We start from the raw sequence: 57671 nt of genomic DNA, 5'->3' as shown, positions 1-57671 counted from the left end.
TATTGGTCGGGATCTCAACAACGTCCATAGCATAGATATCACGGAACTCTTTCTCCTCAGTAAGGGCAGTACCGGTCATACCGCCTTTCTTATCGTATTTGTTAAAGAAGTTCTGGAAGGTGATGGTTGCAAGGGTTTTGCTCTCGCGTTTTACCTTAACATGCTCTTTTGCCTCGATTGCCTGGTGGAGACCATCCGAATAACGACGGCCCGGCATGATACGTCCGGTAAACTCATCAACAATCATAACCTCGTCATCTTTTACAACGTAATCCTGGTCACGGTGCATCAGATTATGAGCACGAAGTGCAAGGATGATATTGTGCTGGATCTCAAGGTTCTCCGGATCTGCAAGATTCTCAATACTGAAGAATTTCTCAACCTTCTTCACACCCTGCTCGGTAAGGTTGACAATCTTATCCTTCTCATTTACAACAAAGTCACCGGTCTCGATAACTTCCTCACCCATGATAGCTGCCATCTTGGTCATCTCATGGCTGGCTTCTCCACGCTCCAGCTGCTGTGCAAGGATATCGCAAACCTCATACAGCTTGGTGGACTTGCCGCTCTGACCGGAAATGATCAGAGGAGTACGAGCCTCATCGATTAAAATGGAGTCGACCTCGTCGATGATACAGTAGTGAAGGTCACGCTGTACCAGCTGCTCCTTGTAGATAACCATGTTATCACGAAGATAGTCAAATCCAAGTTCGTTATTTGTAACATAAGTAATATCACAGTTATATGCCTCGCGGCGTTCTTCCGGCTTCATGTCGTTCAGAACTACGCCTACAGTCAGCCCAAGGAATCTGTGAACCTGTCCCATCTCGTCGGCATCACGTTTCGCCAGGTAATCATTGACTGTGACAACGTGAACACCTTTGCCCTCCAGGGCATTCAGATAGGAAGGCAATGTAGCTACAAGGGTCTTACCTTCACCAGTCTTCATCTCGGCGATACGGCCCTGATGAAGTACGATTCCACCGATGAGCTGTACTTCGAAATGCTCCATTCCAAGTACTCGCTTGGCAGCCTCACGGACGGTAGCAAATGCCTCTGGTAAAAGATCATCCAGGGTAGCTCCCTCTTCCAGGCGTTTCTTAAACTCTCTTGTCTTACCACGAAGTTCTTCGTCGGTTAATTTCTGCATTTCGGGACGCAGATCCTCAATTTTCTTAACGAGAGGCATGATACGCTTAACCTCTCGTTGGCTGCGGGTTCCGAAAACTTTTGAAAACATGTTCATTTAGCTTTTATACTCCTGTCTATCTTTTTAGATGCTATATTGTGTAATATAACTGATTTCATTTCATTTAAAATTATTTATTTTGTTTAACATACCAGTCTATTTTAACACTTTTTGTCATGGAAAACAATAAATATTTGATGAACAAAATATGTCTCCCATATGATATATTAAAGTAAAATGAATTTATACCCCAAATCAGCCTCAAATTATTTTATGTTTTAGGAGAATTTTTATATGATTTATCTTTTTCAGGAACTGGACTTAATTTCAAACGAATTGCTTCACCAGATGATTTTCTCATTGCCTGTTGCACGCAGGGAATATGTTCAGCATTTTAAATTGCCGGAAGACCAGAAGCGTTCTGCCCTGGCCTGGCTGCTTTTGCGTTATGGACTTAAACAGGAATATGGTTTCCGGGAAATCCCGGATTTCCAGAAAACCTCTTCTGGGAAACCATTTTTCCGTGGGGAAAATATGCCGTTTTTTAATCTCAGCCACAGCGGAAATTTCGTAGGCTGTGCCTTGCATGACAGGGAAATTGGTCTGGATATCCAGAAGCTCACCGAGCCCCGGGAATCTCTTATCCGAAGAGTCTGCACTCAGGAGGAGCTTATTTCCCTAAAGTCCCCCCAGGATTTCTGCCGGATCTGGGCTATGAAGGAAAGCGCCGTCAAACTTACCGGAGAAGGGATCACCGGAAATTTCCGGGAGATTCTCACTCTGCATCCGAATATGCACACCCATACCATCCCATTAGAAAATGGAACCGGATTTCTGGCCTACAGTATTTATGACGAAAGCAAGCTCCCTGTCCGCGTACTATCCGCCAGGGAGCTTGCTGAAGAATTACTTTAAAATTCAAATTTTTATCACTTTTTCATCAGGGAACGGATCATCCAGAAATCTGGTCACATGATACTGATCCGTTTCTGCCAGATGAAGCTGCAGCAGTGCCAGACCAATTCCAGCTGCTCCGTAAAAGCAAAAAAACAAGGGCATGTGAAAAAACTTTCGTTTTTTCACATGCCCTTCCTATTCACCTGTTTTATTTTTCAAACAGATATATCTCTATTAATCCTCCGGCTCGATCAGTCCGTAGGTATTCCCCTTACGCTTGTAAACTACATTCACCTGATCAGTCTCTGCATTGCAGAATACGAAGAAATTATGTCCAAGAAGTTCCATCTGGACACATGCATCTTCTGGATACATAGGCTTGATATCGAATTTCTTGGTACGAATGATCTTAACCTCTTCGTCCTCTTCATAATCCTTGTCCAGATATGCTTTCTGGAAGTTGGCAGCTGACTGCTGCTTATCTACGATCTTGTTCTTGTATTTCCTGAGCTGACGTTCAATTACTTCCTCTACAAGGTCGATTGATACATACATATCGTTGCTGACCTGCTCGGAACGGATGATGTTGCCCTTAACCGGGATCGTCACCTCGATTTTCTGTCTTTCTTTTTCTACACTAAGAGTTACGACAACTTCAGTGTCAGGAGTGAAATACCTTTCCAGTTTACCGAGCTTATCCTCTACTGCTGTACGAAGCCCGTCTGTCACTGTGATGTTCTTTCCGCTGATAATGAATTTCATGCTTCCATCCCCTTTGCTGTTTGATGGGTATATTATAACACATTACTCTAAAAATTAACATCATTTTCTGAAAAAATTACGAATTTTTTCACATTTATAAATTACCTATCAATTTTTCAAATGGTATGGTGCCACCGAACAGATCCAGGGCACTTCCTACCGTCACATCCACTTTTCCGCCTGCTGCCATTTTGAGGGTCTGGATATCCTCCATGCTGCCAACGCCGCCAGCGTAAGTGACTGGGTGCCCATTGTATTCACCAAGCAACTTCGCCAGGGAAACTTCTATACCTTTTGCCTTGCCCTCCACATCCACTGCATGGATGAGAAATTCATCGCAATAGGCACCCAGCTTTTCCATCAGTTCCAGAGTTACCTCCTCCTCTGTAAATTTCTGCCAGCGGTCTGTGACTACATAGTATGCATCCTCTTTTTTACGACAGCTGAGATCAAGGACAAGGTGTTCTTTTCCGGCTGCATCTACCATCTTCTCCAGATTTTTCCAGGAAATATGGCCATCACGGAACACATAGGAGGTGACGATCACATGACTGGCTCCAGCAGCAAGATAATCTGCCGCATTGTCCGGGTTTACACCGCCTCCGATCTGAAGACCTCCTAGATAAGCGTCAAGGGCCAGCATGGCCTGGGCTTTTGTAGCCTGGAAGTATTCAGAATCCGCACTGTTCAGAAGGATAATATGTCCTCCCTTCAGACCTTTTTCTTTATATAAGGAAGCATAAAAAGCTGCATCCTGCTCTGACACAAAATTCTCCTGTGCCTGGTTTCCCTCATCCTTCAAACTTCCTCCTACGATCTGCTTTACCTTTCCATTATGTATATCTATGCATGGACGAAATTTCATGATGATCCTCCTTTTCTTGCATTGTAATTAAGTTGTAGCTATCCTGTATTTTGCTCACAAATTTATTGAAATCATATCACAAAAAGGCGTTGAATGAAACACCTCTCTTCATTCAACACCTTTTCATTTTACCTCTATTTTTTTATTATCTTCCATTCGCTGCATTATCCACAGCATCTCCAACATCTTCTACAGCGTTGCCCACACCTTCACCAACATCACGGACACCATCAGCTACTCCATCACCTAATTCTTCCACACCTTCTCCGAGAGCACCGGAAACGGAATTGTTATTGTCTGTCACATTATCACCGGGAACATCTGCATCTCCGGCAGTGCCTGCATCATCTGGTACTGCGGTATCAGCAGTTCCAGCTCCGTCTGCACCATTATTTATGCTGTCGCCCGCGTCATCCACCATGTTTTCATCCTCTGCAGTTCCATTCTCCACGTTATCCTTATCAATGGTGTCCTCATTTGCATTATTTTGAACCTCATCCGCTGCATTGTTATTGTCATTTCCACAGGCTGTAAGCATACATAATGTAAATACCAGCAAAGTACCTATGAGCATTCGTTTCATTTTTTTCATCTCATCTGTCTCCTTTTCTTATTTTCAGCTGAAAACACGTTACTGTCCACTTTCGCGAAAATGACCGTTCCGCCTGGCGGAACTCAGCCTGCGAACAGTAAACATTGCTGTATGCTCCTAATATGTACAGATGAGAAAGAAACTATTCTGGAAGAAATTTACATTTTAAAAATCCATCAATCCGGACATTTCCATTCTTCACTTATCACTGTTGTTTCCGCACGATCCTGCCGCTTTTGGAATTTCTCCACACGTCATGGGCTACCGCAATCTCTCCGCCCGCCAGCACATAATCAAATCCTGTACAATACTGGTTTGGATTCTGGAAATCCGCATGAACGCTTAACTGGTCCAGATGAAATACATTGATATCTGCGGGCATTCCTTTTTCCAGGGTACCCAGAGGGAGAACCAGCACCTGCGCCGGTTTTGCTGTCATCTTATACACAGCATCTTCTATGGAAAAAATCTTTTTATCACGCACGTAAGCAGTAAGAAGCTTCGGAAAAGCCCCGTAAACTCTGGGATGATATTTGCCCCCTGCGGGATAGATCGCATCTGAGATCAGATTTGCCCGGCTGTCTTTCAAAAAATACAGCATATCCTCCTCTGAGGCAATGGTATCCAGCATGGTAACCTGGCAGCGCTCTTCCAGGAGAATGTCATACAGGATATCATAAGGATCCTGTCCAAACTGCTCTGCGATCTTCGCAATAGACTGTCCTGCAAAGCTGCCGAATTTCTCCGTATGTAAAGTGCTGGCATAGATCATATCAAAGCCAGCCAGCTCCACAATGTTCTCAAAAATATCGGAAGGCTGCTTCAGTATCTTCGTAATCTCTTTCCTGCAAAACGGATCTGCCAGCCTTGCGCAGATTGCATCGGTACCTCCCTCCTGAAACTGTGGGGGAAGAAGATGTACCAGCTGGGTGGAACCAGTCAGATAGGGATACAGGTCAAAATCCACCTTCACGCCCCGCTCTGCCGCCTGGTCAAACAGCTTCAGGATTTTCACCGGAGTCCCGCCCCAGTTTTTCCGCCCGATACACTTCATATGGCTTACATGCAAGGGAATCTGCAGCTCTTCCGCCACGGAAATCACCTCCTGCAGCGCCAGCAGGATTCCATCTCCTTCATTTCGGATATGGGTGGTAATGGGAATGTCCGTCCCCTTCAAGGGCTGCAGTGCTTCCACAAGCCCATCTCTGTCATATTCAAATTCCGGGGCATAGGCAATTCCAAGGCTGATTCCAAGCGCTCCTGCTGACAGAGCTTCCTCCACAGCCTTCCACACCTGATGTAATTCTTCCTTGGAAAGCTTCCCGGAAGCATAGCCTTTTACACTAGCGCGGATGGTTCCATTTCCTGCAAGCATTCCAGTGTTGACGCTGCGCTTTTCTTTTCCAAGAGCCGACAAGTAGGCGGACATGGTTGACATAATTCTAAGAGCATCTATCTCGATTTCTTTCTCCGAAATTCCGCAAGACTCCTCTTTCTTTTTTGAGAAAAGTACACCTTCGGTATCATCTGTATTTTCATCTTTTCCCCAACGAAAATCCCCAGTCACACTGCTGAGAAATCTGGCAATCTCTTTCCCAAATTTCTCCCCAGCCGGAGCCACCGAAAGCCCACAGTTTCCATTCACCACCGTCGTCAGTCCCTGCCGGTTCAAAAGCTCATCATCCCCGTTTCCAAAGGCCTGCCAGTCTCCGTGTCTGTGAATGTCAAGGAAGCCGGGGGTTATATAACCACCGGCCGCATTCAGAACACGCTCTTTTGGAAAATCGGCTGGAATCTCCACATGAGTTCCCACTTCCGCAATTTTCCCATTTTCTATTACAAGATCTCCATGAAATGGCTTTTCCTTTTTCCCATTTACGATCCAGCCATCTTTGATTATGTAGTCCATCCCGAATTACCTTTCCTCAACTTTCCTGATAAACTGACGAATACGATCATTCTTCGGATGCTCAAAAAACTCTTCCGGAGGCGCATCCTCCACGATCACGCCATCTTCCATAAACAAAATCCGATCCGCTACTTCTCTGGCAAAATTCATCTCATGGGTGACGATAACCATGGATACTCCTTCTGCTGCTACTTTACGGATAACACTTAAAACCTCTCCAACCAGCTCTGGATCCAGTGCGCTTGTAGGCTCATCAAAAAGGATCACTTCCGGATTCATGGCCATTGCTCTTGCGATCGCAACCCTCTGCTGCTGGCCGCCGGAAAGATTCTTAGCCATTGCCTCTTCCCTGCCTTCCAGCCCAACCATTTTCAGCAAATCTTTTGCCTTTACAATTGCCTCCTGTTTGGGGACTTTTTTCACATGAACCGGTGCCTCGATCACATTCTGCAGCACACTCATATGGGTAAAAACGTTAAATCTCTGGAAAACCATTCCAATATGCTGCCGCAGCTCATGCAGTGCCTGACCGGAATTCACAGGTTTTCCCATATAATCGATTTCGCCGCTGTCGTAGGTTTCCAGCTGGTTGATACACCGGAGAATTGTGGATTTACCAGAACCGCTGGGACCAAGGATTGCAATCTTTTCCCCTTTATGTATGTCAAAACCGATTTCCTTCAGCACCTGAAGATCCCCAAAGCTTTTGCTGATATTTTTTACACTTAAAATAACATCTTCTGCCATTTATGCCATCCTCCTTTCCAAAACTCCTGCAATCTGGGTAAATATAGTTGTCAGGATCAGATATAATACCGCAACAGCTATGTACGGCTCAAAATAATGGAAAGAATTATAAGCGATCAAGGTTCCCTCTCTTGTCAGCTCTGTCAAAGTGATGGCGGACAAAATAGAAGTATTTTTGATGGTGGCAATAAACTGGTTTACAAGAGGAAGAATGCAGATCTTGGTTGCCTGTGGTGCCACAATTCGAAGCATTTCCAGATGCCAGGGCATTCCAAGTGCTTTGGCTGCTTCTCTCTGACCCGGGTCAATAGCATGGATACCGGAACGGACAATTTCTGCAATGTATGCGCCTGTATTTAAAGACATGGAAAGCACACCTGCTGTCATAGCACTAAAAGTAATGCCCAGGTTTGGCAAACCGAAATAGATCAGAAATGCCTGCACCATCAGCGGGGTTCCTCTCCAGATCCAGATGTACATCTGTGCCAGTCTGGATACCACTTTTATGTGGCTGTCCCTCATCAACGCAAGCACAACACCCAGAATCGTACCAAAAATAAGTGTGAGAACCGATATTTCCATCGTCACTGCGCATCCCTGGAGCAGTGATGTCATTTTATCAAATACAAGTGACCATTTCAATGTTACCATACTATTTCCCCTGTGGCCAGTAATTATAGCCGGTTTATCCTTTCTTCCTTACTCTTCCGGTTACTGTTCACTTTGTTCACAGCAACTCGTTTTCTGCATAGAAGCATATCTGTGTTTTATTGTAACTGTTCAGTCCTTTCACAGTTATGCTTTATTTAGCGGTTTCCGCATCTTCTGCTGCAGCTGCTTCTTCTCCCTCACCGGAAGCATCAATCCATTTTGTCCAGAGTGTATCATAAGTGCCGTCTGCATAATACTCGTCAATACATTCATTGATAAATGCAAGCAGATCATCTTTTCCCTTCTGTACGGCGATGGCGTTCTCTGCGTGGGTAAATGGATCACACACGATTTTGGCACCTTCGTATTCCTGGGAAAGGATTTTCTGGTTCAAAAGGTCGTTTACCACAACGTCCACACGACCAGCCAGAAGATCTGATACACATCCTACTGTATCTTTGTACTGAACGATCTCATAGGAAACATCCGGATTCTCATCCAGGAAGCTCTGCGCTACATTATAAGAAGTTGCGCCCTCTTTTACGGCAACCTTCAGACCATCGCAGTTATGCTATCCCGATTTCCAGCTTTACTAACGCAAAAAGGACCGCCCTGTGGCAGCCCTTTCTGCATGGCAGAAATGCAATATCGCATTTCTCTCTTATGAAGTTTCAGTACGTTATGGAAGCAAGTGCAAAAATACTTTACTAGCGAATACTCTGGCCTGCCATTCCATAAACGCAAAAAACGGAGCAAACTCTCTAAGTAGTTTGCTCCGTTGAAACTTATGATGGAATTATAGCAAACACATTGTTATCTGTAAATCCATAAATTTAACAATTTTTTTGTATGCGTTTTACAATTTTTGTATATTTCTGTTAACCTTCGATCACGTTGCTCATATCATATCTTCCAGCTGGTTTTCCGGCAAGATATTTCGCTGCTTCTACAGCACCCTTGCCGAATACAGCCTTAGAATATGCTGTGTGCTTAAATTCGATTACTTCATCCGGTCCGGCAAAAATCACTTCATGCTCGCCGACAATAGAGCCTCCGCGAACTGCGGAAATACCGATCTCCTTAGCGTCACGTTTCTCTCTTCTCTGGCTGCGGTCATATACATAATGATACTGGTTGTCCATTGCCTCATTCAGACTGTCGGCAAGGGCAAGAGCAGTTCCGCTTGGTGCATCCACTTTCAGGTTGTGGTGCTTCTCTACAATCTCCATGTCAAAGCCAGCTGCTGCCAAAACCTTGGCTGCATCCTGAACCAGTTTCAAAAGAGTATTGATTCCAAGGGACATGTTGGCAGATTTCAGAACGGCGATCTTTTTTGCACTCTCTTCTACTCTTGCAAGCTGCTCTTCACTTAAACCTGTGGTGCAAAGAACTACCGGCATATTTCTCTTCTCGCAGTAGTCCATCAGCTTATCAAAAGCCTTCGGGGAGGAAAAATCGATAACAGCATCTGCTTCCACCTGGCAATCGTCGATGTTTGTGAATACCGGATAGCTGTTTTTCCCCTGGTCTGCAATATCGATTCCTGCTACGATCTGGGCATTTGCATCTTTCTCAACAATATTGGAAATAACCTGTCCCATATGACCGTTACATCCGTGCATGATAATTTTAACCATCTTATTTTTTCCTCTCTTATGCAAGTTTGATTCCGTATTCAACAAGAGCTTTCTTCAGTCTCTCCTCGTTCTCCGGCTCCATCTCACAAAGAGGCATACGAGTCGGTCCGACTTTCCAGCCCATCAGGTTCAGGGCAGTCTTAACCGGAATCGGGTTTACCTCGCAGAACAGTGCATTGATAAGCGGAACAGCCTCAAGCTGAAGTCTGGCAGCACCAGCAAGGTCTCCCTCCATAAATTTCATAACCATGTCATGTGTATTCTTCGGAGCAACATTGGATAAAACAGAGATTACTCCAAGTCCGCCAAGGGAAAGGATCGGAAGTACCTGGTCATCATTTCCGGAGTAGAGTTCAAGAGCTCCGTCAGCCATGGACATCATCTTGGCAATCTGGGAAAGATCTCCGCTTGCAGCCTTGATTCCCACAATGTTCTTCACATTCTTCGCAAGAGCAACTGCTGTAGCAGGCTGGATATTGCAGCCTGTACGGCTTGGCACATTATACATGATGATCGGAGTTTCCGGTACAGAATTGGCAATCTCTGTATAATGACGGATAAGACCCTTCTGGCTTGCCTTGTTGTAATATGGAGTCACGATCAGAAGTGCATCAGCGCCATAAGAAGCTGCTTCCTGAGACATCATAACTGCAGTCTCTGTGCAATTAGAACCGGTACCTGCAATGACAGGAACCCTTCCAGCTACTTTGTCAATTGCAAATTTGATGGTCTGAAGATGTTCTCCATGTGTCAATGTAGAAGACTCGCCTGTAGTGCCACAGATAACGATTGCATCTGTGCTGTTCGCGATCTGATAGTCCAGAAGCTCTTCCAGTTTCTCATAATTTACCTTTCCGTCTTCATGCATCGGGGTTACAATTGCAACGGCTGCACCTTTGAAAATTGCCATATTATTTCCTCCTATTCATCCTTATCATGAGTTCTGCTCTCTTCCAAGAGTGGTAATGGTAGTCACACTGTCCACATAATCCAAAATGCCAGGGTCTACCCGATTTCCCGTAAGTATCAAATGCATGGATTCGTCCTTCTGTTTCAAAAGCCCGACAACCATATCAACTGTAGCAATATGCTTATCCAGAAGTCCCAGAATTTCATCCAGTACCAGGAAATCACATTCCTGTGTAGCAATCACTTTACGGGCAAAATTTAAACCATTGAGAATATTGCGCTCCTCTTCAGCCTGCTCTTCCTCATTCAACTGGTCGTAACAGGTCTCCATCTTTTCGAAGCGGAAGATCTTGATATCCAGCTGATCCAGTTCTTCCAGAAAGTCCAGCTCACGCCGTTCATTTCCCTTCAGGAACTGAATGATGATCACACTTTTGCCCTGAGAAGAGGCCCGCAGTGCCTGACCAATTGCCAGTGTGGTCTTACCTCTGCCATTTCCGCAATATACTTCTGTTATTTCTTTTTCCATACTGATTCCTCTTATTGTTAAAAATAATGTTACCGTCTGCCATAGATCAATAACATTCCTCGCAATGCCGTCTCCGCAAATGATACCATTCATTATATTCCAGATATCGCGTTTTGCAAATCGGAACCGCAAACTGCGCCATTTTTAATATGCTTATATTACCGCAAAACAAGCAGAAATGCAAGCAGAAGAAACTTGGAGAAAAATCGGGCTGGTGCCTTCCATAAAGTAACTGGCAGACCATGGCGTATTTCCCGCCACTGCGGTTGGTTTATACATACTCCAGCTTGCTCACCGATACCTCATAAGCGATTCTCTTCTGTGTCTCATTTTCCCCGATGCGCTTCATGTATTCCCTGCTTTGGATCCTGCCCCAGATCAGTACATGGCCACCCACTTCAAAGGCTGAAGCATAACGGGCATTTCGACCCCAGCAAATACACGGTATGTAATCTGATTTTCCATAAGGTCGGTTCACTGCAAGAAGCAGATCGGCAATCTCTCTTCCCAGCGGTGTTTTCCGGTAAACAGGCGGCTTACAGATATATCCGTCCAGGAAAATCTGGTTTACCGGTGCCAGAGAATCCTCTTCTTCCAGAAATTTTAATTCCCGTGCAAATGCGGAAAGCACCAGCCGGTTGTGTTTTTCTTCATGACGGTTATAGGAACGGAACTGTCCGTGAATTTCCACATACTGTCCCACGTAATCCTGGGTAACGTCCACCAGCCTTTCAGATACCATCACCGGAATCCTGTCTTCAGAATCGCTAAGCCTTTTTACCAGAAGATCCATGGTATAAAATCCTTCTCCGTAAACCTGGTGGCTAAATGTGAAACCTGTAACGATTTTTCCCGTGATGGAAACCTGATTGTTTTCAATAATTTTATCTGCCATGTTGTAGTTCTCCTTCCTTATTTTCACTTTTTTCTGCAGACTTATGAGGTGTCCTGGGTTTATGCCCGGATACCTGTTGCCGCTCACTTTGTGACCATTAACCGCTTCGCGGAATATTACCCGTGAACAGCAACCAGTACTTGTCTTACTTGTTGGTCTATAATATCTATGAGAAAATCACCTGGATTAGAACCAGAAATTTAAAAAAATTTTTTCAACACCTTGTAATCTGCGAAAATTGTGGTAAACTGGGAATTTGGACAATATAAAGAAGAAACTGCATTAATATGGAAAGAAAGAGGCAGAATCCCTCTGCCCGATAAAGAAAGGATTTCGATTTTTATGAAGACGAAACGCGAAGATGTACGTAACGTAGCCATCATTGCCCACGTTGACCATGGTAAAACCACTCTGGTAGACCAGCTTCTGAAACAGAGCGGTGTTTTCCGTGCCAATCAGGAGGTTCAGGAACGTGTCATGGACTCCAATGATATTGAGAGAGAGCGTGGTATCACAATTCTCTCCAAGAACACAGCAGTTCATTACAAAGGCACAAAAATCAACATTATCGATACCCCAGGACATGCTGACTTCGGCGGCGAGGTTGAGCGTGTGCTGAAAATGGTAGACGGCGTTATCCTTCTGGTTGACGCTTTCGAAGGCGCTATGCCTCAGACCAAATTCGTTCTGAAAAAAGCTCTCGAGCTGGATCTGCACGTAATCGTCTGCATTAATAAGATAGACCGTCCAGAAGCAAGACCAGATGAGGTTGTCGATGAAGTTCTGGAACTTCTTATGGACCTTGGTGCTTCCGATGAGCAGCTCGACTGCCCGTTCCTCTATGCATCTGCAAAAACAGGTCACGCTGTTCTGGATCTGAAGGATACACCAGAGAACATGGAGCCGCTGTTTGAGGCTATTCTGAAATACATCCCGGCTCCGGAGGGAGACCCGGATGCAGACACACAGGTACTGATCAGTACCATTGATTATAACGAATATGTTGGACGTATCGGCGTTGGTAAGGTTGAAAGCGGTACTATTGCCGTAAACCAGGAGCTTACTCTTCTGAACCATCACGATCCGGATAAAAAACAGAAGGTTAAGATCAGCAAGCTTTATGAGTTTGACGGTCTGAATAAAGTTGAGGTAAAAGAGGCAACTATCGGATCAATTGTTGCAATTTCCGGTATTGCTGAAATTCATATCGGAGATACCCTTTGCGGCGGAGATAACCCTGAGGCAATTCCATTCCAGAAGATTTCTGAGCCGACTATCGCCATGAACTTCTTGGTAAATGACAGCCCGCTTGCAGGACAGGAGGGTAAATACATCACCTCCCGTCATCTCCGTGACAGACTTTACAGAGAGCTGAACACAGATGTCAGCCTTCGTGTAGAAGACACCGAGACAACTGAGTGCTTTAAGGTTTCCGGACGTGGTGAGCTTCATCTTTCCGTTCTTATTGAGAATATGAGACGTGAGGGATATGAATTTGCAGTCAGCAAGCCAGAGGTACTTTACAAAATTGATGAACGCGGCAAGAAATTAGAGCCAATGGAAATTGCCTACATTGATGTTCCGGAGGAATTTTCCGGTACCGTTATCCAGATGCTCAGCGAGCGTAAGGGTGAGCTTCAGGGAATGAGCACTGCAAGCGACGGTTCCGTTCGTCTTGAGTTCCATATTCCTTCCCGTGGACTGATTGGTTTCCGTGGAAACTTCCTTACTTCCACAAAGGGAACTGGTATTATCAATACTATTTTTGATGGCTATTCTCCATATAAGGGTGATTTCCAGTATCGTAAGCAGGGTTCCCTGATTGCTTTCGAGGGCGGCGAGGCTGTTACTTATGGTCTGTTTGCAGCTCAGGAGCGTGGTACTTTATTTATCGGACCTGGTGCCAAGGTTTACAGCGGTATGGTTATCGGACAGAACGGTAAGGCAGAGGATATCGAGCTGAATGTCTGCAAGACCAAGCATCTGACCAATACTCGTTCCTCTTCTGCTGATGAGGCACTGAAACTGACTCCGCCAAGAGTTCTCAGTTTGGAGCAGGCTATTGAGTTTATCGATACAGATGAGCTTCTGGAGGTTACTCCAAGCAGCCTTCGTATCCGTAAGAAGATTCTGGATTCCCGTGATCGTAAGAGAGCTTCTATTAAGAAAAATGCGTAAAGGATTATAAGAAAATAGAGCAGATAGATCTTAGGTTGAGTAAGATTTATCTGCTCTTTTTGTATATAGCAAGCTCTAAAGCTCTTTCTTTAGTTTATAGAAGTCCTTCACAGCCTTCCAGCCAATTTTCACAATCTTCTTCACATTAATGGAATTAGTTCCGCCCTGTCTGGGTTTGAAGGTGATGTCTATGAATTGTACTTTTTCTTTGTAGTGGACAAAGTATGTAGTAAACATAATGTTTGGAATATTGAAATCTTCTGGGAGTTTGTCGATATATTTGGCTACCAGGCTGGATTTCATCAGGCGGTACGGCGCATTGGCGTCGGAAACTTTTACACCGAAGATCATTCTCAGTAGAAAGCATACAACATTCTCTACGAATTTTCTGGATTTTCCGTCGCCACGGACAGCGCGGCTGCCGATTATTGCATCATACCGGCCTCTCTGGTTCCAGAATGGCTCGAATTCGTCTGGATTGGTCTGACCATCGGAATCAGTCTGGAAAATATAATCGGCTTTCTGCCGGATGGCATAGCGATATCCATAAAGTACTGTAGGACCGTGACCGCCGTTTGGTTTATCCAGTGAGACAAGAAGGGGTCTTGTAGCGGCACATTTCTGCAGAAGTTCGTAGGTGTTGTCTTTACTTCCATCGTTAATAATCACCAGTCTGGAATTTCCCTCGTCGTTATGACGTTCCACTACTGGGTACCACTGGTCAATGGTTTTCTCAATATTCTCCGATTCATTATATGCCGGAATTACGATATATAAACTGGACATAACTTCCTCCGTCACGCTTTCAGCCCAAATTCTTCTGCTAATTTTCCAAACTGGGGCAAAGAGTTCATAATCGTGTCATACGATACACAATAAGCCAGTCTTACATATCCAGGGCAGGCAAAGGAGCTTCCCGGAACCATAAGGATATTGTATTTTTTGCCAGCTTCGCAGAAGGCTTTTTCATCTGTAACTGGAGATTTCACGAATAAATAGAACGCTCCCTGTGGCTTGATACATTCAAATCCCAGTTCTTTCAGTCCATTGTAAAGAGCAAGGCGGTTCTTGTCGTAAGCTGCCACATCCACCTCTGCATCTACGCATTTCGCGATTACTTTCTGGATCAGGGATGGAGCATTTACGCAGCCGATAGTACGGTTGGCAATGGCGGCTGCTGCGATCAGTTCCTCGCTGCCGTCTGCCTCGTCTGGAATGACCAGATAACCGATACGCTCACCTGGAAGAGAAAGGGATTTGCTGTAGGAATAGCCTACGATTGTATTTACATAATATTTTGTCAGATAGGGTACCTGTACGCCGTCATAGGCCAGTTCTCTATATGGTTCATCAGAAATCAGGTAAATCACTGTGCCAAATTCTTTCTGCTTCGCTTCCAGAATTGACGTAAGTTTCCTGATTGTTTCTTCTGAATAAACAACTCCAGTCGGATTGTGAGGAGTATTCACAATGACAGCACGGGTCTTCGGTGTGATTTTCTCCTCAAATTCCTTCAGATTCGGCTGGAATGTGGTAGTATCCGGTGAGATTTCCACAAGATTGCCGTCATAATTGCGTACATATGCACCATACTCCAGAAAATAAGGTGCAAAAACGATCACTTCTTCCCCAGGATTCAGGATTGTCTTAAATGCTACGTTCAATCCGCTGGCTGCACCAACTGTCATGATCAGATTTTTTGCTGCAAAAGAAGTGCCAAATCGACGGTTCAGGGACTCTGCAATTGTCTGGCGAACATCCTCGAATCCTGCATTGCTCATATAGCCATGGAGAACTGTCGGTTCTTCCTCATTTACCAGATCAATAATGGCCTGACGAACACAATCCGGTGCGGGAACGCTTGGATTTCCAAGGCTGAAATCAAATACATTTTCCGGTCCGTAAATCGCGCGAAGGCGATTGCCTTCCTCGAACATCATACGGATTGCAGAATTGTTTTTTACATATGGTTTCATTTTTTCTGCTATCATTTTATGTCACTCCTCTTTGCTTATTTCTTATCTTTTACTTTAATTCTTCCCATAAAACAGGGCAATACAGATTCTACTGACGTTGCTCGCAGTGGCTTCCCATTGTTACTGTTCACTGGTAACATTCCGCGAGGTGTTTTTTGTGAACAAAGTTCACAGAAAACCCGAGAATTGCAGCGCGAAATCATGCGAATGCATGATTTCTGTGCATCGCGAAGCGTGTTACTGGTCACGGAGTGAACAGTAACTTCCCATTTTCTCGCGTCAATATTTGTATTAATTACACTGCACCTCTTTGCGCAATAGCTCAAAGAGGTGCCTGTAATCAACATTATAAAATTTCTCTATTATTTCGTTTTGTTTTTCCCAAATATAATCCATCCTACAAGTCCCAACACCAGCAGACTCACAATCATCCACACGGTCAGCACAACCGGTCCCTTCGGGCTAAACATATCATAATATCCTTTCAGATAAATCACAACTACAATCGCCGGAATCACATATAGCATGTATTTCTGTACGTTTGCAGGGAATTTCAGCCCTTCTCCGGTATCCGCCTCTTTAATAAAGTTCTTCCAGCCCCAGCCATATTTGGACACGCAGAACATTACAAATACTACAGAACCCAGTGGAAGAATATTATTGGATACAATGAAATCTTCCAGATCCATAATGTTCGTTCCTGCTCCAAGAGGCTGTATTCCTGACAAAATGTTGAAACCAAATACTGCCGGAAGAGAAAGAAGGATCATTGCCACCATATTGACTATAACAGCTTTTCCACGACTCCAGCCTTTTCTGTCCATTGAATAGGATATAATATTCTCAAAAACCGCAATTACAGTAGACAGGGAGGCAAAGGACATAAACAGGAAAAACAGAGCTCCCCAGATTTTCCCTCCTGTCATCTGGTTAAATACATTAGGCAATGTAATAAATACAAGTCCCGGGCCTGCTCCTGGCTCCACACCAAATGCGAAGCATGCCGGAATAATGATCAATCCTGCCATCAATGCGACAAAAGTATCCAGAATCGTAATATGCAGAGATTCTCCCAGAAGGGATCTGTCCTTTCCAAGATAGCTTCCGAAAATAGTCATAGAGCCTGCACCAATACTTAATGTAAAAAATGCCTGCGACAGTGCCCCAAAGATCACATTTCCGATTCCGATCTCGGCCATAGCGGCAAAATCCGGTACTAGGTAAAATTTCACTCCCTCCATCGCTCCGTCAAGCGTAAGGGAATGAACTGCAAGCACTACGATCAGTGCCAGAAGACACATCATCATAACTTTTGTGATTTTCTCCAGGCCACGCTGCACTCCCAAAGAGCACACTCCGAAGGATAAAACAACTACAATGATCATCCATAAAGTCATTGTACCAGCTGAATCCTGAAGTCCTGTAAAATAGTCTGCCACCTGTGCAGAATCTTTCCCGGCCAGTTTGCCGGCTGCCATTGCGTAACAGTAGTAAAGCATCCATCCTGCAACCATGGTGTAGAACATCATCAGCACATAGTTGGAAACCATGCTCATGTAGCTGAAATTATGGAAGTTGGCGCCCTCCGGTTCCAGGTCGTGAAATGCCCTTGCCGTACTTTTGCGGCTTGCACGTCCTACTGCGAATTCACATACCAGTACTGGCAATCCCAACAAAACCAGAAATATCAGGTAAATCAGAATAAATGCCGCTCCACCATATTTTCCCGCCATATACGGAAACTTCCACACGTTTCCAAGTCCAATGGCGCATCCTGCAGAGACCAGGATAAATCCCAGCCGTGATCCAAATGTTTCTCGTTCTTTCAAATCGTCCCCCTTGTTTTCTTTTTCATTTTATAGTGCCTGGCAGCTGTACCTTCCAGGCTTTGTTTTTGTTGGAAAGTAATAAAAAGGACCGGTTATATCCAGCCCTTTTTCATATTTTCCCCGATACCTTATTGTAACGCCCCCACCCATTTATGTCAACGCTTTTATGTGATGGGAGTTTGACGTTTTAAAGTCGAAAATAAATCATTGGTGATAATTTACGATTTTTTTCGCAGTAACAAAGACCAATGTATTGGTGTCCGCAAACTTTTATACATAAAAAGAACAGTCTCACCTTAGACACCATTTTCCAGGCAAAACTGTCCTCTTTCATCATTCCTTAACCTTTCACACTAAGTCTCACCAGCGCCCTCTGCAGCTTGGCTTCTACGATCTTGTATTCTTTATCGGAGAGACCACCTTTGGCCAGTTTTTCCTGGGCACGCTCTTTGGCCTTTCCGGCGCGGTCGACGTCGATGTCCTCCTGCCATTCCCAGGTGGTTGCAAGAAGACTGCAGTTGCCATCCATTACGGTGAGCATGCCACCGATGCAGGCTGCACTGCGGCTGGTGCCATCCTCCAGTATCACATGGGCCTCGCCCATTCCAAGAGCGGTACAGAAGTTGCAATGTCCTGCCAGGATTGCCAGATCACCGGTAATGCTGCGGCACACAATGCGCTGCACCTCTCCCTCAAAAAGCAGGCCGTCGGGGGTACCGATTCTAAGGGGAAATGTCCTCATAGGCAGCCTCCTTTACTGATTCTGGTTATTTTTTGCTTTCTCAAATACATCGTCAATAGTTCCGGCAAACAGGAAGCAGCTCTCTGGAATACTGTCGCACTCGCCATCCAGGATCATCTTAAATCCACGGAGAGTCTCTTTCAGCGGAACGTACTGTCCCGGCATACCTGTAAACTGCTCTGCTACAGAGAAGCTCTGTGACAGGAAACGCTGCACCTTACGTGCACGGCTTACTGTCAGCTTGTCTTCCTCAGACAGCTCATCCATACCCATGATGGCAATAATATCCTGCAGTTCTTTATAACGCTGCAGAACTCTCTGTACTGCACGTGCAATCTCATAATGCTCCTGTCCAACTACCTCCGGAGAAAGGATACGACTGGTGGAATCAAGGGGATCCACTGCCGGATAAATACCCTGGCTGGCGATCTCACGGGAAAGTACAGTGGTCGCATCCAGATGGGTAAATGTAGTAGCCGGAGCCGGGTCTGTAAGGTCATCGGCAGGTACATAAACAGCCTGTACAGATGTGATGGAACCCTTTCTGGTAGAAGTGATACGCTCCTGAAGGGCACCCATCTCAGTAGCCAGAGTTGGCTGATAACCTACCGCGGAAGGCATACGTCCAAGAAGTGCGGAAACCTCTGAGCCAGCCTGTGTAAAACGGAAAATATTATCAATGAAAAGAAGCACGTCCTGATTCTTTACGTCACGGAAATACTCTGCCATAGTCAGTCCGGAAAGGCCAACTCGCATACGCGCTCCCGGCGGCTCATTCATCTGGCCGTAAACCAGTGCAGTCTTGTCGATAACGCCGCTTTCCTTCATTTCATTGTAAAGGTCATTACCCTCACGGGTACGCTCTCCAACACCTGTAAATACAGAAAGTCCGCCGTGTGCTGTGGCAACATTGTGGATCAGCTCCATGATAAGAACTGTTTTGCCAACACCAGCACCTCCGAACAGACCGATCTTACCACCCTTTGCATACGGGCAGATCAGGTCAACGACCTTGATACCGGTCTCCAGGATCTCGGTTGCCGGCATCTGCTCCTCATAGGATGGTGCCGGACGGTGGATTGCCCAGTGCTCTTTCGTCTCTGGTGCCGGAAGATTGTCTACCGGATCACCTAGAAGATTAAATACTCGTCCAAGGCACTCTTCTCCAACCGGAACCTTAATGGGTTCACCAGTATCTACAGCCTTGGTTCCTCTTACCAGACCATCGGTGGAATTCATGGCGATACAGCGTACCGTATTATCCCCGATCTGCTGAGCAACCTCTGCTGTGAGCTTTGTGCCTTCATGATCAATTTCGATGGCATTGAGAAGTGCCGGCAGCTCGTCATGCCCGAACCGGATATCCAGTACCGGACCGATTACCTGCACCACCTCGCCAATGTGTTTTTCGCTCATTTAGCAGTCTCCTTATAGATTGAAGGATAAAATCCTTCATAATCATCATTATTTCTGTGACTGACCATCCGAAAAATCCATATAGTAACATTTCGTTATATTTTTCACTATATCTTATTTTTTCTCCAGCCAGCACGCGGATGAATATTCTATAAATGCAAAATATCAACTACTATTGTAAATACTGCCTTTTTCGTGGCAGCAATATATTTTGCACCTACCTTATACTCCCTCCGCACCTCCAACAATCTCTGTGATCTCCTGCGTGATGCTTGCCTGACGTGCCCGGTTGTAATGCAGATTCAGCTTCTCGATCATTTCCTCGGCATTGTTGGTCGCAGCCTCCATGGCGGTACGTCTTGCAGCCAGCTCACTGGCTACGCTCTCACAAACCGCACCATAGATCAAACCAGCCAGATACTCCGGAACGATGGCATCAAATACTTCCGACGCATCCGGCTCATACAGAATCAGATTCCGGATGCTCTTTGTATCCTGTTCATCTGTCAGGTCCTTCAGAGGCAGCACCGGAATCGCCGATGGCTGCTGGGAAAGCATGGAAACAAACTTTGTGTAACAAAGATCAATGTGTCCAAATTCTCCCTTCTTAAATTCCCCGCAGAGCAGATTCGCCATCTCAAAGCAGTCTGCAACAGAAACATCGGCAATTTCGCCAAAGCTTTCTGTAACACAGGCAAATCCATTTCGCTTCGAATACTCCACAGCCTTTTTCCCAATGGGAAGAACCAGGAAATCCTGATTCACAGAGGCTGCTTCCAGACATTTAAACAAGTTGGTGTTATATCCGCCAGCCAGACCACGGTCTCCGGCGATCAGCACATAACAGCGCTTCTCATTCCCGGATTCTCTTGCATATACAGAAGAAAAATCTGTATTCCCCTGGGCAATATCCACAAGGGTCTGATGCATGGTCTCAAAATAGGGCCGGCAGACTTCCGCCCTTTCTTTTGCTTTACGCAGTTTGGAGGATGCTACAAGTTCCATTGCCTTGGTAATCTGCATAGTGCTCTGCACACTTTTGATCCGCAGCTTTACCGCTTTCATGTTTGCAGCCATAAAAAGTCCTCCTTGTCACAATTTATTTCTCAGGTCTTGTATTTACAAAATTCTCAGTATACTGTTCCAATGCGCCCTTCAGCTTCTCTTCTGTCTCCGCAGATAATGCACCTGTGGAACGGATTTCCTGCATTGCAGCAGCACCCTGTGCATCACTGTCAATCCAGGTATAAAGACCAGCTTCATAGGTTCTTACATCCTCTGTAGCAACCCTGGAAAGGATTCCCTTGGTTACTGCATAAAGGATAGCTACCTGCTTCTCAACTGGAACCGGCGCATTCTGGTTCTGCTTCAGAACCTCCACAATACGGGCTCCCTGCTCCAGTCTGGCTTTTGTATCAGCATCCAGATCTGAACCGAACTGTGCAAAGCTCTGCAGCTCTCGATACTGGGAATAAATCAGCTTCAAAGTACCGGCAACCTTCTTCATTGCCTTGATCTGTGCATTTCCACCAACTCGTGATACGGAAATACCAGGGTTTACAGCCGGCATAACACCGGAATGGAACAGCTCTGTCTCCAGGAAGATCTGTCCGTCTGTGATGGAAATAACATTCGTCGGAATATACGCGGAAACGTCTCCTGCCTGTGTCTCGATAATAGGAAGAGCAGTCAGGGAACCACCGCCGTGTGCCTCGTCCAGTCTTGCGGCACGCTCCAGAAGTCTGGAATGGAGATAAAAAACATCTCCAGGATATGCCTCACGTCCCGGTGGACGACGGATCAGCAGGGAAAGTGCACGGTAGGCAACTGCATGCTTACTTAAATCATCGTAAATGATAAGCACATCTTTTCCCTTATACATAAAATATTCACCCATTGCACATCCGGAATACGGTGCAATGTACTGCAGCGGGCTGGCTTCTGAAGCAGTAGCCGCTACAACGATGGTATAATCCATAGCGCCATTTCTTGTAAGAGTCTCAACCAGGGAAGATACGGTGGAACGCTTCTGACCAATTGCAACATAGATACAGATCACGTCCTTCCCCTTCTGATTGATAATAGTATCTGCTGCCAGAGTGGTCTTACCAGTCTGACGGTCACCGATGATCAGCTCACGCTGACCTCTTCCAATGGGAACCATGGAGTCAATTGCCTTAATACCGGTCTGCAGAGGCTGGTTAACGCCCTGTCTCTCGCAGATACCTGGTGCCGGGCTCTCAATCGCCCTGTATTCACTTGTCACTACAGGTCCTGCACCGTCAATAGGCTGTCCAAGGGCATTTACAACTCGCCCGATCATAGCCTCACCAACCGGAACGGATACCACCTTTCCGGTGCGCTTTACGGTCTGTCCTTCGCCAATACCGGAATCATCCCCAAATAAAACGATAGAAACACTGTTTTCTTCCAGGTTCTGCGCCATTCCGAAGCTTCCGTCCTCAAACTCAAGAAGCTCTCCTGCCATACAGTTGATAAGACCGCTGGCTCTTGCAATACCATCACCAACCATAAGAACCGTACCGGTCTCATTCTGTTTGATAGCGTTATCGTAGTATTTGATCTGACTGCGGATGACTTTTGAAATTTCTTCAGGTTTAAGCTGCATTTTCTCTATCCATCCTTATACTATAAGCTCGTTTAATTTCCTGGAAAGATCATCCAGACGGCTCTTTACTGTACCGTCCAGCTGTCTGCCCTCCAGTTCCACTTTAAGACCTGCAAGCACTGTAGGATCTGTCTTCTGGGTCAGGGTAACGGTCTTACCGCTTATCTTCTCCAGCTTGTCCTTAAGCGCTGCCATCTGCTCATCTGTCAGTGCAACCGCGCTGGTCACCACTGCAGTGGCAATGTTATGGTCCACATTGTACCGCCGTGTAAATTCCTCACAGCATCCGGAATACTCTCCCAGGATTCCGCGCTCACACAGCAGTTTCAGAAAATTCACCAGATACCGTTCTGCTTCTGTTCCAAATGCAGTATCAAGAAGTTTTGTCCTCTCTTCCTTCGGGATTGAAGGCTCTGACAACAATTTCACATAATCGGGATTCTCCCGGAAAAGCTGCCGGATTGTCTGCATCTGCTCCAGCACAGTGTCGGTAAGCTGTTCTTCAGCAGCAAGATCATACATGCTGCTGCCATATAATCTGGCAATCTGCGTCATGATGCCTCACCTACATTCGAAATAAACTCGTCGATCAGTTTCGCGTGATCCTCTTCTTTGATCTCACGCTCGATCACCTTGCCGGCAATCTCCATTGCCATGCCGCCGATCTCATTCTTCACCTCATTGACAGCTTTTCGTTTCTCCTGTGCAATGTCGCTCTCAGCCTTCTCTTTCATAGCACGGGCTTCCTGGGCTGCACTTTTCAGGATCTCCTCACTCTGGAGGGAAGCTGTCCTCTGTGCCTCTGTGACAATATCGCTGGCCTTTGCTTTGGCCTGCTGCATATTCTGTTCATACTCTGTCTTCATGGCAAGAGCTTCTTCCTTCGCCTTTGTAGCATCCTGGATTTCGGCATCTGCCATTGCTCTTCTCTTCTGAAGCATTTCATTGACAGGCTTAAACAAAAATCTTTTTATCAGATACATTTGAAGAAAAAGATTGCAGATCTGTGCGATAAACGTCCACGGCACAATTCCTACAAGTTCCTGTACCTGCATGTTCTAACCTCCTGTTGTAACTGCTACCATTCATACCGTTCCAGTATCTTACCAGTATAGAAACCAGCTGCTTTGGTGCCGTCTCTATGGAGCTTCCATAACAGCGGTCTGTGAATGGTAACGCCTGTGATACTTGTCCTTAATTATCCAAGGAACTTCATGAAGGTACCAGGTGCAACAAAGATCAGAAGCAGACCGGTTACGAAACCGTAAATACCTGTAGTCTCTGCGATCGCACAACCAAGAAGCATGGTAGAGGTTACATCACCTTTACACTCTGGCTGACGTCCGATTGCTTCCAGAGCTTTTGCAACTGCGTTACCTTCTCCAATACCAGGTCCGATACCTGCGATCAGTGCAAGACCAGCACCAATTGCACAACCAGCCAGTGCGATACCTTTTGCCAATACTGTAAAATCCATAATCAAATCCTCCTGTTATTTATGATTTCTCTTGTTAGAAATTCAATTCATCCGGAAACTGCAAAATATTTTCTGCATTTTCCGATTTTCTGCCCACTTCGTGAACATCCGCCTTCTTTACGCTACTCTTCTGCTGCATTCGCAATATACATTACAGTCAGCATACAGAAAATAAATGCCTGCATGATTCCGGAAAACCAATCAAAATAAACTGACATAATTGCCGGAATACCAACATCCAGGAATGGGATCTTCGACAATACATCTCCCACAATACCCGGAATCAGTCCGAACAGTTTGGAACTTGCCAGCGCCAGCGCTGCATAGATCAAACCATTGATAACTACACCGGAAAGAATATTTCCAAAATGACGGCATGCCATACTGATCGGTGTGGCAATCTCAGAAAGAATATTAAATGGTGTCATAATAGGGATTGGAGTTGTAAATCCCTTCATATATCCACCGAAACCATTTGTCTTGATCTTCTGTGCCGTGATCATGGTAAATACAACAACTGCCCATGCAGCTTCTGTGGAAAGATCTGCTGTAGGGCTTCGCAGTCCTACAAGGCTGATCAGGTTGGATACCACACTGGTGGCAAAAAGCGCCGCCACAAAAGGAATCATATAGCTGAATTTCTCACCCATATTTCCGATGACGAACTTATTTGCTGTCTCCACCAGAAGCTCAGCCACAGCCTGTCTCCTGGATATTTTCTCCACCTTCAGATCATGTGTCAGCCAGATACAAAGTCCTGTGATCAACAGCATAACCAGCCAGCTTACAACCAGAGTCTCCGTTATCTGGAATTTCCCCAGGATGGGAATCTCGAACGGAAACGTATAGAATATCCTGCCACCGGTTATTTCGATATCCATGTACTCTCACCTCCTGTCATTATAAATTTGTAACTGTTCCGTACCACCTCTGTCACACACTTCGCGGAGCAGTACCTGCTGAATAGTTACATAAAATTGTATATATCATTATGCGGCCTTCCTCCCCCCAATGATTCCAACTGTCTTGATCACAATGTTTGGAAAAAGCAATGGTAAGATTCCGGCTACAAACTGAAAACAGGGAACCGCAATCGCCAGAACGCCCCAGATAAGCTGAAGCATCATTCTCTGACTATAGCTGGCCTTCATCTTCGCTGCAGCCTGTTTATCGTCCTCCATGGAAACTATCTTCTGAACGGTCAGTCCCATAAGGAAAAAGTTCAGTACTGCCACCATCCCGCCAATAAATCCGGCGAGAAGCACTGTATAATCAAACGGAATCTGCTCCGGCACTGCCAGATGTCCGATTCCAAATACAGCCCACATCAGGACTACGCATACAAATGTACCAATCGCCACCTTCTTCGTCTCTTTCCTCACTGCCGGCTGCACATCTGCAAACATTTTGCTCATACAAATCTCCCTTCTGAAACGTGTTTGAAAAAGGTTTTCTGCAAAATGTACGTCACACTTTGCAGGAATGATTCCTCAAACACACTCTAATGATGTCTGTTAAATGAAACTTTATTCTTCTTTTTCTCTTTCTCTTTCTTCTGATGTCCGGTTACGGACAGGTAAAGCTTATAGGCTACTGTAAAGGAGCCTCCCAGTCCGAAAAAAAAGCCAGGAATAAAAATCCATTCTCCTATTCCCAGGCTGGTACTCATCCACCAGCAGATCAGCAGGCACAGAAGCAGAGGAGTGATAAAGGATAAGCTAAATTGACTAAGCAAAGTCATATTCTTGATAATATCTCCCCATTTTTTCATAAAAGTCTCCTGTCTCAAGTCTCATTTTATAGACAGATTTTAACACAATTCAGTATGGATAGCAACTTCTATTGTGCACATTATTTAAAAATTGACTTCCATTTTATTGCATATCGTCAATTTTTTCACACTTCAAAAAGTAATTACATGCTAACAAATTCTTGTTATTTTGTCGTTATACAATCGTTAAACATTGACTAAAATTCAGACACGGCAGGTAGTATTGTCTAGTACATTGAATATTAAGTAACCGCCATATTGACTTGTCTGATTTTTCATCTGCTGCGTTGTCGTCGGTCGCCGTAGCCACCGCTACGCCTCCTTCCTCCGCCTTGCATATGAAGAAATCATCCTGCGTCAATATAGCAGAAACTTAATTTTCGATGTACTAGAATGTGTTTGAAACAGGCTCTGGCTGCAATATCCTTTGATATGCAAAAAACTGCCTTGTATCAGCATTCCCATTCCTGGTAAATTCATGCTGTACAAAGCAGTTTCTCTTTCATAGTTTCTTATGAACCGCTCTATCTTATTTTAGAGCGTATTTGTAAAATCATTCTCGCAATCTGCACGCCCCGCTTTGCGGCATATTTTGCCCAAATTCGTAGAGCGTGTTTGTGAAATCATTTCTGAAAATTATGACGTACCTCTTATGAAAGCTGTCTTAATTTGCATACAAATAAGAACTATATGTGGGATCATCAATGTTTGAGGAATCAATCCATGCCGGATCGATACGCACATTCCGCTTGATTTCCACACTCTTCTTTGGTGCAGTAGTCAAAAGTGCTGTCCAGATGGTCTGATATCCCATCGCGTAAGGCTGCTGGGAAACCACACCGACCTCTTTACTATTCCGGATAGCCTCCTGTTGTTTCGCTGTGGCATCCACACCAACCATCACGATGGAATCCTTTGTTTCATCCTTTTTCATGTCCAGATACAGATCGGCAATATCTGCATTATCGCAGAAAACACCGTCCAGCTGCGGATATTTGTCAAGAACCTCCTGCATGGCAGCTGTCATATCCTCTACCTGATCCTGATAAACAATCTCCACGACCTCAATATCCGGATAATTGGTGATATAATTGGTAAAACCGCTTACACGTTCCTGAATGCTCTGCGTCTTTTCCTGCGCGGAAAAGACAGCAACCTTACCCATTTTTCCGATGGCTGTGGCTAATCTATACGCAGCGATTTCTCCCACCCTGGTATTATCCGTACCGCGGAATGCACGGATCATCTTACTGTCCGTAACACCGGAGTCAAATGCCACAACCGGGATTCCATTCTCCTTGGCAGCTTCCAGCTGCGCCTGAAGGGAATCCATATCGCTGGCAGAAACACAGAGTACATCAGGATTCTCTGCAATTACTGCATCTATGGTATTTACCTGGCTCTCCACATCTTTCTCATCGCTGGCGCCTTCAAAGGTCATGGTCACCTGATCTTCTTTCTTGAAGCCATATGCCTCGTTTACATCGGCAATTGCCTGCTCCATTCCTTTCTTAACCAGTCCCCAAAACTCTCCGCTTGTACTCTTGCTTACAACTGCCACCCGGGATCCTGCCTGGATTTCTACAGATGTATCAATTTCAGGAATAAGAGGATCCTTTTCTTCCTGGGCTTCTTCTGTGGATTCCGTAGTCTGCCCGTCAGAAACCAGTGGTGCGATCACTTTCTCCACTTCTTCTTTCTTACAGCCTGTGAAGGTGCATAATGCAGCCAGAACAACAGCAGGTATCACTGCTACTTTTTTCATTTTATTCACTCCTCATCTGAATGTTTAAAGTTTTTTCAAAAAAACTTTTTATAACTATTTTTCGCAGTCTTCATCTTTGTTTAATCTTGCTTTTACATTATACACAATTTCGGTTCCACGTCTATAGTTTTTATGTTTTTTTCACATTTGCGGGATAGAAATCCCCTTAAATTCCGCCCCTTCCGGCTTCGTCACGAATTTCATCACCTTTCCGGTTACAGGATGTAAAAAGGTAAGGCTTGCGGCGCACAGGGCCAGGCTTCCTGCCCCGATGGTCACATTAGTTCCGGCACCATATTTCCGGTCACCTGCCAAAGGCATTCCGGCATGAGCCATCTGAACCCGTATCTGGTGATGGCGGCCTGTATCCAGATGAATTCGGAGCAGCCATTTTTTCTTTCCGGAAATTTCATCCACAGCTTCACCGAGAACCTCATAGGAAAGTCTGGCTTTCTTCGCACCAGGAGTGTTCGCATTCACTACGGAAGAAGTATTGGATTTTCCATCTTTTTTCAGGTAATCCTCCAGAACTGTTTCTTTTTTCCCAGTCTCTGCCTGCTGTCCATATGTTACTGCCAGATAAATTTTTTCCATCTTTCCAGCTGTAATCTGTGCACTTAACGATTTCGCAGCCTCAGGTGTCTTTCCAAATACAAGAATACCTTCTACCGGCTGATCCAGCCTGTGGATTACTGCCAGATATGGAATCCTTCTCCCACCACCAGCTTGCATTGCCAGATAATTTTTCAGGCTGCTCTCCAGATCCATGGCACCAATTCTTGCATTCTGTACCGCAATTCCCGCTGGCTTACGGCAAACTATAATCTCTTTATCTTCGAAAAGAATGTAGTCCTCTATTTTCCCACTAAACATCGTCTGCTTCCCTCATAATTTCCAATTTTCTCCGCTCATTATAGCGGATTAAAGCCTGATTTACAAGCTCACACTTTCTATTCCGGTATGCTTTATGCTGCATATCGGTTCCTGTTCACTTCGTATCCAATACATCATCCCGCTTTTTTGTCTCTCACAGCATGGAAAAGGACGGTCATCATTTTACTTATATTTCAAATGATGACCGTCCTAAAATTCTTCAGTATTCAATGGTCTTTTCCTCGTTTTTCAAATTGATTTACAATTTAATATTTACGTGGTCTTTATTCAGTTGTTCTATATTCAGTTTTAAGTTTTTATTTAAAATATCTTATCTTATTTCCTGCTCATAAACGATATGATGTTTATCATTCGGTTTATTTAGAAGTTTGATAGATTGAAATTATAATTCACGTTTTATAATTTCTTCTGCAGAAATATCGGATATACTTCTCAGGCTCTGAATCATTATCATAAACAATTTCAAACTTAATTCGGTTAAATCCAAAACCACTTACTGGTTCATATGCTCTCTTATATGTATTATACAAAAAAGTTTGAGCGGAAGTTCCTGATCTATTTCTGACTGGAATATCAATTATGATATTCTTCTAATGCAAAGTTTCGATTCATATTCTAAAGGTTCAATAGGAATCTCAAGATATCCTGCTTATCTGTGATAAGGGGTTATATCCTCTGGAGAAATGTTTCTTTACACAAGTTCCAGATCTTTGTATTAGTGGTGGACAGTTATTCAATATAAGTAATCGCTTCTATTTACCTTGGATACGTTTATAAGTATCAGCTGAATCAAGTGATACTTTATTTTCTATTTACACGGTTCTCGTATCAGGTCTTCTTGCAGGAAATGCGATTCCTGTCTCTCTTATATTGATTAGAAAGATTTTATGTTCCCATTGGAATCACTAAGCTCCTTTCTTTATGAAGTTGTTTTTCTTTTGATGAGCTTATATTACCATCTCTGGTCTTATTTGTCAATACTTTTTCGTGCATTTTTCGTTTTATTTCTGTTTTATTTTGGTGCTTCGCGTTGTATTTCTGTGTTTTTTATTAATTATTGTAATTATTCAGAATATTCGTTCATGTAACAAGAAAGGCTCCTTTTTGCAGAAGTCTAAATGGGTGTTTAAAAAAGGCTTTCTGCAAGATGTACGTCACAATTTGTGGGAGATTTTGTCCGGATGAGGGTATTATAGCGGGCTACGACAACCGAATTCGGGAAAAATATACCGCAAAGTGGGACGTGCAGATTGCGGAAATGCTTTTTTAAACACGTTCTAGCCTATGTAGAAACACATTGAGCGATATTTGCCTTTTCGTTGCAGTGTGATCATACCATGTAGAACTTTTTATGTAACAGGGAATTCTGATAAAAAGGCAGGTCGCTCTCAAAAAGAATGACCTGCCTCATAACATTTTATTTTCTATTGTAGTTGATCAGACAGCCTTTCAGGATGATTTCCCGCTCATCATCTGTCAGCTCTCCAAGTGTTACGGTAAACGGAACCAGTCCGCTCTCTTTTACCACATAACCGGTAATGCTGTCGGCTTTCTCTTCCACTGCCTTGCGGATTTCCGGGAAGAACAGGTAATCACCGTTTACAAACGGAAGATCACCGGCCGGGATCAGGAATGGAAGCATTCCCCAGTTAATCAGGTTGGAACGGTAACGTTTGGTAGCGTATTCGTTGGCAATGTTTGCCCACCCGCCAAGTACTTTCTGACAGGAAGCAGCCTGCTCACGGGCAGAACCATCTCCGGGCTTCACTGCGAAAATAGTACTTCCAACGCCAAGATTGCCTTTGCCAGCTTCCGGATACTCTTTGTTCACCGCTTCCATAACCGGCTTCAGCTCTGGCAGTGCATCCAGCGGACATTCGCCGTTCTCAATGGCATGCTCTGCTTTCTGAACCTCTTTTGCCCGTCCAACATAAGCCGGATCCTTTCTGGAAAGAGTAAACTCAGCCAGTCCAAGAGGATTGGAACGGTAGGAGGAAGTCTCACCGGATGGGATCAGCTCGTCGGTAGTAGTTACCGGATCGTGAATTTCGGAAACAACCTTCAGAACCAGATTCTCTGCAAGTGCCGGCATCTTCGGCCAGTCTTTGATGTTCGGTCCAAACTGGATCTCAACAGACGGATCAGCCACGCCTTTGCTGTCAAATACACGGTTATCGTAAATCGTTTTATCAAAGAAATATTTCTGTCCTCTGTACTCTCCTGTGAAATTCTCAGCAGAGGTAAGGAATCCCTTGTTTGCAGCTGTAGCAGCGATAGAACGTGCATCCATAAGTGCAACAGAAGAAATCTGACCATTCTGGATCTTGGAGCCTTCACGGTTCGGGAAGTTTCTGGTGGTATGGCGGATACTGAAAGCATTGTTTGCCGGAGTATCTCCAGCACCGAAGCATGGACCGCAGAATGCAGTTTTCACAACAGCACCTGTCTCAAGAAGATCTGCCAGAACTCCATTCTTAGCCAGCTCCATATAAATCGGAGTACTTGCCGGATATACGCTTAAAGTAAAGGCATCTGCACCGATGCTGGTTCCGCGGAGAATATCCGCTGCAGCACAGATATTCTCAAATCCACCGCCTGCACATCCTGCAATAATTCCCTGGTCAACATAAAGCTTTCCGTCTACAACCTTATTACGGAGAGTATAAGGAACCTTGCCGTCCAGACTTACCAGAGCTTTTTTCTCAACATCGGCAAGGATGTCATCCAGATTTGCATTCAGTTCATCAATTGTATAAGTATTGCTTGGATGGAACGGCATAGCGATCATTGGCTTGATCTCGCCAAGGTCAATCTCCACACAGCCGTCATAGTAAGCCACATCTCCCGGTTTCAGCTCTTTATAGCTCTGGGCTCTTCCATGGATCTCGTAAAACTCCTGAATCTTCTCATCTGTCTGCCAGATGGAGGAAAGGCAGGTAGTCTCAGTAGTCATAACATCGATTCCAATACGGAAATCAGCACTTAAATTAGCTACGCCAGGACCTACGAACTCCATTACTTTATTCTTCACATAACCATTTGCAAATACTTTACCAATGATAGCAAGAGCAACGTCCTGCGGTCCTACGCCCGGACGTGGGCTTCCTTTCAGATAAATAGCAACAACTCCTGGCATATTGATATCATATGTCTGGGAAAGAAGCTGCTTCACAAGCTCCGGTCCCCCCTCTCCCATAGCCATGGTACCAAGAGCGCCATAACGGGTATGGCTGTCTGAGCCAAGAATCATCTTGCCGCACTCAGCAAGCATTTCGCGGGCAAACTGATGGATAACTGCCTGATGTGGCGGAACATAGACACCGCCGTATTTTTTCGCACAGGTAAGACCAAACATATGGTCATCCTCATTAATAGTACCGCCAACTGCACAGAGGGAGTTGTGACAGTTGGTCAGAACATACGGTACCGGAAAACGCTCCAGTCCGGAAGCACGTGCAGTCTGGATAATTCCTACAAAAGTAATATCATGGGATGTCAGTTTATCAAATTTAATCTGAAGCTTGTCCATATTACCGGAAGTATTATGGGCTTTTAAAATAGAATAGGCAATGGTATTTCTTGCTGCATCTTCTCTGGAAACAGGAAGCTGGGCTTCAGCTGCCGGAATGATTTCCTTTCCATTCTGCAGATACACGCCAGTATCATATAATTTCATAATAAAGCTCCTCCTCATCTTGAGAGATTTATAAGTAACAAATATTATGCAGCTGTTCACCAGCAACATTCTGAGAGGTATTTTTTGTGAACAGCAGCAACATTATCGTTAATTATAGTAGATTTCTCCGAAAGGGTCAAGCAAAAACACTTTAGCGTGCTAAAAAGCTTTTTTTGCAAAAAATGGTCTGTAATTTTGCTCCACATTTCTGTTGCAACTTTTTCAAATCAGTGATAAGGTAGAATCTACCAACACTGAAATAATGGGAGGTGTTCTAAGATGTTTCGCCTTTGGGGACGAATCTGGAAAGATAACCATATGCTGAAGGATACCGTGATCTGTGATGACCGCCAGGAGACCAGAACGCACAAGGTTTTTCACTGTCTGGAGCAGATCTGTTATGAGCTGGATCTTGGTAATCCAATCTGGCTGGATACTACGGTGCGGGATTTTAAGAAGCACAGTAAAACACGTTTTTATCAGGATAATTTTATTGAACAGATTGACTTTGATTACCTGGAAATACAGGTAATAGAGGAAGATGGAGAAGAATGATGAAAAAGACAAAAATGTTTATGCTGGTTCTCACCAGCGCAGTACTTGCCCTTACTCCGGTAACTGCAAACGCAGCTGAAGCTGCACCTTCTCAGGTAACGGAAACTGTTATTGCCACCCCTACTCCGACACCCAAAAAGCCACAGAAAAAAGGCTGGGTGAAGACCAAATCCGGAATCAGAAGATACTATCGAAAAGGAAAACGCCTCACCGGTTTCCAGAAGATTGGCAAGAATTATTTCTATTTCAGTGCCAAGGGAACCCTATTAAAAAATACTACTGTTAATAAAGGTTACAGGGGATTTACTTACTACATCGACAATAAAAGTCATGTAATCGGCAGAAAAAAGGGTTCTACCTACTATACTGCCAGCGGAAAGAGAATGACTCAGGTTCAGATTGCCAACCTCCGCTCCAAGCAGATTGCAGCAGAGATCACCAATTCCAGCATGTCCAAATCCCAGAAGCTTCAGACATGTTTCAACTGGGTGATCAAGGGCTATTATAATATCTGGCGTGATTTTGACCAGGGCGGCAAGGACTGGCCGGCTACTTTTGCAAATGACCATTTTCTGCATCACAACGGAGACTGCGTTTCTGACGCTGGCGCATTTGCTTACCTCGCCAAGGCAATCGGATACAAGAATGTTTATGTATGTGCCGACGCTGTGCAGAGCAACAACAATGCCCACGCATGGTGCGAGATCAACGGGTATGTTTATGACCCGCTTTTCGCAGAAGCAAAGAGTTACAGCAAGTATTACGGTGCAACCTATGGTTCTTATGGACTTTACCCGGTTTTGAAATATAAGATTTCATAAATGGTTAATATTCGCTGTACTGGCTGCAGTAACTAAGTTCAGACAAAATATATGCGGCGCACAGATTACAAAAGCTCCCGGATCCGCTACAGGATTCCGAGATCTTTTTTGGCAAGCTGGTCAGCCATATCGTTGTATTTGTCGTTGGAGTGTCCTTTTACTTTTACAAAATGGACTTTTACTTTCTTCACGGCTTCCCGGTAAAAGGCCTGATACGCAATTGTTCCGGGTTTGGTAGCTTTCCAGGCACCGGTGCACCATTTGGCAATGCCTTCATAATCATGGTAAATGGTGATTTCCGGAATATTATGATCCACAGCATACTGCATTGCCGCTTCGGAGCCTTTGATTTCTCCTGCTACATTATGCATCAGTGCCAGCTCTTTGTCTGTCATTTTTTCGCAGAATGTGTGCTCTTCTCCATCCTTCAGGATGACCATTCCGTAGGAAAATTCGCCGGTGTCAGAGCGGTAACTGCCATCTACGTAGGCAATCACCTGGGCTGACGCAGGTTTTTTTGCCCTGGGAAGTGTATCCGGGATGCCCTCTGCATTCACACCGGCAAATGCCTGTGCCTCTTCCATAGTGGGAAAGCTCTTAAATTCTGCTCCCGAAAATCCCGTGACCTGTTTCTGACACTCTGCCCAGGTCATAAATACACCTGTTTTTCTGCCTGTTCTTACTGCATAGTATTTCTTTGCCATGTAGTCTCCCTTCTGTATCAGACATTCTCAAACACTTTTTCTTTAATTATAACGAAACTGTTTCTTATCTTCAATAATAGATTAGAGCATGTCCACAACACACTCTAATCTATCCCTGGCCCGAAACTTTAATATACCCTGTTTGTCCTGTCGTCACGTTGGAACCGCTGAATGTTTTTCACCACTTCATCCACTACGCGGAATCTGGTCTCTTTCGCAGCCCATGCAATATGCGGAGTAATGATCAGTTTATTGCTGTTCTGGATCTTAAGAAGCGGATTCTCCGGATTCATTGGCTCTTTGCAAAGAACATCAAGGCCTGCACCTGCAATGGAGCCTTCGGTAAGAGCTGTATACAAATCTGGCTCATTTACAATGGCGCCTCGCGCAAGATTCAGGAAAATAGCGGATTTCTTCATCTTGCGGAATTTTTCCAGTGTCATCAGATTCTCCGTGTACCCGTTCAGCGGTGCATGGACGGAAAGAATATCAGAGCGGGAAAGAAGCTCATCCAGGCTTACCTGTTCATATTCTGTATTGTATTTCTTCCCGGAAGCGGAATAGCAGATAATATGGCAGCCAAATGCCTTGGCAATCTGCGCCACCCTGTTTCCAATTGCGCCAAGACCGATAATTCCCCAGGTTTTTCCATCCAGCTCGAAGAAATTCTGTCCGAAATGGGAGAAACAGGTTCCTCTTGCATATTCTCCGGATTTTACGTAATTGTCGTAATAATTCAGTTTTTCCAGAATATAGAAAAGAAGAGCGAAGGTATGCTGTGCCACTCCGTTTGTAGAGTATCCGGCAACATTGTAAGCTGCAATTCCCCTCTTTTTCAGATAGTCTCCATCCAGGTTGTTAAAGCCTGTTGCGGTCAGGCAGACCAGCTTTAGGTTCTGTGCTTTTCCAATGGTAGACTCGCAGATTGGAACCTTGTTGGCCACGATCACATCTGCGTCTTTTGTCTTTTCTTCCATTTCATCTGCTGTTGTACTTCGATATATTACTACTTCGCCCAGTGCCTCAAATGGAGTAAATACCATATCCTGTCCCAGGCTGTCTGCTTCCAGAATTACAATTTTCATAATGTGCTCCTCGCTTTCTTCTGTGCTCATTTATATAGTCGTGCGTTTCCTCATCTGTTTTATAAAATACCGTTTTCTCCGGGAAAATGCAATCCCAAACTATAAAATGTACAATAAGTGTTACTATCCTGTTATTATTCACTGGTGATGTTCTGCGAGGTGTTTTTTGTGAACAAAGTTCACAGAACCCCCGAGAATTAAGTTTGCGCAGCGTGTTGCTGTAAATGGGGAAAACAATAATCCCCAAAATACAAGAGCGCAAGGCTGATAGTGCTTGCGCCCTCATCTACCATTCTGTAATTGTCAAGCCATAAACTCCCGGATAATTTCCCTCATAATCTTCTCTTCCTCAGGAGTCAGCATCTTACTGAAATGACTTCCGGAAGCAGCTGTCTGCTTGATGCTACTGGTAATCTTATCCACGATTTCTTCCTGTAAAACAGGGTCAGCTTTTTTCGCGGCTGGAATCTCTTCTGTCCAGCTTCTCATCTGCTCCACATAATCTGCCAACGTATCCATCACCAGCTCTTCTTTGTAAGAAAAATCCAACGCCTGACGTAAGAGCAATAACACCACCGGTACAGTAGCGCCCACATACAGATAAGTCAGAGGAAGTCCCTCTTCTATCCTTAACGTCTTGGAAAAATAGATGGCACAGCCAAGAATCACAGTGGACAAAAGTGCCGGATACCACACCAGCCGATTCATTCTGTGAAGAAGCCTGTCCCGTGTTTTCCAAAGTCTCAGCCATTTTTCCTTCAGGCTGATCCGCTGACTGCTGCCTGCTCCTTGGGTGTTTTTCGTGCCTGTGTTTTTGCTTCCGGTACTTTTCAGCATTCTTCTGTAGGTGAGGTTTGTCGTCAGCATTCCAATTGCTCCAAGGGTCCCAAGGGCCGCCATACTGTAGAGCAATATCTGCAGATCCATAATTTTCTCCAGCATAATGTCCTCCCATGCTTTCTTTCAAATTGGGAAACTGTTCAATATCTTTGCACCGCAGTTCTCTTTTTTTGTATGAACCTGATTTCAAAAAATACCTGGCGGAACATTGCCAATAAACAGTAACCTTTTACGAACATTATACCGCTGTCCTGTTCTGTATGAAACATAAATCGTTCGTCAAATTCTCGGTGAATCCCGCTTATCCTGTGGTTTCTCTGCATATTTTCCTATTTTATGATCACTTATATAAAGACTTTCCGCAATATATCAATTAGTTTTTGATTTATTGCGGAATAAGTATGATATATTGCGGAATAGCATTGATTTTTCGCGCTATAAGTCAAATATATCGCGGAAATAAATGTAAATGCCCCTTAAACAGATTCTGATTATATCTACAGAGTCTGCTTAAAGGGCAATACATTATCTTCCCTACATTTCCTGCAATGCAGCTACCACTTTCTCAAATTGCATAAAGTGAGACGCCTTTACCAAAATGGTATCACCGGTCTGCACATAATCAGACAGATGGGACAAAAGGCTGTCACGGTCCGGTTCTTCTATAACGATAAGCTCCGGGTTCTTTCTCGCCATCTTCGCAATGTTTGCGGAAAGAGGGCCGGTGCAGATGCAAACGTCAATTCCACACTGGGCTGCATGCTCGCCTACCTCTGCGTGAAGCTGAACTTCATTCTCTCCAAGCTCTCCCATGTCGCCTAAGATTGCCACTCTTCTGCCAGCACCATCTTTCAGCACATCCAGTGATGCTTTCATGGACATTGGGTTGGCATTATAACAATCGTCTACGATAAGGAAACGGTCTGTCTCGATCATGTGGAATCTGCCGCTGATGGCTTCCAGGGTCTCAATTCCATGACGGATCTGCTCCAGCGTCAGTCCGTAAATACGACCAACTGCAGTTGCTGCCAGGGCATTGTATACCATATGACGGCCAGGCATTGGGATGTCCGTTGTAAAAGACTCCTCACCTACGTGAATGCGGCAGGTCATGCCTTTCAACCCTCTGCTCACGATCTCATCCGCATAAATATCCTTATCTGACTCCATACCGAAGAATACAGGCTTAATTCCTTCATATTCTTTCACAGTGCAAAGCTTATCATCGTCACCGTTTAATACAATATGTCCATCTTTTTTCAGATATTTAAAAATTTCGGTTTTCGCTTTCAACACACCGTCTCTGTCACCCAGGTTCTCCAGATGGCAGGTGCCAATATTCGTGATCACACAGGTATCGGGTCTTGCAATCTTTGCAAGTCGGGTCATCTCACCAAAATCGCTGATTCCCATTTCCAGAACTGCGATCTCATCCTCGTCACGAAGGCGGAATACGGTGAGTGGAAGACCTAACTCATTGTTAAAGTTTCCCTGTGTTTTCAGGGTACGGTATTTCTCTTTCAGGACAGAGGCAATTACCTCTTTTGTACTTGTTTTTCCCACACTTCCGGTAATTCCAACAACCGGAATCTGAAGCTGCTGCAGGTAAAATTCTGCAATGTCCTTTACAGCCTGAAGGGAAGATTCTACCTTGATATATGGGAAATCAGCATTCTCCAGGATTCTCTCAGATAAGGTAGCAAGCGCACCTGCCTCCATCACCTGGGGAATAAATTTATGGGCATCTACACGTTCGCCTACGATGGGAACAAATAAGGTTCCGGCTTCTGCTTTCCGGCTGTCTGTTGTAATAGAGGAAACCTCCTGCTCCAGCTTGTCAGACGGTCCGGAATAAACACCGCCGCAGACCTTGGTCAGGTTTTCCAGGGTAAGATTTTTCATTTTATTTAATCCTTTTTATATTTAATATAAACATTCGGTATATTATTCGTACTTCTTTAAAGAAATCCGGATCAGTTCCTCGCAAAGCGTCGGATAATCCATTCCCAGTACCTTCGCCTCCTGAGGAATCAGACTGGTAGGAGTCATTCCCGGAAGGGTATTTGCTTCCAGACAGTACATATCTCCGTTCTCTTTCATCATGAAATCCAGACGGCTGTAGCCAGTAAGTCCCAGTGCTTTTGCTGCCTTCACTGCATTCTCCTGCATTTTTGCTGTGAGCTCCGGAGAAATCTCAGCCGGGCAGGTCTCTACAGTAGAGCCAGCCTGATATTTGTTCTTGTAGTCATAGAATCCCTGGATCGGAGCAATCTCGATGATCGGATACGCCTTGTCATCCACAACTGCAACAGAAAATTCACGGCCTTTGATATACTCCTCCACAACAATATCCGCGCCATACTGGCATGCATCTGTAAGAGCCTCTTCGTATTCTTTCTGATCATTTACAATATAAACACCTACGCTGGAACCGCCGCAGCTTGTTTTTACAACTACCGGGAATTCCAGTCCATGCTTAGCAATGTCTTTCTCCAGATTGTCTCTTGTCATGGTAAATCCGCCTGGGGTAGGAACATGGTTCATCAGGAAAACTTCCTTGGTGATACGCTTATCCATAGCCATGGCACTGCTGAGATAACCGGTTCCTGTGTAACGGATTCCCAGCAGGTCAAAGGTAGCCTGCACCTTTCCATCCTCACCATTTGCGCCGTGAAGTCCAAGGAACACAATGTCACATTTTTCACAAAGTTCCAGAACATTTGGTCCGAAAAAGCTTCTGCGTTTTTTCTCCATCTCCTTGATCTGCGGATTGAAGCTGCTCATATACTCTGCTGCTTTTTCCACATCATATTCAGCCGGGAAAGGATTCTCCCAGTCTACATTCTCAACTCCACAGAAAATATCTACAAGTATTGCCTCATGACCTTTCTGGCGCAGTGCACCGCAGATTCCGGTACCGGATACAATGGAAATCTCTCTCTCCGTACTGGTTCCTCCAGCCAAAACTACTATCTTCATAATCTTATATCTCCTTTTTTGTTCGTAAACGTAACTGTTCAGTTCCTTCACAGTTACACGCTTTGCCATGCACAGGAATCATGCATTCGCATGATTTCGCGCTGAATTTCCGTGGGGCGTGCAGATTGCGGAAATGATTTTTCAAACAGACTCTAGTTTTCCCAAAACACCTCGCGGAATATTCTCTACTGAATAGTTACTCATACACAACCACCGGCATGCCAACCTCAATATTTGCATAAATCTCGGCCGCCTTGTCATATGGAACATTTACACATCCATGGGAGCCTTCCCACAGATAAAGATTTCCTCCAAACTCAGACCGCCAGGAAGCGTCGTGAATTCCCACATTTCCTGCAAAAGGCATCCAATAGGTCACATTTGCCTCATAATCCTCTCCTGTAAGCACAGCCGGAGATTCCTTGGCATCCAGTGCATAACAGCCTGTAGGAGTGCCACAGCCTTCAATATCCGGATTTCCGCTTACAATAGGTGTGTCCACGATCGGAGTTCCCTTCTGGTAAAAAACAAGACGCTGGTTTGTCAGATCTATCTCCACGTAGGTGGAACCAATATCATTGGTTCCGCGACTATAGCCTGAATACAGATAAACAGGCTCACGAACCTGGGTAACACCGCTTTCGATAGCAGCGATCAGCGCTTTTACTTCTTCGTCCTGATCGATCACCCAGCCGTAATCGCCGCCTTTAATTTCCACCTGGCGATTATCGTAAGTCAGAAATGTCCTGGTCTGTCCCATAGTATCATATTTCAGCCCAAGGTCTGCCACATACTGCCGCACCAGATTTTCATCCAGTATCACATTGCCATCCTCATCATAACCGAACCAGTTCTTGATCAAGGTACGGTCCACAGTCTCAGTACGATCAGCAAAGTCATAAGTTATGATCACCTTGACAAGCTGGTTCATTTTTTCACAATTGGCTTTCAGCTGTTCATCTGTGCTGTATACCGAAGGCTTCCGGTAGCAGCTCTCGTTCTCCAGATTTACAGAAGTTTTTCCCCGGAGCATGGCTGCGGAAATCACTTCCTCCGTCTTAGTGCGATCCAGAGCATTTCCCATTACTTCCGGAATGATTTCAAAAGTATCTCCGGTATCCTGGATCTGGGCATCCACAGGCTGGACTACATTCTCTGGCTGCATGCATTTCAGATTATCAACAGCCTGCCCCATGAGCTCCACATTATAGCTGAGGGATTCTGAAATATCATAATTCTTATCCTGGTTAAAAGCAAGAAACCAGGTAAAACGGTCCTGATCTTTGATCAACTGCTTCACAATTCCAGTAGACACATAGGAAAGCCCCACATCCTGGGCAGAAATTGCTTCCTGACCGTTTTTCATGGTCTCCACAGCAAGAACATAAGCGCCTACACGCTGGTTCAGAAGGTCCTCGGTATCTTCTGAAGCCATATAGGAACAATTAAAGCCATTTACCATAGATCCTGGAAGAAAATGACTGGAAAAGTAGTACACGCCATATCCATAGGCTCCTGCTGTAAGAAGCAGCAGCAAAACCACAAGTAAAATAACAATCGTTCTTCCTGCGCCTGCTTTTTCCTTATTTTTTGCCATAAATTCCTCCCTGCTTATGATGAATTCTTATTGCCTTTACACGACCACATCTTCTGTTTAACCTTATGTAGGAAATAAACTCCATAGTCGGCATTTATTTCTATCTTCCAAATGCAGACGGGTAAAGACAATAAAAAGCAGATGATTACTGTTCACAGATAACAGTAGATTACTCTGCCTCTTTTTATATGCCAGATCAGGTACTTTTCCTGATCTGGCATGGTTACATTCTATGCGCAAATTTCCGATTTCAGAGCCTGTTTGAAAATAGCGGCTCACCTTTTACGGAAAGGTTACCGTTCACAGCAACACGCTTTTAGCCGAGAAGTTTTTCTACACTGACAAGTTTCACACAAAGTACGAATACCTGTGCTGCTTTGCCAAGATCCTCAAGTGTAGGGAAGGATGGTGCAATACGGATGTTGGAATCTTTCGGATCCTTGCCGTATGGATAAGTAGCACCTGCGCCAGTAAGGACAACACCAGCCTCTTTTGCTCTGGCTACAATTGCCTTTGCACAGCCATCCAGGGAATCAAAAGAGATGAAATATCCGCCGTGTGGCTTTGTCCACTCACCGATTCCAAGCCCGGAAAGTTCTTTGTCAAGCGTATCCAGAACCAGCTCGAATTTCGGACGGAGGATATCTGCGTGTTTTCTCATGTGGGCGTGAAGTCCGTCAAGATCCTTAAAGAATCTTACGTGACGGAGCTGGTTCAGTTTATCATGACCGATGGTCTGAACCTGCATATATTTGCGGAAATCATCCAGGTTTGCCTTGGAAGCTGCAACGGCAGCAATTCCGGAGCCTGGGAAGCTTACCTTTGAAGTGGATGTAAATTTATAAACAAGATCAGGGTTGCCAGCTTTTGCACACTCACCAAGAATCTCAACCAGGAAATCCTGATTATCATCATAGAGATGATGGATGCTGTATGCATTATCCCAGTAAATACGGAAGTCAGGTGCTGCCGGTTTCAGTCTTGCAAAACGCTCTACGGTTTCTTTGGAGTAAGTGTAACCCTGTGGGTTGGAGTATTTCGGAACACACCAGATTCCTTTGATCGCTGCATCTTCACTTACCAGTTTCTCTACCATGTCCATATCCGGTCCCTGTGGAGTCATCGGAACATTGATCATCTCGATTCCGAAAAATTCGGTGATCTTGAAGTGACGGTCATAACCTGGTACCGGACAGAGGAATTTCACCTTGTCAAGTTTGCACCATGGAGTATTTCCCATTACACCCTGAGTCATGGAACGTGCGATACTGTCGAACATAACGTTCAGGCTTGAGTTTCCATATATGATAATGTGTTCCGGATCTACCTCAGACATTTCTCCAAGAAGACGCTTGGCTTCCGGAATACCGTCGATCACACCGTAGTTACGGCAATCTACTCCAGTCTCGCATTTCAGATCTGAATTGCCCTTCAGAACGTCCATCATTTCCATAGAAAGTTCCAGCTGTGCATTGCTTGGCTTTCCTCTTGACATGTCAAGGGCAAGTCCCTGTGCCTTGATCTCTTCAAATTCTTTGTCCAGCTCTTTTTTCAGTGCCAGAAGCTCTTCATGATTCATTTCGGTATATTTTTTCATAAATTCCTCCTTCGGCAATTGCCTGTTTGGTGTATCCTCCTCGTATATCTTTTCCATTTTAGTATGCTAAATTGTCGGTTGTCAAGTGTTTGGCTCTATTTTATATAAAATCCCTCTTAAACCGGTTACTGTTCACTTCGTTCACAGTAACACGCTTCGCGATGCACAGAAATCATGCTTTGCATGATTTCGCGCCGCAACTCTCGGGTTTTCTGTGAACTTTGTTCACAAAAAACACTTCGCGGAATGTTACCAGTGAACAGTAACTTAAACCGCTTCCCATCTTCCAGAAGCACCGCATGGCAATACCAGCCCATTTGACTTCACCGGAAGACCAATTTCCTGGGAATCTACATGTCCCTTATACTTCTTCATCTCTGTTGCCAGCATATAAGTAAGTACAGCCGGAGCAAGTCCGGTGGTGTAGGAATTGATCAGGAAAAACAGGGGATCATCGCTGAGAATCTTTGTGCAAAGCTTCACCAGGGGATGAATGGCATCCTCAATTTTCCAGATCTCGCCTTTTGGTCCTCTTCCATAGGACGGAGGATCCATGATAATTGCGTCATAGTGATTCCCCCGGCGGATTTCACGCTCTACAAACTTCACGCAGTCATCTACCAGCCAGCGGATTGGTGCATCAGCAAGACCACTTGCTGCCGCATTCTCTTTCGCCCAGGTAACCATTCCCTTAGAGGCATCTACGTGTGTAACGGATGCACCTGCGGCTGCCGCCGCAAGAGTTGCACCACCTGTATAAGCAAACAGATTCAGAACCTTGATCGGTCTGCCAGCCTTGCGGATCTTGTCTCCAAACCAGTCCCAGTTTGCTGCCTGCTCCGGGAAAAGACCGGTGTGCTTGAAGCTGAATGGTTTCAGATGGAACGTAAGATTCTTGTAATGAAGATCCCACTGCTGGGGCAGATCAAAGAACTCCCATTCACCGCCTCCCTTGGAGCTGCGGTGATAGTGTGCGTTCATCTTGCGCCATCCTGGCTCTGTCTTCGGTGTATCCCAGATTACCTGCGGATCCGGACGGACAAGGAGATATTTCCCCCATCTCTCCAGTTTCTCGCCGCAGGAAGTATCAATTACTTCGTATTCTTTCCAGCCATTTGCTATCCACATTTTATTTTTACCTCATTTTCTATTATTTCGCACAAAAGTCCTAAATGTCATCCATGAATCATATCTGTATAAGTAAAATCATGAATCATTTATAGCACGAATGCGGACAACCCCTGGGAATCGCCACAAACGCAATGTAACTGACTTTCATTTCGCCTAATATCAAAGAACAAATTTATGATAGCAGAAAACTGTACCCACGTCAATTTTGTTAATCTTCTTCCCTGAAAAAGTGCCCAAAAATCTGCCTCACTTTTTTCGGATTTTTCCCATTGAACCACATATTTTTTCGCACTATAATCACATTAAAAAGGAGCGTGATTCAAATGTCAGAAAAGACTACCGATAATAAACTTCCTTACACCTGTACCTCCGCCTACGACCGCAACGCCTGCAAGGGATGCGTCTGTTCCACCTGCTATGAGCAGGAATTCTGCGACAGGTGCAGCAGCTGCGAAAATCAGTCGAAGCGCAAGGAGCGCTGCAATGCTTATGAGGGTGCATACAATTATTAGGCCTCTGTTTTTTGCTCCTCATGCACAAAAAGTCTGAGTACAGATGCCGTTGCAAGTGACATACTATACTCAGACTTTATTATGAAATCATTCTTTCTGCATATTCCTGCAGCAAACTATCAGCAGCTGGCTTTTTCTGCTTTTTCCTTCCGTCTCTCATCCCACAGCTGATCTGCTCTCTCTTTCCAACAGGCTGCATATTTATCACATTTGCCGCAAAGATGCTCTGCACTCTCCGGTGACTGAAGATCTGTGGATTTCGCACCGGTCTCTGCTACTAATTTACGCAGGATCTCTGGATTCTCCAGCATTGGACATGGACGAAGCATGTTCTCGTTGAAAGGCTGGTTATCATGATAAGCCTGGAAAATCGGGCTCTTCAGTGCGTCCAGAAGAGAAGTATCTTTGATATTGCAGTTTGAATAATGGATGAATACACAAGGCTCCACATCACCATTTGCATTAATATGCAGATAATGTCTTCCACCTGCAATACATCCATGTACAAATTCAGCATCATTCTGGAAATCCAGTGTAAAGATTGCTTTCGTGCTTCTGAATTTACGGATTGCACGATACATTTCTTCTCGCTGGTCCGGTGTAAGAAGAAGCTCCGGTGAAGCGTCATTTCCAACTGGCATATAATGGAAGAACCATGCAAATAATGCACCGCAGTCAATCAGCTTGTCAAAATATTCCTCACTGCTTACACTGTCTACGTTCATGCCTGTATAGCAGGTGGAAACTCCAAATGGAAGTCCTCTGTCCTTCAACAGTTTCATTGCATGCATAACCTTCTGATAGATTCCCTCTCCACGGCGTCCGTCGTTGGCTTCCTCGGAACCTTCCAGACTGAATGCCGGAACGAAGTTCTTTACTCTTAAGATTTCATCACAGAATTCCTCATCGAAAAGTGTTCCGTTTGAGAAGGAAAGGAACTCACAATCCGGATGCATCTCACAAAGTTTAATAAGATCTTTCTTACGTACAGTAGGTTCACCACCGGTATAAATATACATGTAAACACCAAGCTCTTTACCCTGTCTGATAATGGAGTCAATGGTCTCCAAATCCAGGTTCAGCTTGTGACCATACTCTGCTGCCCAGCATCCTGTGCAATGCAGATTACAGGCACTTGTAGGATCCAGAAGGATTGCCCACGGAACATTGCAATTGTTCTGTGCAGCAACCTCTTCCTGTCTTGCACTTCCCTTTAAGCTGGCATTTACAATAAAGTTCTGGAAAAATACTTTTCGAACACCTGGATCCAGCTGATACAGATTCATGATCAGCTTATACCAGTTGCTGTCTGTGTCCTGGATTGCATTACGAATGGCATCCCTCTGACTCTTATACCAGTCCTGCGGAGTGAATTTGTCAACTAGCTCCATCAGCTTCGGAATGTTTGTCTCCGGATCCTTTTCCAGATATTCTAATGCTTTTGTTACAGCGCTTTCTACAGCTGCCTGTTTTGCTTTATCAATCAGTTTCATAATGCTCCTCCTTTAAATTTCTCTGAATTCATCTTCCCAGACTACATTTTCATTCTCACGGATTTTCACAGTGTATACTACCACGCAAAGCTTCAGTATTCCCTCCAGCAGAAATGCCACGCCTGTAAAAATCACAGTCAGATTTGCACCTCCTATCGGATCAACGAGAAGAAGCATTCCAAATATTCCGGTTGTTACTGCAATAAGCAAAACTGCCCACCAGAGCTTCAAACCGAATTTTTTCGCTTCCACTGACATCTGGATCCGAAGCAATGCATCGGTCAGAATCACAAGACCGAAAATCACGAAAATCAGTCTTAGTATGGCTTCCCTTCTCACCAGAATCAGAATTCCAACTGCAATCATGAGAATTCCAAAGCCAAGGTCAAATTGAAAAGCCAGACAGTAAAAATCTCTGGAAAAATAGCCGATAATTTTTATGATTCCATCTGCAATGAACAGAATTCCTGCAAGAACACAAATTATTTTCACGGCTTTTTCCGGAACAGCCATCAAAAAAATTCCCAAAGCACAGAAAACAACTGCCATCACTATATATCCATTTCGTGCTATTTTCAAAGTTCCTGACGAATTCATTCTGATTCTCCTTTCTGCTTTTCATGGATTTATTATAGTAAGATAAATTTCAAAAAGGAACGGACAAAAAAAGGACTGTGTCTGAAATTCAGACACAATCCCATATTTGCCTAAAAGCTTACCGCATTTCCATTCTCCGGGGAAAAAAGCAGATTTACAAATTCCCTATACGATTTTCAGATAAGCAGGTTTGGTTCCTGCCACCTTTTCCAATGTTTTCTCAAAAGTATTTTCATAGAGTTCACGCAGTTTCTCTGCATATTCTGTCAGATCGTAAGACATCCTGTGATCCATCCAGTCCAGAATCACTCCGATCATTACGCATTTATAAAAATGCATGAGCACCTTCATATCTTCTTTTTCCATAATTTCTTCTTCAAAATTATGTACGATATACTGCTTTATAACATACTGGCACATTTTATCCAGTACACTGGTAAACGTTTCTCTCTGCACGGAACAGTAAATATGGAGCATGGCCTTCTTGTTCTCTCCGATCAGATTCACCAGTACCTCAAGGCATTCCAGCATAGAATCCACTTCCACCGGATGTTCAAAGGCATTGTCCACTTCCCGAAGAAGAGCTGATTCCACAACATCAGAAATATCGCGGAAATGATAATAGAAAGTATTCCGGTTCACACCGCAGCGCTCCACAATATCCTTCACTGTAATTTTCGCAAGAGGTTTCTCATTAAGCAGTTCAAACAAAGTCCTGATAATAATTTCTTTCGTAAAACCAGACATTTTCTCACCTGTCATCTTGAAATGAAGCCGTAAAAAAGCCTAATCGGCTATGTTTCTGGCTTGTTAAGTTATTATCACAGATTATGCCACAAACCAATTTAAAATGCAAGGACAACGCGCCCTTGCATTTACATTAATTTCCCCTGTTCTGATAAAACATCAATTTCTGGAACTGATTCATTTCTTCGGATACGTCCCGGACAGCTCCATAAAACATTTTATGTCCATCCTGTTCTCTCAGGAAAAATGCTTTGATATTTATCCAGATATACTGACCGTCTTCTCTTCTGCGACGCACAGTTCCCTCTGCACCTTCAGCCAGTCTCTGGAAAGACCGCTGGAAAATATTCTGCATTTTTTTCCTGTCATCCGGGTGTATTGCCTCCATGACCTGAACATTCTCTGCCAGATCCACAGGATCCTGTCCAACCAGCAGACAGTACTTATCATTTACCTGCAGCAGCTCCACATTGTCACAATATACATCATAAATGGCAATTGGTCCAAGAATATTATTCAGTATACTGTCGCTTGCCAGCTCTGACTGAAACAGATCCTTGAAACGTATATGCTCAATTTTTCGCGCCTGAATCCCACGGTAATCCACATTATTCTCGTCATTGAGAAGTATTTTTATTTCTTCGACTGGAAGAGGCTTGTAGAAGAAATAGCCCTGGCCATAAATACAGCCCATATTCAGCAGATAATTGATCTGGTCTTCCGTCTCAACGCCCTCTGCGATCATACGAAGTCCCATAATATTTGCCATTCTGGTAACAGCCTCAAGAATTCCCATTCCCTTGTCCATGGTATTCTCATCCATTTTCAGGAACTTCATGTCAATCTTCAGAACGTCTACATTCACATCCTTCAGCATATTCAAAGAAGAATATCCGCTTCCAAAATCATCCATCAGAACGGTAAAGCCTGCATTTCGCAGTGCCTCTGCCACACCTGTGATCACCTTATATTCTTCTACATAAGCACTTTCTGTAATCTCCAGCTCTACATATTCTGGCGGAAGCTCGTATTTGCGAACCAGATTTTTAAAATGCTCTACTACATCAATTGCATAAATATCCACACTGGATACATTGACAGAAATAGGAATTACCTTGTGTCCGCTTTTTATCCAGTCCTGCAGCGTCTGGCAAACCTGCTCCCACACCTTCATGTCCAGTTCTGTGATCAGTCCGTTACTCTCCATAACCGGAATAAAATATCCAGGTGCCACAATTCCCTTCTCAGGATGCTTCCAGCGCACCAGTGATTCCAGCCCGACGATCTTACCTGTGTTCAGATTACATTTCGGCTGAAGATAGTAGATAAACTCATCTCTTTCCAGACCGGCCTGCACTTCAGCAAGGAGCACATGATTATTCTCCAGTCGTGTCTTCATATCTGAGCTGTAATAAGCACAACGTACAGCATAATTTCCCTTTACTGTCTCCTGCGCAAGAATTGCCCGGTCATACATCTGTGAAGCACTGAGACTGATATCATCAATTACATAAAAACCAAAAGCAGGAAGGAATCCGGTATGTCCACCGTATGCACGCACAAATCCGGTAATACGGCATTTCAGATTTTCGAGAACTTTTTCATCATTTGGAAGAACAATTACAAAATCGTCTCCGCCCATATAGCCGGCAATCCCGCCAAATTCCTGACGCATTTTATTAAGATGCGCCCCGATTTCCCGCAGGAGCTTGTCTCCTGCCACCTGACCATACCATTCATTAAAAAGCTTAAAATGTTCAATATCAACGGCTACCAGACAGTATTTCCCTGCCGTAGTTTCATTTACTCTGAGGAAAGCTTCTGTCTGTGTAAAAAAAGGAATTCGGGCAAATAAACCTGTAAGCTTATTCTTCTCAGTCTTGCCCGGGTTTCTCCGTTCCAGAATCTCCTTCTTCATATTTACAAAACGGCAAAGATTATCCATATCCTCCTCGTAAATATCCTTTGCCAAAATTACATGACAGTTCCTTGCTCCCGGCCACTCGACCTCTCCAGCATTGATTTTCAGCCATTTCCCCTGATCTTCATTATAAAATAAATCTGTTTTCCGGTTCGGATGTGCCAACGGGCAATTACGACAGGGCTTCTCTCTTCCCTGAAACTTCTCATAACAGATCTCTCCGGGCTCAAAATCCGAAAACTGTTTCATCAGTGCTTTACTCATATACTGAATTCGATATGACTCATCTACTATGTATGTAATTGTCTCAGTTCTCTTCTCCTGTCTCATACGCGTCCTTTTCCATTTCTGAATGTAAATCCAACGATTAAAACTATTAAAAATATTATAAGCTATTCCTTTTCAATACGCAACATGTCAACTCGCGAAAGTTTTTCTGTTTTTTTTTAGGCAAAATGACACATATTACAATAAAGCTAAGAAATGCTCCCGCCAGAAAACAATAGAATCTATTGGCTGGCTGAATGAATTGGAAAAACAGTATGATGACCCTATTGCTCACTTTCAAAAAAGAGTGGAGCAGCTAAAAGCTGACAAAAGCCGACAATATTGTTGCATTTAGCGTGGCTTTCTTTTACACTCATATTTATCGGACAAGTACGTTTTTATACGGTGCAGTGTATCCATAAGCTTACGTACAATATTTTCATAAGAATATCTTAAGATTTTACCCCTTTCATCTTAAATTTTGTCTGATACCTTATATATTACAGGGGAGGTGAAAAAGAAAATGGCAACAATTCTTGTATGTGATGATGATAAAGATATTGTAGAAGCCATCAGCATTTATCTGGAACAGGAAGGTCACCAGATTCTAAAGGCTTACGATGGACAACAGGCACTTTTGGTTTTACAGAAAAATGAGGTAGATCTGTTGATCATCGACGTTATGATGCCGAAGCTGGATGGCATCAGGGCAACTTTGAAAATCAAGGAGGAGCATTCTCTCCCTATTATTATTCTTTCAGCAAAGTCCGAGGATGCAGATAAAATTCTTGGATTGAATGTTGGAGCTGACGATTACGTAACCAAGCCCTTTAGTCCTTTAGAGCTGATTGCCAGGGTTCGTTCCCAGCTTCGAAGATATACCCAGCTGGGTGCAGCAGTTTCCTGTGAAAGTCAGCATATTTATACAACCGGCGGGCTGACGGTGAATGACGATCAGAAAGAAGTTCAGGTGGATGGCGAAGCCCTGAAGCTTACGCCAATTGAATATAATATTCTGCTTCTTCTCATAAAGAATCAGGGCCGGGTATTTTCCATCAATCAAATTTATGAAAATATCTGGAATGAAGAAGCAATTGCGGCAGATAACACAATTGCCGTGCATATCCGGCATATCCGGGAAAAGATTGAGATCAATCCCAAGGAGCCCAGGTATTTAAAAGTTGTCTGGGGACTTGGGTATAAAATTGAAAAGCTTTGATTAAAAGTATTTGAAAGATTCGCTATTGAATATGCCAAATGGCGTTACCAATACGATAAGCAGCACATTATCAAGAAAGGGGTTAATCATATGGAAAAGAAAAAATGGCACCGCAGCCCTGGTATCAAAGGGCTTTTGCTCCTATTGCAATATATTTTTCTGGGAGCTGTAATCTTCTTAGGTTTATTTTTAATTACCTCTTTGGCACATGGTCTGAGGCTTTCTGATTCCGGGAAAGATTATCTGGATTCCACGGCATTTGCCAATACCCTCTACGACGCAGCCTATGACGTGATGTACGGAATTTCTGTTACATTTCCCTATACTAATGTATCCTGGAAAGGCCTTGCCCAAAATGAAGCTTCCCAGTCATCTGACAAAAATGCCTCATCTGCGGCTCACACTTCTTTAAATCAGACATCTGCATCCCAAGTAGTTGATCTTAATGAAATTGCCAACGATGAAGAAATCTCTTTTCAAAACACCTCCGGTCTGGCCTATTCAGTTTCAGACCTGGAAAAATGGGCGCAGGATTTTGATACCTCCAGTGGAAATCCCATTGTGATCTGCCACCAGGCTTCTTCTGCCGGCGAGTCACTTTCCCGGCATTATTATTATGTTCAGGATTTTCTGGAAAAAATTGACAGTGGAGAGCTGGATTTTTCTGTGGATATGGAGTATTACGGATTCAGTGACTCTGCAACTGAAATAGCATCCTACGATGAAAATCTCAAACAGCTTATCGAAGACATCAAAAACGACATGCAATATGGTGTAATGGATGATCTTTCCGGCATTCAGATCACATCCGGGGACGGCAAAGTGCTCTATGATTCCATCTCCCTCTATGATGGATATTATGAACCAACAGAGGCTTATCCGCCCCAAGGCGCAGACAGCATTCTGGATGTTCTAAATTCCAATGCCAAATGGAACGACCGCATAGATGAGGCTTTCGAATCTCTTTACAGCCTTCTTTCCAGAACTGACTTTTATATCCAGCAGGAGCAGATTCTGAAAAATTATTCCCAGGGTCACTCCAACATGAGTTACATTTACATTAACGAGGATGACGGACAGGTTATTTCCAATGACAGCAAGCTGGAAGCCCAGCTGGGCTATACCTTGGAACGCAGTGTAACACACGTTGATTCAGCCATAGAAAATCCTACAGCTGACAATATGGGGGGCACCATCGATTATTGCACAAAACTGACAGATCTTTTAAAATCTATAAATGGTATTTCCTATGTTCTTATCCAATATCAACCAGATGGATTTACCAGCAACCTGGCAGGGCTCAAGAAATACAATACTTTCCCCGGAAACAATGTTACCTGCGACTCCTGGAAGGAGGTGGCAAACTCCCTGCTGCCAGCAGTAAACAGCAATTTCATCTTTGCCGCCTATGTGGATCAGGCATTTCCTGTTTCCGATACCTTTTTTGCCGACAAAACATTTTTTGAAAACTATTCCAGCTATCAGAAGCCGGTATTTCTTTTCTTCCTGCTGTGCGGCTTTCTTTTCCTGGCTGCGTTTGTATGGCTAACAGCAATTGCCGGAAGAAAAAACAGCGACCAAAAGCTGCACCTTTGCTTTTTTGACCGCTGGCCAACCGAGCTTTCTGCAGGACTGATTCTGCTTGCATGGTTTCCTGTCCTGGTACTCCTTTTACAATGCCTGTCCTTTGCAGACTATCAGACTGACAGACTGCGTGCCACATCACTCCTTGATGTGAGTCTGTTGCTGAAGCTTATGATTCTGGGGCTTTACACTTTATTCTGGTTCCAGATTGGCTACCTTAGCCTGGTACGGCGGATCAAGGCAAAGCAGCTCTGGAAAAACAGCATCCTGCGCCGTCTTCTTGTCCTGACCTCCAGACTGATTCATTCAGCCAGTCACAAGCTTCACGCCCTTGCTGATCTCTACTCCAGAAACACTGCTGCCAGACTGAAAGCAACCTTCGCTTTTCTTTGCTTTCTTTTCATCAAATATATAATCTGCGGTCCCTTACTTGGCAGCATGCAGCTGTTCTTTTTCTTCAGCTGTCTGGCTGATCTTTTGATACTGCTATATGTCATTACAAAAGCCTGCAGCAGAGAACAGATCATAAAAGGACTGAGAGAAATTTCCAATGGAAACCTGCAATATAAAATTCCTCTGAAACGGCTTTGGGGCGATGATAAACATATTGCAGAATATATTAATAACATTGGAAGCGGTCTTGACGCAGCCGTAGAAAACAGTGTGAAAAATGAGCGGATGAAAACCGAGCTGATCACCAACGTTTCCCACGATCTGAAGACCCCGCTGACTTCCATTATCAGCTACGTTGATCTTCTGAAACGTGAGAATTTTACAGATCCGAAAGTCCTGGAATATCTGGATATTCTGGAAGCCAAGGCAGCCCGGCTGAAGGTACTCACAGAGGATGTTGTAGAAGCCTCCAAGGCCAGCACCGGAAATCTGACACTGAACATGAATAATCTTGATTTCGTAGAAATGCTCCATCAGGTAATCGGAGAGTTCGAGGAGCGTTTCGAAGAACACCATCTTACCATGATGGTACATTTTCCAGATGAACCTTCTGTAATCTATGCAGATGGCCAGCGGCTGTGGCGTGTATTGGAAAATATTTTCGGAAATGTAACAAAATATGCCATGGAAGACACCCGGGTTTACGCGGAAGTAATGAACGCCCACGGTCAGGTGGTTTTCACCCTGAAAAATATTTCCGCCCAGCCGTTAAATTTCGCTGCTGAGGAACTTACCGAGCGTTTCGTCCGCGGTGATGTAGCCCGTGGCACCGAGGGAAGTGGGCTTGGACTTAGCATTGCCAAAAGTCTTACTGAGCTCCAGGGCGGCAAATTCCAGCTTTACCTGGATGGGGATTTATTCAAAGTGACTATCACCTTCCAGGCGCAGAATTCCAAGTGCACTGACGCAGAAGTCCCTGCTCAGCCCAAGCCGGAAACGAGATGATTTTTATCATATGCAGCTATAAAAATAGCAGCAGGAGTAAGCGATTAGTTTACTTCTGCTGCTGTTTTGCAATTAATATTCCAGTCTCGGCATACTCTTAAATTTCTCAAACTCTCCAATGGTAAACATGGAAAGAGCAATGCTTGGAAGTACACTGGACATGCCTGCATTGTTCGCTTTGTACAGCATCGGGAATCACTGGAGGCGGAAACCAAGGCTGTAGCTAAGAGCAAGAGCAAATACGTAAGACGGCACCGACACACCGATTACCGATATGACCGTGGCCAGCGAATCCCATATGGTGTTATATTTCAGGGCTGCCAATAGTCCCAGTAGCAGTCCTACTATCGCTCCGATGATAACGGCAAGTCCTCCGATTCCAATAGAAATTGGAAGTCTTGTCTGAATCATCTGGGAAATAGGAGTGTTCTTGGAAATATTGTAGCTGACACCAAGATCACCTTTTAACATATTTTTTGCGTAGTTCACAAACTGGACAGCTACTGGCTGATCCAGACCGTACTTTACATACAGCGCTTCACGCAGGGCAGGTGTGTTTATGCGGCGGACATTCCATCAAAAATTTGGAATAGAAAACCCCAGTGCTGCAACACTGGGGTTTTCGTTTGTAGTTGAACTACATGGATTTTTCACATCTCTTTGCCCATTGGCATTATAGCATATGTTTTTTTCTTTTCAATATGCATTTTATAATTAAATGTAACTGTTCAGTACCTTCACAGTTACACGCTCCGCGATGCACAGAAATCATGCTTTGCATGATTTCGCGCCGCAATTCTCGGATTTTCTGTGAACTACGTTCACAAAAAACACCTGGCGGAATACTGCCTTCTGAATAGTTACAATTAAATTACATAATCATCTGCGCTTGCAGCCTGCCAGTCAAGAAGGTCTCCTAATGTAATATTATCTACCACTTCATTGATAGCATCATCAATCTTCTTCCAGAGGATACGTGTGACGCATGCATCACCTTTCTCGCAGCCGCCTCCGTCTGGTGCGACACAGTCTACCGGTGACAGACAGCCTTCTGTCAGTCTGAGGATCATGCCTACTGTGTACTCTTCTGGTCTTCGCTGCAGGGAGTAACCGCCCTGTGGTCCGCGGACACTCTTCACATATCCAGCCTTATTTAATACAGAAATGATCTGCTCCAGATATTTCTCAGAAATCTCCTGTCTGCGCGCTACATCCTTTAACCTGATCGGCTCTCCATTGTCATTGGTAGCCAGATCAAGCATTAACTTTATTGCATATCTACCCTTAGTGGATATTCTCATCTTCATTCCTCCTGCTCTGTGATTCTGCAAATGCAAAATCACTCTACAGAAGATTATACCTTCTAATTCCTATTATTTCAATAGGAAATTACCTTTTTATTCGCAGATAATCCAGTATTCCGGAAATAGTTATCGTCTGCGCATGAGCCGCTGCGCGAACTGATAAGCCGGTTCGCAATGTGAACTTTTTCTCACTCTCTGATGTTCCCTCATAAATTACCGGAACTGCTGTGTCGTCATAAGGCTGTCAAGAGTTTCAACTGCCTGATCATTCTGGATGATTTTAAACGTGACATCCTTTTCCCCATCAATTGGCGGGTAATAACAGCAGTCCCTAAAATTCTAATTTTTCTCATATCGTTTCCTTTCCCGAGCTAGAGCGTGTCGATTGCAGAAATATGCTGAAAAAAGAATCGCAATTTACCTGTCTTTCCCTTATAATAATGCTGATAATAAAATGCTTTATCAAACAAGTATCATTTAAAAAGCACTTGAAAAACAGGAGAAAACGAAATGAGTAACCGAATTGAAATAACAGATTTCACTGCCCCGGAGCTGGATGTTTACGCCAGAATCCCGGAGGTGCAGCTTCTACGATTCTATGAGCCCAAACCAGGACTTTTTATCGCAGAAAGCCCAAAGGTAATCCAACGCGCGGCCAATGCCGGATATCAGCCGGTTTCTTTTTTAGTTCAACACAAGGATCTGGAAAAAGAAGGAAAAGAATTGTTACAAAAGTTCCCGGGAATTCCGGTTTATACAGCAGATTATGAGGTACTTGTAAAGCTTACAGGCTTTGCACTTACCCGTGGAATGCTTTGTGCCATGACTCGCCGGGACCTTCCCTCTGTGGAAGATATCTGCAAAAATGCCCGCCGTATCGCCATTCTGGAAAATGTAGTGAACCCAACCAATATCGGAGCCATTTTTCGTTCAGCTGCCGCGCTTCATATGGATGCCATTCTTCTCACACCAGGCTGCTGTGATCCTCTTTACCGCAGGGCAGCCAGAGTAAGTATGGGTACTGTTTTTCAGATTCCATGGACTTATTTTCATAAAAAAGTGTCCTGGCCGGAAGCTGGAATGGAGCTGCTTCGCTCTCTCGGATTTAAAACTGTAGCAATGGCTCTTCGGAACGATTCCATCAGCATTGACGCCCCAGCCCTTCAAGCCGAAGAAAAACTGGCGATTATCCTTGGAGCTGAAGGAGACGGACTGGTGGATGCAACCATCACCGGCTGCGATTACACCGTAAAAATCCCCATGTCCCATGAAGTGGATTCCCTGAATGTAGCTGCCGCAAGTGCTGTGGCTTTCTGGGAACTTGGAAAAAGGTGAGGGAATGCTTCCTCACCTTTTCCAGAGCGTGTTTAAACAGGTTCTAAGACTCCAGCATTTTCACCAGACATTCCTTTTTATAAAATGAGATTCCATAACAAAAGATATCTTTATACCTGTCCTTATAATCCTCTGCATACTTTCTCTCTTTCATCTGCGCCAGTGCTTTATCACAATCTTTATTTAACTGTTTCATGCTTTGCGAATATTTTACTTCGAAAATCGCTACCTTTCCATTGGCTTTATCAATAATCACAAGATCTGGTCTTCCCAATCCATGCTCTTTGTTCGATTCAATCTGTTCACCAGCTCCCATAAAAATGCCTGTGAGAAACGCATGATAGAAGTCTTCTTTATAATCATGATAACTGATGGTATTCCACAGCAATAGATTCATTTCTCTGGTTATAATTTCTGGTTTTTGATTCCAGAGAGCCTGAAAAATCGCTGTTCGATTCCATTTTTTCACACTGTCAGCAAACCATTTCATTACCGTAGTTTCAAAAATTTCTCTTATTTCCGCATTTGGTATCTTTAATGCTTTGGTATCCGGTGAAAATGCAGTTTTCCCTTCTGAAATCCGCGCTTCTGTCAGATAACCAGTCATGTAAAGAATACTCCAAAGATTACTTTCGGATGAATGCAAATAATCATAAGTCAGGTTCTCATCAATATCCTGAAGAATATATCCACCAGAAAGCAATGTTTCCATTTTGTCCGTAATGCTATTGCCTGCAAAATCGATGAAAGAGCGGATAATTGCGTTGTCACTGGTATTTTTCCAATAACTGACTGGCTGCGCTTTGGGATTTCTCTGAAGTTCCCGCAAATAATTCATAACATCCCACGGGCAGTACACATCAATTTCTCCCATATGATATCCATCGTACCATTCCTTCATCTGCTTTGCATACTGCACTGTCCCTGTATCTTCCAGGATTTTGTTGACCTCCTGCTGGGTAAATCCGAAATATTCATTGAATCCGGTATTTGCAATCGTATCTGTAACAAAGTTATTTGTCCCTGTAAAAATGCTCTCTTTTGCAATCTGCAAACAGCCTGTGATAACAGCAAATTTCAATGAAGTATTATCTTTTAATGCAGTACTCATCATACCTCTGATAATTTCCAGCATTTGCTGGTAATATCCTTTGCTGCTGGCTTTTGCTATAGGAACGTCATATTCATCTATAAGCAAAATCATCTGCTTATGGTAATAATTCTCGAGCAGACGCATAAGCAGACTAAGAGATCTGATAACCAAAATTTTGCTTCCCTCACCAGATTTCAGAAGTTTAAAGCGCTTACGATCTTCTTCATCAATTTCTTCGCTTTCCAGCAAAAAACTGTATTTCTGATACAAATCAGAGATGGTAAATACCAGCTGGTCATACGCACTTGCAAAATCAAGTCCATCTATATCTTTAAATGTCAAAAAAATAGTAGGCCACTTATTCAACCATTTTTCACAAAGCTCGTGATTTCTTGAAATTTCAAGCCCTTCGAATAATTTCTGACTCTCATTTCGAACATTAAAGAAATAGTAGAGCATGCTCATGCCCAATGTTTTCCCAAATCGTCTCGGTCTGGTAATCAATGTTACTTTCGCTGCACCATCGGTTAGGAGTTCAGATATGAAACCGCTTTTATCAATATAATAGTTATTATTCTCACGTATCTCTTTAAAATCAGAGATACCTACTGGAATATTAGGATTTCCCATATGCCCTTCCTTCCTAAACAGATATTTTTTATATAAACATGATAACACAGCAGTATAGTTTCAGCAAATAAAAAAACGATAACCAAATGGTTACCGTCTCATTTACTGTACCTTCAAAACTACATACATGTTACATCCTAATGGAATCATTTTACCTCTGCGTGAGTCTGGCAGCCACTTTATAACTGCCTTTCTCATTTCTTGGTCAAGCCCTCACCCTATTAGTAACAGTCAGCTCCGTGCATTACTGCACTTCCACCCCTGCCCTATCTACCTCGTCGTCTTCAAGGGGGTTTACTTCTTTCGAATGGGACATCTCATCTTGAG

General features: G+C 44.1%; 53 protein-coding genes, 1 rRNA gene and 3 pseudogenes (1 of these 57 running past the window's edge). 10 read left to right on the top strand and 47 right to left on the bottom strand.

What is annotated here, in order from left to right:
* Positions 1-1246 carry the 5' portion of a preprotein translocase subunit SecA gene (secA, locus tag AB5Z12_RS12325; RefSeq protein ID WP_368357246.1) on the bottom strand. It extends 1331 nt beyond the left edge of the window, so the window shows 1246 of its 2577 coding nt (coding positions 1-1246); it begins with the start codon at positions 1244-1246; its stop codon lies off the left edge, out of view.
* A gap of 237 nt (positions 1247-1483) precedes the next feature.
* On the opposite strand from secA, the gene AB5Z12_RS12320 reads away from it, so the two are divergent.
* Positions 1484-2104 carry a 4'-phosphopantetheinyl transferase superfamily protein gene (locus AB5Z12_RS12320; protein ID WP_368357247.1) on the top strand — a complete coding sequence of 207 codons (621 nt, stop codon included), beginning with the start codon at positions 1484-1486 and terminating at the stop codon, positions 2102-2104.
* Positions 2105-2107: 3 nt separating this feature from the next.
* On the opposite strand, the gene AB5Z12_RS12315 is transcribed toward AB5Z12_RS12320, so the two are convergent.
* From AB5Z12_RS12315 to AB5Z12_RS12260, 12 genes are all read right to left on the bottom strand, one after another.
* Positions 2108-2272 (bottom strand): hypothetical protein, encoded by a 165-nt coding sequence (locus AB5Z12_RS12315; RefSeq protein ID WP_237963556.1) that lies wholly within the window; start codon positions 2270-2272, stop codon positions 2108-2110.
* A gap of 48 nt (positions 2273-2320) precedes the next feature.
* Positions 2321-2848: a ribosome-associated translation inhibitor RaiA gene (gene raiA / locus AB5Z12_RS12310; RefSeq protein WP_118582188.1), complete on the bottom strand. Its 528-nt coding sequence runs from the start codon at positions 2846-2848 to the stop codon at positions 2321-2323.
* A 94-nt stretch (positions 2849-2942) separates the two neighbouring features.
* On the bottom strand, positions 2943-3713 hold the full coding sequence (hisA, locus tag AB5Z12_RS12305) for a phosphoribosylformimino-5-aminoimidazole carboxamide ribotide isomerase (RefSeq protein WP_368357248.1): 771 nt from the start codon (positions 3711-3713) through the stop codon (positions 2943-2945).
* A gap of 145 nt (positions 3714-3858) precedes the next feature.
* A complete protein-coding gene (locus AB5Z12_RS12300) occupies positions 3859-4305 on the bottom strand; it encodes a lipoprotein (RefSeq protein WP_368357249.1) in 447 nt (148 codons plus the stop codon).
* A 205-nt stretch (positions 4306-4510) separates the two neighbouring features.
* Positions 4511-6214, bottom strand: a complete 1704-nt coding sequence (locus tag AB5Z12_RS12295; RefSeq protein ID WP_368368669.1) for an amidohydrolase family protein — start codon at positions 6212-6214, stop codon at positions 4511-4513.
* Between the two features lie 6 nt (positions 6215-6220).
* Positions 6221-6961, bottom strand: a complete 741-nt coding sequence (locus AB5Z12_RS12290; protein ID WP_179962565.1) for an amino acid ABC transporter ATP-binding protein — start codon at positions 6959-6961, stop codon at positions 6221-6223.
* Positions 6962-7612 (bottom strand): amino acid ABC transporter permease, encoded by a 651-nt coding sequence (locus AB5Z12_RS12285; protein WP_173735278.1) that lies wholly within the window; start codon positions 7610-7612, stop codon positions 6962-6964. It abuts the gene before it with no gap.
* 151 nt (positions 7613-7763) lie between these two features.
* Entirely contained in the window at positions 7764-8168 is a 405-nt protein-coding gene (locus AB5Z12_RS12280; RefSeq protein ID WP_368368670.1) for a substrate-binding periplasmic protein, read from the bottom strand.
* A gap of 322 nt (positions 8169-8490) precedes the next feature.
* Entirely contained in the window at positions 8491-9249 is a 759-nt protein-coding gene (dapB, locus tag AB5Z12_RS12275) for a 4-hydroxy-tetrahydrodipicolinate reductase (RefSeq protein ID WP_118582164.1), read from the bottom strand.
* A 16-nt stretch (positions 9250-9265) separates the two neighbouring features.
* Entirely contained in the window at positions 9266-10159 is an 894-nt protein-coding gene (gene dapA / locus AB5Z12_RS12270; RefSeq protein WP_173717853.1) for a 4-hydroxy-tetrahydrodipicolinate synthase, read from the bottom strand.
* A 24-nt stretch (positions 10160-10183) separates the two neighbouring features.
* Positions 10184-10687, bottom strand: a complete 504-nt coding sequence (locus AB5Z12_RS12265; RefSeq protein WP_173717852.1) for a cob(I)yrinic acid a,c-diamide adenosyltransferase — start codon at positions 10685-10687, stop codon at positions 10184-10186.
* 271 nt (positions 10688-10958) lie between these two features.
* Positions 10959-11582 carry a single-stranded DNA-binding protein gene (locus tag AB5Z12_RS12260; protein ID WP_118582155.1) on the bottom strand — a complete coding sequence of 208 codons (624 nt, stop codon included), beginning with the start codon at positions 11580-11582 and terminating at the stop codon, positions 10959-10961.
* Between the two features lie 342 nt (positions 11583-11924).
* On the opposite strand from AB5Z12_RS12260, the gene typA reads away from it, so the two are divergent.
* Positions 11925-13760: a translational GTPase TypA gene (gene typA / locus AB5Z12_RS12255; protein WP_195478461.1), complete on the top strand. Its 1836-nt coding sequence runs from the start codon at positions 11925-11927 to the stop codon at positions 13758-13760.
* A 75-nt stretch (positions 13761-13835) separates the two neighbouring features.
* Here the strand turns inward: typA and AB5Z12_RS12250 are convergent, their stop codons facing one another.
* From AB5Z12_RS12250 to AB5Z12_RS12170, 17 genes and pseudogenes are all read right to left on the bottom strand, one after another.
* Positions 13836-14546 (bottom strand): glycosyltransferase family 2 protein, encoded by a 711-nt coding sequence (locus AB5Z12_RS12250; RefSeq protein WP_173770106.1) that lies wholly within the window; start codon positions 14544-14546, stop codon positions 13836-13838.
* Between the two features lie 11 nt (positions 14547-14557).
* Positions 14558-15751 carry a pyridoxal phosphate-dependent aminotransferase gene (locus AB5Z12_RS12245; RefSeq protein ID WP_256144361.1) on the bottom strand — a complete coding sequence of 398 codons (1194 nt, stop codon included), beginning with the start codon at positions 15749-15751 and terminating at the stop codon, positions 14558-14560.
* A gap of 347 nt (positions 15752-16098) precedes the next feature.
* The gene (locus AB5Z12_RS12240; RefSeq protein ID WP_195409038.1) at positions 16099-17565 is read right to left on the bottom strand and encodes a sodium-dependent transporter; all 1467 of its coding nucleotides are present in this window, start codon (positions 17563-17565) and stop codon (positions 16099-16101) included.
* A gap of 340 nt (positions 17566-17905) precedes the next feature.
* Positions 17906-18307 (bottom strand): ATP synthase F1 subunit epsilon, encoded by a 402-nt coding sequence (gene atpC, locus AB5Z12_RS12235; protein ID WP_173772096.1) that lies wholly within the window; start codon positions 18305-18307, stop codon positions 17906-17908.
* 12 nt (positions 18308-18319) lie between these two features.
* Positions 18320-19723: a F0F1 ATP synthase subunit beta gene (gene atpD / locus AB5Z12_RS12230; protein WP_148461013.1), complete on the bottom strand. Its 1404-nt coding sequence runs from the start codon at positions 19721-19723 to the stop codon at positions 18320-18322.
* 222 nt (positions 19724-19945) lie between these two features.
* Positions 19946-20800 (bottom strand): ATP synthase F1 subunit gamma, encoded by an 855-nt coding sequence (gene atpG, locus AB5Z12_RS12225; protein ID WP_173717847.1) that lies wholly within the window; start codon positions 20798-20800, stop codon positions 19946-19948.
* Between the two features lie 22 nt (positions 20801-20822).
* The gene (gene atpA, locus AB5Z12_RS12220) at positions 20823-22352 is read right to left on the bottom strand and encodes a F0F1 ATP synthase subunit alpha (RefSeq protein WP_118582131.1); all 1530 of its coding nucleotides are present in this window, start codon (positions 22350-22352) and stop codon (positions 20823-20825) included.
* Between the two features lie 15 nt (positions 22353-22367).
* The gene (atpH, locus tag AB5Z12_RS12215; protein WP_118582128.1) at positions 22368-22907 is read right to left on the bottom strand and encodes an ATP synthase F1 subunit delta; all 540 of its coding nucleotides are present in this window, start codon (positions 22905-22907) and stop codon (positions 22368-22370) included.
* Positions 22904-23407, bottom strand: a complete 504-nt coding sequence (atpF, locus tag AB5Z12_RS12210) for a F0F1 ATP synthase subunit B (protein WP_118582125.1) — start codon at positions 23405-23407, stop codon at positions 22904-22906. Before atpF ends, atpH begins: the two co-directional genes overlap by 4 nt.
* Before the next feature lie 143 nt (positions 23408-23550).
* A complete protein-coding gene (gene atpE / locus AB5Z12_RS12205) occupies positions 23551-23829 on the bottom strand; it encodes an ATP synthase F0 subunit C (protein ID WP_179962564.1) in 279 nt (92 codons plus the stop codon).
* 122 nt (positions 23830-23951) lie between these two features.
* Entirely contained in the window at positions 23952-24710 is a 759-nt protein-coding gene (locus tag AB5Z12_RS12200; protein WP_118582122.1) for a F0F1 ATP synthase subunit A, read from the bottom strand.
* A gap of 108 nt (positions 24711-24818) precedes the next feature.
* Positions 24819-25244: an ATP synthase subunit I gene (locus AB5Z12_RS12195; protein WP_118582119.1), complete on the bottom strand. Its 426-nt coding sequence runs from the start codon at positions 25242-25244 to the stop codon at positions 24819-24821.
* 6 nt (positions 25245-25250) lie between these two features.
* A pseudogene (locus tag AB5Z12_RS12190) lies at positions 25251-25313 on the bottom strand (DUF6783 domain-containing protein); the annotation flags it as partial.
* Positions 25314-25330: 17 nt separating this feature from the next.
* Positions 25331-25600 carry an AtpZ/AtpI family protein gene (locus AB5Z12_RS12185; RefSeq protein WP_173717843.1) on the bottom strand — a complete coding sequence of 90 codons (270 nt, stop codon included), beginning with the start codon at positions 25598-25600 and terminating at the stop codon, positions 25331-25333.
* A 524-nt stretch (positions 25601-26124) separates the two neighbouring features.
* Entirely contained in the window at positions 26125-26202 is a 78-nt protein-coding gene (locus AB5Z12_RS12180) for a DUF6783 domain-containing protein (protein WP_368357257.1), read from the bottom strand.
* Between the two features lie 62 nt (positions 26203-26264).
* Positions 26265-27365: a substrate-binding domain-containing protein gene (locus AB5Z12_RS12175; RefSeq protein WP_173735289.1), complete on the bottom strand. Its 1101-nt coding sequence runs from the start codon at positions 27363-27365 to the stop codon at positions 26265-26267.
* A 141-nt stretch (positions 27366-27506) separates the two neighbouring features.
* The gene (locus AB5Z12_RS12170) at positions 27507-28238 is read right to left on the bottom strand and encodes an RluA family pseudouridine synthase (protein ID WP_173735290.1); all 732 of its coding nucleotides are present in this window, start codon (positions 28236-28238) and stop codon (positions 27507-27509) included.
* 1168 nt (positions 28239-29406) lie between these two features.
* Here AB5Z12_RS12170 and AB5Z12_RS12165 point away from each other — a divergent pair.
* Positions 29407-29466, top strand: a pseudogene (locus AB5Z12_RS12165) (DUF6783 domain-containing protein); the annotation flags it as partial.
* A 210-nt stretch (positions 29467-29676) separates the two neighbouring features.
* Here AB5Z12_RS12165 and AB5Z12_RS12160 read toward each other — a convergent pair.
* Positions 29677-31935, bottom strand: a complete 2259-nt coding sequence (locus AB5Z12_RS12160) for a hydratase (protein WP_173717840.1) — start codon at positions 31933-31935, stop codon at positions 29677-29679.
* 279 nt (positions 31936-32214) lie between these two features.
* Here AB5Z12_RS12160 and AB5Z12_RS12155 point away from each other — a divergent pair, with 279 nt between their 5' ends.
* Together AB5Z12_RS12155 and AB5Z12_RS12150 are read left to right on the top strand one after the other, a co-directional pair.
* Positions 32215-32490 carry a hypothetical protein gene (locus AB5Z12_RS12155; protein WP_173717839.1) on the top strand — a complete coding sequence of 92 codons (276 nt, stop codon included), beginning with the start codon at positions 32215-32217 and terminating at the stop codon, positions 32488-32490.
* Positions 32487-33311 (top strand): transglutaminase-like domain-containing protein, encoded by an 825-nt coding sequence (locus AB5Z12_RS12150; protein ID WP_118582104.1) that lies wholly within the window; start codon positions 32487-32489, stop codon positions 33309-33311. Before AB5Z12_RS12155 ends, AB5Z12_RS12150 begins: the two co-directional genes overlap by 4 nt.
* Positions 33312-33397: 86 nt before the next feature.
* Here AB5Z12_RS12150 and AB5Z12_RS12145 read toward each other — a convergent pair whose 3' ends face one another.
* The 5 genes from AB5Z12_RS12145 to AB5Z12_RS12125 form a co-directional block, all read right to left on the bottom strand.
* On the bottom strand, positions 33398-34015 hold the full coding sequence (locus tag AB5Z12_RS12145) for a viroplasmin family protein (RefSeq protein ID WP_368357251.1): 618 nt from the start codon (positions 34013-34015) through the stop codon (positions 33398-33400).
* Between the two features lie 128 nt (positions 34016-34143).
* Positions 34144-35103 (bottom strand): D-2-hydroxyacid dehydrogenase, encoded by a 960-nt coding sequence (locus AB5Z12_RS12140; protein ID WP_368357258.1) that lies wholly within the window; start codon positions 35101-35103, stop codon positions 34144-34146.
* Positions 35104-35403: 300 nt separating this feature from the next.
* A complete protein-coding gene (locus AB5Z12_RS12135) occupies positions 35404-36042 on the bottom strand; it encodes a hypothetical protein (protein ID WP_173716849.1) in 639 nt (212 codons plus the stop codon).
* A 432-nt stretch (positions 36043-36474) separates the two neighbouring features.
* On the bottom strand, positions 36475-37842 hold the full coding sequence (murF, locus tag AB5Z12_RS12130; protein WP_187565141.1) for a UDP-N-acetylmuramoyl-tripeptide--D-alanyl-D-alanine ligase: 1368 nt from the start codon (positions 37840-37842) through the stop codon (positions 36475-36477).
* 42 nt (positions 37843-37884) lie between these two features.
* Positions 37885-38919 (bottom strand): D-alanine--D-alanine ligase, encoded by a 1035-nt coding sequence (locus AB5Z12_RS12125; RefSeq protein ID WP_173716847.1) that lies wholly within the window; start codon positions 38917-38919, stop codon positions 37885-37887.
* A gap of 112 nt (positions 38920-39031) precedes the next feature.
* Here AB5Z12_RS12125 and AB5Z12_RS12120 point away from each other — a divergent pair.
* Positions 39032-39115, top strand: a pseudogene (locus AB5Z12_RS12120) (DUF6783 domain-containing protein); the annotation flags it as partial.
* Here the strand turns inward: AB5Z12_RS12120 and AB5Z12_RS12115 are convergent.
* The 3 genes from AB5Z12_RS12115 to AB5Z12_RS12105 all read right to left on the bottom strand — a co-directional run bounded on the left by AB5Z12_RS12115 (position 39116) and on the right by AB5Z12_RS12105 (position 43241).
* Positions 39116-40516, bottom strand: a complete 1401-nt coding sequence (locus tag AB5Z12_RS12115) for a L,D-transpeptidase family protein (RefSeq protein ID WP_173716846.1) — start codon at positions 40514-40516, stop codon at positions 39116-39118.
* A 316-nt stretch (positions 40517-40832) separates the two neighbouring features.
* Positions 40833-42113, bottom strand: a complete 1281-nt coding sequence (locus tag AB5Z12_RS12110) for an aminotransferase (protein ID WP_195590901.1) — start codon at positions 42111-42113, stop codon at positions 40833-40835.
* Between the two features lie 267 nt (positions 42114-42380).
* A complete protein-coding gene (locus AB5Z12_RS12105; RefSeq protein ID WP_173773551.1) occupies positions 42381-43241 on the bottom strand; it encodes a class I SAM-dependent methyltransferase in 861 nt (286 codons plus the stop codon).
* A 326-nt stretch (positions 43242-43567) separates the two neighbouring features.
* Here AB5Z12_RS12105 and AB5Z12_RS12100 point away from each other — a divergent pair, with 326 nt between their 5' ends.
* Positions 43568-43756 (top strand): hypothetical protein, encoded by a 189-nt coding sequence (locus AB5Z12_RS12100; protein ID WP_118582078.1) that lies wholly within the window; start codon positions 43568-43570, stop codon positions 43754-43756.
* A 119-nt stretch (positions 43757-43875) separates the two neighbouring features.
* Here the strand turns inward: AB5Z12_RS12100 and AB5Z12_RS12095 are convergent, their stop codons facing one another.
* The 4 genes from AB5Z12_RS12095 to AB5Z12_RS12080 form a co-directional block, all read right to left on the bottom strand.
* Positions 43876-45249 (bottom strand): radical SAM protein, encoded by a 1374-nt coding sequence (locus tag AB5Z12_RS12095; protein WP_368357252.1) that lies wholly within the window; start codon positions 45247-45249, stop codon positions 43876-43878.
* Between the two features lie 12 nt (positions 45250-45261).
* Positions 45262-45846, bottom strand: a complete 585-nt coding sequence (locus AB5Z12_RS12090) for an HdeD family acid-resistance protein (RefSeq protein ID WP_368357253.1) — start codon at positions 45844-45846, stop codon at positions 45262-45264.
* A gap of 165 nt (positions 45847-46011) precedes the next feature.
* Positions 46012-46593 carry a TetR/AcrR family transcriptional regulator gene (locus AB5Z12_RS12085; RefSeq protein ID WP_173717830.1) on the bottom strand — a complete coding sequence of 194 codons (582 nt, stop codon included), beginning with the start codon at positions 46591-46593 and terminating at the stop codon, positions 46012-46014.
* A gap of 133 nt (positions 46594-46726) precedes the next feature.
* A complete protein-coding gene (locus AB5Z12_RS12080; protein ID WP_368357254.1) occupies positions 46727-48844 on the bottom strand; it encodes an EAL domain-containing protein in 2118 nt (705 codons plus the stop codon).
* Positions 48845-49304: 460 nt separating this feature from the next.
* On the opposite strand from AB5Z12_RS12080, the gene AB5Z12_RS12075 reads away from it, so the two are divergent.
* Positions 49305-50000 carry a response regulator transcription factor gene (locus tag AB5Z12_RS12075; RefSeq protein WP_368368668.1) on the top strand — a complete coding sequence of 232 codons (696 nt, stop codon included), beginning with the start codon at positions 49305-49307 and terminating at the stop codon, positions 49998-50000.
* 90 nt (positions 50001-50090) lie between these two features.
* The gene (locus AB5Z12_RS12070; protein WP_368368667.1) at positions 50091-52982 is read left to right on the top strand and encodes a sensor histidine kinase; all 2892 of its coding nucleotides are present in this window, start codon (positions 50091-50093) and stop codon (positions 52980-52982) included.
* Positions 52983-53177: 195 nt separating this feature from the next.
* Here AB5Z12_RS12070 and AB5Z12_RS12065 read toward each other — a convergent pair whose 3' ends face one another.
* Positions 53178-53453 (bottom strand): hypothetical protein, encoded by a 276-nt coding sequence (locus AB5Z12_RS12065; protein WP_368368666.1) that lies wholly within the window; start codon positions 53451-53453, stop codon positions 53178-53180.
* Positions 53454-53848: 395 nt separating this feature from the next.
* A complete protein-coding gene (locus AB5Z12_RS12060; protein WP_148460989.1) occupies positions 53849-54283 on the bottom strand; it encodes an Rrf2 family transcriptional regulator in 435 nt (144 codons plus the stop codon).
* Between the two features lie 513 nt (positions 54284-54796).
* Between AB5Z12_RS12060 and AB5Z12_RS12055 the strand changes: the two genes are divergently transcribed.
* The gene (locus tag AB5Z12_RS12055; RefSeq protein ID WP_256144354.1) at positions 54797-55621 is read left to right on the top strand and encodes an RNA methyltransferase; all 825 of its coding nucleotides are present in this window, start codon (positions 54797-54799) and stop codon (positions 55619-55621) included.
* 43 nt (positions 55622-55664) lie between these two features.
* On the opposite strand, the gene AB5Z12_RS12050 is transcribed toward AB5Z12_RS12055, so the two are convergent.
* Complete coding sequence (locus AB5Z12_RS12050) at positions 55665-57344, bottom strand: AAA family ATPase (protein ID WP_215659910.1); 1680 nt, start codon at positions 57342-57344, stop codon at positions 55665-55667.
* A 201-nt stretch (positions 57345-57545) separates the two neighbouring features.
* A 23S ribosomal RNA gene (locus tag AB5Z12_RS12045) occupies positions 57546-57671 on the bottom strand; the annotation flags it as partial.

Source organism: Ruminococcus sp. RTP21358st1_G6_RTP21358_211008, from assembly GCF_040908885.1.
In the GTDB taxonomy this organism is placed as follows: Bacteria; Bacillota; Clostridia; order Lachnospirales; family Lachnospiraceae; genus Blautia_A; species Blautia_A faecis.
The sequence above is the reverse complement of the archived record's forward strand: the minus strand, read 5'-3'. Positions and strand labels throughout refer to the sequence as shown.

Coding starts and splice junctions, on each gene's coding strand:
- typA (WP_195478461.1), top strand. CDS start 11,925: ATGAAGACGAAACGCGAAGATGTACGTAACGTAGCCATCATTGCCCAC.
- AB5Z12_RS12145 (WP_368357251.1), bottom strand. CDS start 34,015: ATGGCAAAGAAATACTATGCAGTAAGAACAGGCAGAAAAACAGGTGTA.
- AB5Z12_RS12185 (WP_173717843.1), bottom strand. CDS start 25,600: ATGAAAAAATGGGGAGATATTATCAAGAATATGACTTTGCTTAGTCAA.
- AB5Z12_RS12195 (WP_118582119.1), bottom strand. CDS start 25,244: ATGAGCAAAATGTTTGCAGATGTGCAGCCGGCAGTGAGGAAAGAGACG.
- atpD (WP_148461013.1), bottom strand. CDS start 19,723: ATGAGCGAAAAACACATTGGCGAGGTGGTGCAGGTAATCGGTCCGGTA.
- AB5Z12_RS12320 (WP_368357247.1), top strand. CDS start 1,484: ATGATTTATCTTTTTCAGGAACTGGACTTAATTTCAAACGAATTGCTT.
- AB5Z12_RS12290 (WP_179962565.1), bottom strand. CDS start 6,961: ATGGCAGAAGATGTTATTTTAAGTGTAAAAAATATCAGCAAAAGCTTT.
- AB5Z12_RS12080 (WP_368357254.1), bottom strand. CDS start 48,844: ATGAGACAGGAGAAGAGAACTGAGACAATTACATACATAGTAGATGAG.
- atpC (WP_173772096.1), bottom strand. CDS start 18,307: ATGAGGACATTTCCCCTTAGAATCGGTACCCCCGACGGCCTGCTTTTT.
- AB5Z12_RS12160 (WP_173717840.1), bottom strand. CDS start 31,935: ATGAAATTATATGATACTGGCGTGTATCTGCAGAATGGAAAGGAAATC.
- raiA (WP_118582188.1), bottom strand. CDS start 2,848: ATGAAATTCATTATCAGCGGAAAGAACATCACAGTGACAGACGGGCTT.
- dapB (WP_118582164.1), bottom strand. CDS start 9,249: ATGGTTAAAATTATCATGCACGGATGTAACGGTCATATGGGACAGGTT.
- AB5Z12_RS12060 (WP_148460989.1), bottom strand. CDS start 54,283: ATGAGAATATCCACTAAGGGTAGATATGCAATAAAGTTAATGCTTGAT.
- AB5Z12_RS12090 (WP_368357253.1), bottom strand. CDS start 45,846: ATGAATTCGTCAGGAACTTTGAAAATAGCACGAAATGGATATATAGTG.
- atpG (WP_173717847.1), bottom strand. CDS start 20,800: ATGGCTGCAAACATGAAAGCGGTAAAGCTGCGGATCAAAAGTGTGCAG.
- AB5Z12_RS12065 (WP_368368666.1), bottom strand. CDS start 53,453: ATGTTAAAAGGTGATCTTGGTGTCAGCTACAATATTTCCAAGAACACT.
- hisA (WP_368357248.1), bottom strand. CDS start 3,713: ATGAAATTTCGTCCATGCATAGATATACATAATGGAAAGGTAAAGCAG.
- dapA (WP_173717853.1), bottom strand. CDS start 10,159: ATGGCAATTTTCAAAGGTGCAGCCGTTGCAATTGTAACCCCGATGCAT.
- AB5Z12_RS12105 (WP_173773551.1), bottom strand. CDS start 43,241: ATGTGGATAGCAAATGGCTGGAAAGAATACGAAGTAATTGATACTTCC.
- AB5Z12_RS12100 (WP_118582078.1), top strand. CDS start 43,568: ATGTCAGAAAAGACTACCGATAATAAACTTCCTTACACCTGTACCTCC.
- atpH (WP_118582128.1), bottom strand. CDS start 22,907: ATGACGCAGATTGCCAGATTATATGGCAGCAGCATGTATGATCTTGCT.
- AB5Z12_RS12115 (WP_173716846.1), bottom strand. CDS start 40,516: ATGGCAAAAAATAAGGAAAAAGCAGGCGCAGGAAGAACGATTGTTATT.
- AB5Z12_RS12055 (WP_256144354.1), top strand. CDS start 54,797: ATGAGTAACCGAATTGAAATAACAGATTTCACTGCCCCGGAGCTGGAT.
- AB5Z12_RS12075 (WP_368368668.1), top strand. CDS start 49,305: ATGGCAACAATTCTTGTATGTGATGATGATAAAGATATTGTAGAAGCC.
- atpE (WP_179962564.1), bottom strand. CDS start 23,829: ATGGATTTTACAGTATTGGCAAAAGGTATCGCACTGGCTGGTTGTGCA.
- AB5Z12_RS12150 (WP_118582104.1), top strand. CDS start 32,487: ATGATGAAAAAGACAAAAATGTTTATGCTGGTTCTCACCAGCGCAGTA.
- AB5Z12_RS12265 (WP_173717852.1), bottom strand. CDS start 10,687: ATGGAAAAAGAAATAACAGAAGTATATTGCGGAAATGGCAGAGGTAAG.
- AB5Z12_RS12170 (WP_173735290.1), bottom strand. CDS start 28,238: ATGTTTAGTGGGAAAATAGAGGACTACATTCTTTTCGAAGATAAAGAG.
- AB5Z12_RS12295 (WP_368368669.1), bottom strand. CDS start 6,214: ATGGACTACATAATCAAAGATGGCTGGATCGTAAATGGGAAAAAGGAA.
- AB5Z12_RS12095 (WP_368357252.1), bottom strand. CDS start 45,249: ATGAAACTGATTGATAAAGCAAAACAGGCAGCTGTAGAAAGCGCTGTA.
- AB5Z12_RS12245 (WP_256144361.1), bottom strand. CDS start 15,751: ATGATAGCAGAAAAAATGAAACCATATGTAAAAAACAATTCTGCAATC.
- AB5Z12_RS12260 (WP_118582155.1), bottom strand. CDS start 11,582: ATGGCAGATAAAATTATTGAAAACAATCAGGTTTCCATCACGGGAAAA.
- AB5Z12_RS12200 (WP_118582122.1), bottom strand. CDS start 24,710: ATGGATATCGAAATAACCGGTGGCAGGATATTCTATACGTTTCCGTTC.
- AB5Z12_RS12155 (WP_173717839.1), top strand. CDS start 32,215: ATGTTTCGCCTTTGGGGACGAATCTGGAAAGATAACCATATGCTGAAG.
- AB5Z12_RS12085 (WP_173717830.1), bottom strand. CDS start 46,593: ATGTCTGGTTTTACGAAAGAAATTATTATCAGGACTTTGTTTGAACTG.
- AB5Z12_RS12125 (WP_173716847.1), bottom strand. CDS start 38,919: ATGAAGATAGTAGTTTTGGCTGGAGGAACCAGTACGGAGAGAGAGATT.
- AB5Z12_RS12135 (WP_173716849.1), bottom strand. CDS start 36,042: ATGCTGGAGAAAATTATGGATCTGCAGATATTGCTCTACAGTATGGCG.
- atpA (WP_118582131.1), bottom strand. CDS start 22,352: ATGCAGCTTAAACCTGAAGAAATTTCAAAAGTCATCCGCAGTCAGATC.
- AB5Z12_RS12175 (WP_173735289.1), bottom strand. CDS start 27,365: ATGAAAAAAGTAGCAGTGATACCTGCTGTTGTTCTGGCTGCATTATGC.
- AB5Z12_RS12300 (WP_368357249.1), bottom strand. CDS start 4,305: ATGAAAAAAATGAAACGAATGCTCATAGGTACTTTGCTGGTATTTACA.
- atpF (WP_118582125.1), bottom strand. CDS start 23,407: ATGCAGGTACAGGAACTTGTAGGAATTGTGCCGTGGACGTTTATCGCA.
- AB5Z12_RS12050 (WP_215659910.1), bottom strand. CDS start 57,344: ATGGGAAATCCTAATATTCCAGTAGGTATCTCTGATTTTAAAGAGATA.
- AB5Z12_RS12110 (WP_195590901.1), bottom strand. CDS start 42,113: ATGAAAAAATATACCGAAATGAATCATGAAGAGCTTCTGGCACTGAAA.
- AB5Z12_RS12250 (WP_173770106.1), bottom strand. CDS start 14,546: ATGTCCAGTTTATATATCGTAATTCCGGCATATAATGAATCGGAGAAT.
- AB5Z12_RS12285 (WP_173735278.1), bottom strand. CDS start 7,612: ATGGTAACATTGAAATGGTCACTTGTATTTGATAAAATGACATCACTG.
- murF (WP_187565141.1), bottom strand. CDS start 37,842: ATGAAAAATCTTACCCTGGAAAACCTGACCAAGGTCTGCGGCGGTGTT.
- AB5Z12_RS12070 (WP_368368667.1), top strand. CDS start 50,091: ATGGAAAAGAAAAAATGGCACCGCAGCCCTGGTATCAAAGGGCTTTTG.